Origin of the sequence: Paenibacillus polysaccharolyticus (assembly GCF_900102085.1) — a bacterium.
Classification (GTDB): Bacteria; Bacillota; Bacilli; order Paenibacillales; family Paenibacillaceae; genus Paenibacillus; species Paenibacillus polysaccharolyticus.
Map to the genome: position 1 here is coordinate 264,882 of NZ_FMVM01000005.1, position 57,671 is coordinate 322,552.

Sequence of the window (57,671 nt, forward strand, 5' to 3'; positions counted from 1 at the left end):
GTCCCATTTTTGGCTGCATTGTACATATCTCCAGCTTTCTTTAAACCCGAACTCAAACCATTCTTGGAATACTCGTAAGTATTGGAGAACCATGATGTAGTCCCATTTTTGACTGTGTTGTATCCAGCTGCTAACCGAGAGTTGAAACTATTAAAACTTGATATTGAATCCTTACCTAATTCATTCAATTTTTCTAATATACTTTTTTCTTCTTCTTTTTCCCACGTATTCTTAGTAGAAAAAGAGCCTTTATGGTAAGACTTTTGATTTGCAGCACTTACAACCAACGAACCTATTTGTTGCACATAATTATTGAGATTTTTATTACGTTTCAGTAAATTACTTTGTCTATTGTTAGTTCTATTTAATTGAAGATACTTATTTTTTGTAACAATATTCTCAATCATTTTTATAGCAGGAGAATTAAACGATTGTTTTTTCTTTGTATTGTTAAAAATAATATCCTTCTTTTTATCATTGAATGACTTCAGAGCTTTCTCCATTAACTTGCTTATCAAATATATCCCCCCTTCTAAACGAATTTCTAATAAATATCAGAATTGTTTTCCAACTCCACTTCCGAGAACGCAAGCAAAAGCGAGCGCTCCCCCCGTGGCAAAGACCAGAACTCTCCGGGACGGAGATGATGACGCACCCACATGTGATACAAGAACGTGGTCATCCCGCCGGAGTGAATCAGTTTTTTAGGTCTTCAATCTCCACGCCGAAGCCGGATAGTTCGAGCACTTTGTCACCAACCGCATCCAGTTCACCAGCCAGCAACATACGGCGCACCGCCTGCTCTCCACCTGACAACTTCATACGTCCTGTGATGCGGTTGTCTCCCCAGCCGGACAGTTCCAGTCCGCGTACACTCATTTTCACCGTAGCCTCGGAGATCAGCAGGGCATTAAACGTTTCGGTATCCACCTTTTCTTCGGTGCGCCCCTTTGTCGTTTTGCGAATCGTACAGCGTTCGCGAATCTGATCCACTTTGGAAGAAGTCAATCCACGCAAGGTGAGTAGCAGATCCAGACGCTGGATACGCACATTTTCTTCAGGCAGACGTTCTGCCGCCTCAAACAACTGATCCAAAATCTGCTCTTCGGACAAATTTTCATTCATACTCATCGGTTAAAATCTCCTTTTTCTCATGTATTCTCTGAATTCGATGTGCTTCCGTGTTTTTTATAATCATCTTAAGACACCAAAAAGACCGAGAGGTTCCCGGTCTGCTTCAGTGCCCTTGCCTATTGTGAACAAATCCAGTAACGTTTCATAAAAATCAGTTCGCTACAATCGGATTCAGCAATTCGAACCCTTCAAAGGTAAAGCCTGTTTCTTCCGGCACTTCCTCGCCCGCCGTCCAGTTAGCCAGCTGAATTTTATCTACCATGCAATTTTTCAACAGCACACTTTCATGTCCGTACGACTCGGGATCGTCCAGCTTGGAGATAATCTGAAATTTGGTGAAGCCGCGCTTGATCATATCGGACGTAACCTTGTAACCTGTCATCGTACCTGTACCTTTTTTAGCACCGTTTTTGTGAACTTTCCACTCGTTGCCGACCAGATTCAGCTCACGTTTCTCAATCTCTACGCTGGCTTCCAGCTTGTTAATATTGGTCTGCCACACACCATCCATATGCAATTGACCGTGGGTACCGAGAATTACTCTTGACGCATCCAACATGTATATTTCCTCCTTATTATGGTTGAGTGGTTATTGTTCACACATCATAACGATGCCGTCAGAAATCCTCCGAATCACTGTATCCCTAGAATTTCGCTGGCCTCTCCGTTATTTGTATAAACCAACCACTCAACATGTCCTTCTACTTTTTTCACAAAACTACCTACTAGCCTGTTAGCCTGCTTTCAAGCCTTTTACCTTATTGCACGTAAAACGTACCAAACAGTTGCTCCATCACATCTGTCAGCTTCACATTCCATTGCAGGAATACCTGATCTGCCTCCGGTTTCAGCACGGGTGCATCACCGTAATATGCCGGGTCGAGAACAACATCATACCCTTCGGCCTCGATAACATTGCTCTGTGCGAGCAACGCCAAATAAGCCTTCATCGCACCAATCAGTGCCTGACGACCTTCTTCGGTATTGTTCACTTTACCGATATACGTATCTTCTGCGGAGCGCTGCAAATCTGTATTAATCGCATCCATGACCCGGATCGACCGGATTTTTTTCCACGCATTATTTTGTCCAGCAGCGGGGGTAACCAGAGTATTCACGCCACGGAGAGCTTTAACCCGGCGTCCATCGTGGAAGAAAATAAATACGCCATTCTTTACAGCCTGCTCCTGTTCGGCGCGTGTCCAGCGGCGTGTAACATCATCGAAAGGTGTTGCCGCATATGTCGTGGATTCGTTCAGACGTTGTCCAGCGATAAGACCTGCAACATAAGCCGAGGTCTGTGCGGAGCTATAGAAAGCATCGCCCAGACGCACGCCCGTGCCCACATTAATCACACCTTCATGGTTCAGCGTAAGGGAGCGCGTTGCAGCCTTCTGAGCTGCCGAAGCGGACGTATCATCTGCTGTGGAGCCACCGAATACAGCCATGACTGGCTTGCCTTCACTGCGAACCCGTTTGACCCAAGCCGCAAAGCTCGCAAGCAACGCTGCATCCGCCGCATGATCCAGGGCAAGCACATCAAACTGTTCGCCTTCCAGCGCGCCCTGCAAAGCAATGTACTCTGCATTCGTCAGTGCATCATTGCCGCTTACGCCGCCTTTGAAAGCCGCTCCCGATACGTTCGCAACCTCCCCAGTCCCTTCTCCAATCGCCTGAGCCGTGATCCACAGGTTTTGCTCATCGGCATTGATCTCTTTGGCAAGAGTTACAGCAGTAACATCTGCAGTCAAGAGCGCATACAACATGCGGTTGCCTTCAAACAAACGCACTTCAAACTTCGTATTGTCGATCACACCTGGCTGAATCGTTACATAGAAGCCATTCGCACGGTCGCCTGGATACTTTGCATCGAGTTGGAGCACATCCGCACCACCACCGTCTTTCAACGTCAGCGTAGCTGCTTTCGCTACCGAACTTGCCACCCGATAAGCGAGCAGTTTCTTCGGTCCGCCAAGCAAAGCCAGTTTCAAAGACGCATAGGCTGTGCCGTTATCCAGTGCATTTGCCGCAAATGTACGTTCAATTGCCGTTTCACTGTTTACTTCCACAAACGTGTCCACCGGACCCCAGTTAGCCTTGACCGGCACAACGACCGTTCCACGACTGCCCGCCTGAATAGCCGAAGACGCCGCCGCCTGAAAATTCATATACAATCCCGGAAGGACCGGACGATTTGTTTGTTCCCAAGTTCCACCTGCCATTATTCATTCACCTTCGCTTTCAAAAATTGGTTGATTCTTGCCTGTGCTTCTTCAATGGAAAACGTCTGGTGCGCCGCTTCGTGCAGCGCACCAGCCAGCACCTCTGCCTTCACGGCAAAGAGGGCTTCCGAATGATTCATCAGTTCAGCCCGCGTATACTGCGGGAGAACCGGTAACTTTTTTTTCAAAAAGCTTGCCATGTATCTCTCACCTCGTTGGTTTAACAAAATTCAAATGATCTCGTCTCACCTATGAATTTTTGATCCTGTAATCTATAAAATTTCTACGAAGAAGCAGTCTTACTAAAGCTATGAGTCTACATAAGCTAAGGTATAAAACGATCTGAAACTATCCCTTAGTGATAGCTTCTCTGGGGCTTACTTTTACTCGATTCCTTTGTTATGGTGGATCTCACGCATAAGAGGTGCACTTGTAACCGGACGACGGATTCGCTGTGTTAACGTTAGACGAATCTGTCCATTCAGATACGCATCGGCTTGCAAATCCGCTGTTACCTCATCTACTGTCACATAACGTGTATGACTCTCGCCGATCGCGTTAGCTCCAGCTTCCTCACTATCCAATGTAGTCATTGGAATCCGCGATTGAAGTGCCAATTGCTGGACCAGATGACTTGCCGCCTGATCCGTCAGAATTGTATCATCGGTAAGAACATGCCCGATCCACTGTTTGCGTACTTCAAGCGCCGATGTTCCCGCCACGGCGGTACTGTTCCCGTTTAATCGCCACAGTACAGACGGCATCCTATACCCACCTGGCCAACTATTGGCATACACAGACCAGTTCGATCCTAGCATGTTCGCTGTCCAAAGCTGCAGTGCAACAAGCCAAGGATCACCCATGACAGGGCTATTCCCGGTGGCACCTTGCGGTTCAGGAACGTACACTCCAAAGCGCAAACTACGTGTGATCAAACCTGAGGCAACATCTGCACGATCGCTGTCCGTAGAACCCAGATAGAGGCAAGTAAAAGCTCCACCTTCCTCATCCTCCAGCCGCACCTGATGCAAGCCCGCGATTAACGATGCTGACCAGACCTCCACCAGCTCTGCACCCCCGTCTTCCGATCGGGCATACGGTGAAATCTTGATGATTCGCCTGTATCCTGCCCAAGCTGACTTCGGTACTTCTTCGGCAAAAGCAACAACTGCGCATGGACCTGACAACACTTCACCCGAAGCGGGAATATCCTGCACGCGGCCTTCCCAAGCAGGTATAAGAGCCGCAAGCTTCTGCTTTAACGTCTTTTTAATACGTGTGCTAATAGACACATTCATTTCGCCCCCTTCCGCCGTAAAAGTGAATACTGCCCGCATGTTACAGCAACCATGTGGCAGTTCGGGACTCCCCCTTTTTCCATACTCCATGTAGAAACCGGATCAAAATGCAGGGACAATCTCACCGCATCAAAAAGACCAGCCGTATTGGCTGGTCTGTACATTAGCGTATGTGCTTTCGGTGTGTCCCTCGGCAATTGATCCGATAATACTATCTTACAGCCTTTTTCCCCTACCGCGGATGGTGACTGGGTTGACTTGTGCGCGAATAAGGGCGGAGCTTGGGAGGTAAAAAGACGACACTTCTTATGTGATTTTTTTCTCATAAAGATAGACATTTACATGATAAAAACATACCCTTAATAAAGTGATCGTGTTCTATTAGAATGGAGGCGATTAAATGAAGAAATCTGATCTATTTTACATCTGGGTGTTCATCTCAAGTTATTTGGCAGGTGTAGTTGCTTATACTTTGAGTTTATTTCTACTTTATGATGAAAAAATGAGTGGTTGGGGACAACTTCTCATGTGGACAGCCCCCTCTTTTTTCACAGTAACCTTGCTATTATTTCTCTTATCCATTCTTCTATTGAAATTGATGAATAAGTACTTTCTTTGGACACAAACGCTGTTATTCACACTTGCAGCCATTGTCCCCGTATATTCTATCCCTATTCTTCCTGGATTTTGGAACTTTACAAGCAGTGCTTTTCTATTTTCTCCAGAAGGAATGTTGTTCTACCTATTTTTCTTTATCTCATCTCTCATGTCTTCTTATGGGTTATGGATCGCACATAAGCGTCACAATAATAAATCATTTCTCATACTTTCTTTTGTCGTAGCTATGATGTTCGTCATCATAGTTGCTTGGAATTGAGAATAGGAAAGCGAGCTACCGTTCATGAATAGCTCGCTTTATTCGTTCTCAACTTAAACTACAGCCCATTTCTCCTGTCATTCTAAAACATGATTTTAATTCATCCTCACCTGCGGGCTCAGTGTAATTTCGAACGCACGTCCCCAGATGAAATCAGGGTTATTGTATTCCAGAAGTGCACCGTTATACGTAGCGTACGTCAGTTCTCCGTCACATATTTGACGGATGGCCGGGTTGCCTTGTCCGAAAGCCGGTTTGCTTGCCAATTCAGCAGTATAGGTCTGCATGAGATCGCGTAACAAGCTTTGCAGATGAGCGTAGTCCTCTTCCGAGTTAAACAGCACCATATTCTGATCCGCCAGTGTTGCCACATTGGTATACAGGGCATGCGCACGCGAATAGGTGCGAACATCGGCAATGGCTACCGCTTTGTAGCTGTAGTCCTTCAGGAAACGTTTGAACAATAGTGAGCCGTGTGCATTCATCGCATCCCGCAACTTATGTTCATGCTTTTCCGTAGTGATCAGCGCAAATCTCGATTGTGCCATGCCAACCGCAAGACCAATTTTGTTTCCCGGTGTATTCCAGGCACTGTATCCCAGTACACGTCCGGTATATGGACTATTGAGCAACGCTTCAGCCACATCGACGTTCGCAGGCCCTTTGCCCACAAAATCAATCAGGATCGAAGGCACCCCCTGCTCCCCATTCGTTGCCAAACGCTCCACCGCCTCCTGCACCTGATCAAGTGCTGTAATGGCGATGATCTCCATATCCACTGCGGAATCTGCCCCATCCTCAATCATAACACCGCCGACGATATCGACGTGGTGGACCACGTTTTGGTGTACATCCATATATTCATAGGTATTGATGATCGTCGAACCGTGTGGCCCGTAATACTTCACACCATATTTTGTTTTAGCCCCACCTCTGAACAGCTGATTCGCCATCCGTGCGACCAAAGCATGTCCCAATCCATCGGCATCCGGCAAAATAATCGCACGATCCGGGTTCTGTCCATCCGTACCGCCAAGCCATTCGTTAATCCGCGCTTCGACATACTTGATCTCGTTGATCTGAACCCCTTGGGTATTCGCATCATCCACCCCAACGGCAAGGAAATCAATATATCCTGTACGAGCCAGTTGATCCAGAATGTAACGGTTGGTTTTGAACTTGTGCTGTCTTGTATTATAGTATTTCGGTTTATCGAAATATGTGGTTTCCCCGTATTCTACTCCATCTGGAGAAACGTTATATCCTTGAATAATATCTTCAAATTCCGTGAAGGTTTGGCGTGGTTGTTGCATCAGAGAGCGAGATTCATTATACGCATCCAGTGCCAATCCATCTGCAAACGAAGTCGTTGCCAGTCGCATAATCGTATCCATCACAAACAACGGTTTGCGCGGGTACTTCGTTTTAATGATTCGAATGACGTCCAGCAAATGAGTCGTATGCTCGTCATATGACGGATACGTTCCGCCGCCGTTTTCGCGAAGCTGACGGCTGCCGATCAATCCACCGTAAGCGAGCATATCCGTTGAAATGATGAAACCGTCTGCCTTCGCTGCATGTTTGACAATGAAATCATAGATGTTGGACGGATTCCCGTAAATGGGCGTCGAAGTGCCCAGCAGCATTGTGCCGTCGGTCGTCTTCTTCGTATCCAAACGGTTCTTGATATCTTTCAGGTTGGGTGTAACGATGTGAAGACCGGCTGCTTTACCTTGTACAATTACGTCATCCAGATTCGCCGGACGATCATCGAGTGGTACATACAATACTGTTTTCATATCATGTAGCCTCCTGTTTTTTGATATTCTTCAATACCCGATCAGGGCAAGGGCGCAATCACCGAAATGAAAAAAAACCAGCATTTGCTGGCCTGACTTTCGTACGGGATCTACTTTTCTGTTTCTTGCACGTCGTATAGACTTTGTACACTGTACGCTACACGTTGCTCCCCTTGCTTCTGATCCGATAATATCATCTTACCTTCTTTTCCCCCTCACGCTGACGGTGTTTCGGATGAATTACGCCGATTTCTCGTTGGTTTTCTGCGAGAAAATGGGAATGACGAAAAAGCACCTGCCGCTTGGACAAGTGCTTGATTTAATGAACGTTAATTTTGAGTAATGGATCTTTCTAAGGTTTACTCGATACATATAGATTGTATAGAATGTGATTTGTTCGTTATACTTCCTACGCAATAATATAACGGAAGTTCTCCCAAATTTCAGGTATAGGTTCCTCATGTTTGGCATGGTGATAGAAGCTGAACGGAAATTTGAAAATATGCCCGCCATACCAGTCACGGCAGCGCCGATCCGTCAACCAGTACTCCAATTCATGCGGAAGAGCACGTGACCGCTCAGCTTGTTCTAATGGTAACATGTCCACAGGGGATTGCAGCGTGGCTGCCTCCGGCGTCAGATCGATATCACGGCTCAGGCGCAAGGCCTTGACCATTTTGAGAAAAGGTGGAATGCCTTTATAAAACAGGGCCTGATATCCCAGCTCATAAAGCATGTTCAGCGCATGACCGTAGGTAAGCATATGTCCAATCAGATCATGATGGGCTTCCGCTTGATAAATCGTACGAAACGCACCAAGTTCCTCCAGAATGAACTGAGACAACTGAATCGGATGCAGTATCTCAGGAAAATTGTCATTCTCGTTCAGCTGCATATGGCGAATCTCTTTCACCGTTGTATTCACCCAGGATCTGCCTGGAATCGTGCGTTCAAATGACTCAATTAATTGAGCAATCTGCTCAATCTCTTCTACGGTGCCCCATCCTTCCAGTTCACGAATGGCTTTGAGACTAATCGCTCCATAGATCACTTGGTGTCCTACCCAGTGCAACTCGCCAATCGTGTGCTCCAGCGCGTCTGCGATACGCGCTTCGGCTTCTTCTAACGGCATGCGTTCACTTGGTGAAGCCGTATGGCTGATATGTGTCCCATGCTGGCGAAGCATCGCTTTCGCTTCCGCGGTAACACTGCCAGCGGCAAGGGCCGTGAGACGATTTTCCCTCACCCAAAAGTAAGCCGCAATTGCCCCTGCCCCATAATGGGCATGCCATAGATCACCGGTGCGTTCCCGACTGGAGGCAATTGTCGCTAGTCCCTCTTCCAACAAACGTCGATCCAAGTGTGCCATCCCCCTTCAAGTTATGGAAGCCTCGCTACAAGCCGGACTACTCCTGATCTCAATAAAATAAAGCGTTTACTTCTATAACATGATGGAGTTCAGATACTTATTCCCCTTTTGCGCTATATCTGATCTAAAGATATTTTATACGGACACTCCAGTGGCGGAATATCCTGGAGAGTCGCTGCCGTCTCCCTCAAATTGAAGCTTGCCCACTTGATGGATCGTAGCTTCTAACGGGAAAATCTGTGCCTTTTGATTAGAGAAAAACCATACTCGTTCCTTCCTCACCACAATAAACAAACCGTTTCGATCACCTACAGGAGAAAACGTATCACTTCCTTCGCCCCAGCGGGATAATCCTACTTTCTCCAGTTCGTGCACTGTGGCTGGCACATCCTCCGAAACCAGCCCGATCTCACACACCTTCAAAATATCTGCCACCGAAAATGCGCGCTCTTGCTCGTTATTTTCCTTATGATGAGCAATCAGCTCTACGATATTTCCGGCCGGGTCTTCAAAATATAGTGAGTGCGAGTCCCAATTGTTAGAGTGAGTTTCATCCCGCTCTCCATCTGTACTTAGCCTCACCCGTGACGCCGCCCACTGCTTGGCTTCCTGAAACTGATTCGTCGGGATCATCCAGGCAAAATGATAGAACGGCGCTCGGCCCTTTCCCTCTACTTGGGATGCAGTGTTCCAATGTTTGAATATCATTTTGGTACTTCCAGCCTGCAAAGTGAAGGCTTCCTCCACAGGATTAATCTCGGATACCCTCATGCCCAGCGTAACTCCATAGAAATGATGCAGTTCCTCCAGCTTTACGCTATAAAACAGTACTTCCTCTATGATCATATGCTTCTCCCATGCATTTTCTCCCATTCACTCCACGGCACCAAACCAAGCTCTGGCTTCGCTTCGTCCGGCAGCACAGCAATGAATTCTAACGAGTGACCATCCGGATCGGCAAAGTAAACAGAAACCGCTGGCATCCAGCCAAAAACATATGGCTCTCCAATGTCATCATCCAGAAAATTACGGGTGGCGATGCCCTTGTTTTCAAGGTATTCAACGGCATGTTTCATATCTTCCAGGGATACTTGAAAAGCAAAGTGCTGACGTTGCACCTGCGCGGGATCTTTCTCCCACAACCCTAGCATGGCATGGTGCTCGCCGCCAATCCAGTAAAATAAGTATCCGCGTTCCGGGTTTTCACTAGCAAGAGGTAATCCAAGTACCTTCTCGTAGAAATGATGTGATCTTTGAAGGTCTGTAACATTCAGATGGGTTTCATATAAACCTTTAATCATGATGTATTCCCTCCTTCTATTTCGTTAAAATGATGAATTTTATTAATTGAAATGATGCCCTAATTGTCAGCCTGGATTACTCTACAGTGCGCTTCTTGCCGCCGTTAACGTCTGAGCCAGATTCAGAAAAGAGCCCAGTACACGCTGCACCCGTTCCTCAATATCCTGACTTCCTTCGTATTCCTCATATCCGTCAAACGTCGCTTCAAATCGTCTGCGCTGCGCACCACCAATGGAAATCCATTCTGGAGCATTAATTCCGTGCAGATTACGTACCATGGTTTGCATTTGGGTAAGTGAGCTTACCCCAACCGCTCCTCCCGCGGAGCTGATCGACAGAACGGGTTTGCCGCTGAAATGAGCCTGACTTAGATGATCCAGCGCATTTTTAAGCACACCGCTTATGCTACCGTGGTACTCCGGTGTAGAAAGAATGATGGCATCCGCCGCAAGCATCAAGGTATTCAATGCTGCCAGGTTCTCGTCAGTCTCTTGCTTTTCATCCGGAGCATAGAATGGCAGTGGTTTTTCATACAGATTAAACAAGCTCGCTTCGTGTCCTTGTCCTTGAATGATCTCTACGGCATATTCACCCAGACGTGTGCTCGTTGCATTTCTTCGGTTGCTGCCTGCCAATATCACAATATTCATTACAATCACTCTCCTGATCGCTGTTATTATCGTCATCCATGCTCTTGCTTCTCGACTTTGGTTATCCTTATTTTACCTTGATGCAGGGCAGCATTCGTCAGCTAATGGACTTAACTTCAGCACAAAAAAACTCAACCTTTCGGTTGAGTTCATACGACTTTAGTCTGAATTTTGTCTGAATTTGGCGACTACAATGATAGCCTGCAACTCATTACAGTTCCCAGCCATTCCGAACAGCATGAAGCGCTGCCTGAGTACGGTCTGCAAGCCCCAGTTTATCCAGTAGATGACTGACATGTGTTTTGACTGTTTTCTCGGTAATCACAAGCCGAACCGCAATCTCTTTATTGCTCAGCCCTTGAGCGATCAGCCCCAGCACTTCGCGTTCACGGCGAGTGAGTGCATTTAGACCTTCATCGGACGGAGGACTCGATGGATTAGAGTTCCATGAATGACTTGAATGATTTGAACGACTTGAATAACCTGGTTCATCTAACTTACTCGGATTACTCCGTTCACTTGGTCCACTCGTTTGGTGTACAGTCTGGTTCGAACCTTGGAAAAGCGTTTCCTCTTGAGAGCTGCCCTCCACTCGACTTGCTTCTGACAGCATATCCATCGACGCCATGACGTGCATCAATTGACTTGCAGCCGCCGGATGTAATTCGACCTGACCGGAATGCACATTACGGATCGCAACGGCTAAATCCTCAGGCTCGATATCTTTGAGCAGATAGCCCTTTACGCCTGCACGAACGGCAGGAACGACATGATCCTGATCCGAGAACGAAGTTAGCACGATGATCCGTGTATGTGGCAGCAGATTACGCAAACGCCTGGCTGTTTCAATACCGTCCATGACAGGCATATGAAGATCCATCAGAATAACATCCGGCTCCAGGTCCTGCGCTTGCTCCAAGGCTTCTTGCCCATTCGATGCTTCACCGATAACCTTCATATCCTCCTGCGTTTTCAGAAAAACATGTAGTCCCCGTCTGACCATGACATGATCGTCGGCAAGTAATATTCTAATCGGCATCTTTGCCTGCCTCCTGACTCTATTCCGATTCATACGGAAGTGGTATAACTGCCGTCACGGTTGTTCCTTTACGCGAAGAACTCCATATATTGAGCTTGCCTCCGAGTGATTGCGCACGCTCTCTCATAATCGACAATCCGAGTGAACTTTCCGATGATGGCATCCGTCGCTTGGCACCGCCCTTCCCCCGATCGGAGATCGTGAGCTTCGCTTCACGTTCACTGAATTCAAGCTGTATGCATGCCGAGGATACCCCTGCGTGCTTCCGAATATTGTTCAGCGCCTCCTGACCAATACGCCACAAACCTTCTTCAATAAAACGTGGTATGGAGCGCATCCCCTTACGATCAGCGATAACTTGAAGCCCCTGTTTTGCACCGTACTCCTGAAGCGCGCTTACCAATCCGGCCTCCAAACCTGATGGACGAAGTTGCATAATCAACGCTCGCATCTCCTTGAGCGCTTCCTGGGACAAAGCTCGTATATCTCTCATCACTTCTGCTGCCGGATGCACCGGTTCCGAACCGGAGAGCATACTCTCTGCACCTTTCGCCGTCAGCGATAGGGAGAATAAAATCTGATTCACCGAATCATGCAAATCCCGAGCAAGCCGATTCCGCTCTTCAAGCCTCGCCAGTTCGCGCCGATGATCTGCCAGCTTCAAGCTCTCACGTGAAGCAATGATATGTTCTGCCAGAGCCTCAAGGACTTCCTTGTCTGCCCGGATCAGATCAAGGGATCGTGATTCAGTACCAACGATCAGCACTCCCGGTTCCTCTGGTGCATGATATGGAAGAGGTACACCAACTCCTGATGCAAATTCACCCCATTGAAATTCAAGCCTGAATTGGCCGAATATTTCAGCAAGTTCATCTGCGGATAGGATGGCTGCACGATAGTGATCCACGATCCGATCCATAAGGCGTGTCCCTTCCAAGGAAAGGGGATCTGGCGTGTCCGTCCATACCTCACCATGAGCATACATTGCATGTATATGAAATGTGCTATTCGTTTGTTGTACAAGAGCAGCGAACGGCCAATCAAAATGCTTGCCAAGTAACCTTACTACGGTGTCAGGCAATGCATTCGACTCGGTACACTCATTGATCGCAAGACTTAATGCTGTACCGAAATCTCCGAGCCGGGCATAAAGTTCTGCCCGTCGTTGCTCCGCACGATACAATCGCATTCGCTCCATTGCACTGCCAATCTGATAGGCTACCGCCTGCAAAAGCGCGAGTTCGCTATCGCTGAAAACCTCTTTACCTGGCGCTGCCACATTGAGCAGTCCCAACATTCGTTCACCCGAGCGCAGTGGGACTGTAGCGTGGTGTGTAATATCCTGTGTGTCTCCCCACTTAAACTCCACAGCATCTTCAAGACGTTTGCAGTTAATGATATTAACCGCATGCTGCAGCCTTCCATCCCTGAAACGATTGATACACCAGCACGTTCCCGTTCTCATGGGCTCTTTATCGTTTCGAATTAAAGCTGGCGGCAGGTTATAGTCTGATACACAGGCATACTCTCCGCGTTCATCGATGAGAAAAAGCCATCCCGCCGTGAGTCCGGTTAGCTCAAGTAATTTGCCAACCACCGTATCCAGCATCAGACTAAGGTCATTGGAGGTGTTTAACGTTTCCGCAATGGTTTTCAGTGTCACCATTTCCTGCATTCCAGCCTCTTCCGGCATTCGCACTCCTCCTCAGATGCTCCGTCTGTGATTTTGTCCAAACCATTGTAACCAATCCTTCGGGGATATGAAAGCTTCAACTTTTTGACTAATGCTCAGCCAAGCTTCTTCCGTTCTTTTCTTGTGCATGACAGAGGTTCCATATTCATCAGCCCACGGTCAGACAAAGCCAGCGCCAATTTGTAAAAAGCACGGGTACGAATCTTGGTATAGGTATCCTTGCTCACAGGCGGATCAAAAACATGGTTGTATATTTTATAGTCAAAGACATCATCGTCCTTCATATAGCGCTCGTTTACCAATACCCGTTCTTTCTCACTGAGCCGAGATACGATATGATCAATGGTATCGCAGTAAGCCTGACGCGCACGCTGGACATCCACATTAAAGATTGCTGTTTTCGCGGTAGAATCTCCTGTGACATTGGTAGCTCCATGAAAACGTTCCGTATAACTTGCAGTCACCTGCACCTCACGTTCTTCAAAAGCAATCGTTTTATAAATCCGATACTTCTCCAATACAGCCTCGACAGCTGCCTGCGTTTTCCGACGATCCAATTCCGGTAATATCAATTCCATATTTGTCATCGTTGCCATAGTCATTCTCCTCCTAATGTTAATTCACTCTATATTTCATTCCATTTTGACGACTCATACTGATCTTTCTGCTCATCCCCATCTTCTAGCGAGGACTGTCTCCCACATAGAATTGTTCCGATTTTTCAAAACATAACGTTTTTTATTTTTTTCTTCCGTTGCCTTTTGGAAACGACTCCCTGTTTACATTATGTTCGTACTTTGTTCGTATTTCTATTAGAGGATACCACTTTCTGGAGAAAAGAGTAAACCTTCATTTTGGGTCATTTAGACGATAAAATAAAACCTTCGCTCTCATTTCCTATACCTTTTGGCATAATTGTTTCATATCTCTTTACCTAATGGTATATATACGATATAGTACAGATAATTACTGAACTCGTATAAGTCATTTGTTTTTTATTATTTAAGAAGAGCGATCATTTGCACGATAACGGAGAGGACAGAACGAACCGGAAGAAGCGGAGCGTTCGCCTTTATCACCGGATTTCTCCCCTTGAGGAGAAGAATATTGGAAATCCGGGGATAACAGCGATCGGTAGGTTGTTCTGTTATCGGAGTGTCCTGTGCAACAGCGTTGTCTTAACTTATAATCACAAGCACTTATGACGAGTCGAAGGAGATGCATGAGTTGTGGAGCACGCTTTTGGTCCTTATATGAAACAACTGCGAGAGCAGCAGGGATTCAGCATCAACCAGCTCGCCGAAGCGGCTGGAATAAGCAATTCACAGATTTCACGGATTGAAAATGGTGTGCGCGGGGTGCCTAAACCAGCAACGATCCGAAAAATTGCCGACGCACTCGCCGTACCTTACTCAGACATGATGAAACAGGCAGGTTATATGGAGACAGGCCTTGAGGCGAACCCTCAGGAAGTACCGGAATGGGCGACGTACAAGGATCGCCGGGATTTTAAAAAAATGCTGGAGGATGACGACGATCTGATGTTCGACGGAATTCCATTGGATGAAGAGGACAAGAAACGGATCAAAGACGTGCTGACTGGTTTGTTCTGGGAAGCCAAACAGATGAATAAACGGAAAAAGCCAGGCGAATCGGATCAACGCCCATGAGACCAGGACGCGAGTTCAAACTTATTGAAACTGCAGGTGAGATCATATGGATGACATCGTAACCAAGCTGATTCGCAAACACCGAACCAACTGTCCGTTCAGCATTGCCCGTGCTGTAGGAATACAGATTCGTTTTACGAATCTGGGCAAATCGACGAAAGGGCTGTATTTCCGTAAACTTCGTCGCAGATTTATTGTGATTCACAATGACTTGCCCCCTGAATGGCAGCGATTTGTATGTGCACATGAACTGGGGCATGACAGACTGCACAAAGGAATTAACCGTTTCTTCCTTGAGGAGCATTCCTACTTCGCTCCAGGCAAATTGGAGAGACAAGCCAATCTTTTTGCCATTCAACTATTGACGGCCGGAGTCACACCGGAACCGGAAGAATCTCTTGAGAAATTTTGCTTACGTACCGGACTGCCGCGTGATGCGCAGCATTTTTTTTACAGCAATTAAGAACATACGTTCTTTACCATGTAGTGTTGAACCCGTTTTCCAGGCAGAATCAGATGTCACTTTCAGGTTACTTATTTTTACGCAAATCACGAGATTTCCTCAACATAGTCTGTTAAAATACTACATGAGCTGTATAAACGCTCTAATAGATTACTATTTTGGGAGGTTTCGGATTCATGAAAAACTGGAAAAACGTTGTTTCACTTCTGCTAACGGTTTGTTTACTGTTTGGCAGTGTAGGCATTGCGGCAGCAGCAACGGATTCTGCTCCAGGCACAGGTAAACATATCACTATCCTACATACCAATGACATGCATGCTCGAGCAGTGGAACAATCACCTGCTATGGGTTTTGCCAAAGTCGCAGGCATCGTTGACAAATATCGTAGCGAAAATCCAAACACCCTCTTGCTGGATGCAGGCGATGCGGTACACGGTACCACATTTGCAACTCTTGTTAGAGGCGAGAGCATTGTGCAGGTCATGAACGAAATAGGCTATCAGGCGATGGTACCTGGTAACCATGAATTCAACTATGGCTCGGAACGTCTCATGGAGCTGGCGAAGATGATGAAATTCCCTATGCTCAGTGCAAACGTAAAGAAAAAAGATGGAACTCGTATCTTCGAACCGTACCTTATCAAAGAAGTTGATGGTGTGAAGATCGGGATTATCGCATTGACCACGCCAGAAACGATGTACAAAACGAATCCGAAAAACGTAGAAGGTTTGCAAATTACTGACCCTTCTACAGAAGCAAAAGTTCTCGTGAATGAAATTCGCAGCAAAGTCGATGTTGTTGTAGTTCTCGGACACCTTGGACAAGATGTTTCCAGTACGGATACAAGCTTCAAAGTCGTTAAAGAGGTGCCAGGCATTGATGTGTTCATCGATGGACATAGCCATACCGTATTGAAAAACGGACTTGTATCTGATCATGGAACTTTGATTGCAAGTGCAGGTGAATATACCAATTATGTAGGTGTCATTGACCTGTGGGTAGACGGCGGCAAAGTTTCGAAGAAAACAGCAACATTAGTGGATGAAACCGGGGCCAAAGACATTAAACCCAATGGGAATGTTGCAGCACTCGTAAGTTCCATTCAGAAAAAACAAGAACCGATCCTGAAAGAAGAAGTAGCAAATACCGCTGTTCTACTCGACGGCAAACGTGAACAAGTACGTGCTGGCGAGACCAATCTAGGAGACTTGCTGGCTGATGCAATCCGTGATGTCAGCAAAGCCGATATCGCTTTGACTAACGGCGGAGGTATTCGTGCTTCTATTGAAAAGGGCATCGTAACTAAAGGTGATGTCATTACCGTTCTTCCCTTTGGCAACCAAGTCGTTACCCTTGATGTAAAAGGCTCTGATGTACTCGCAGCCCTGGAGAACGGTGTAGGTTCCTACCCGGAACCAAGTGGTGGATTCCCGCAAGTATCCGGAATTACATTCAAAATTGACGCCGCTGCTGCAAAAGGTAGCCGTGTTCATACCGTAATGGTCGGTGATAAAGCTCTTGATCCAGCCGCGACCTACACCCTTGCAACCAATGACTTCACAGCTGTCGGCGGTGATGAGTACACGATGTTCGCCAAGTATCCAACAACCGGTATGTACGGTGCACTGGATGAGGCATTGATCAACTACATGCAAAAACTCGGCGCAGTCGATATTAAAACCGACGGCCGCATAAGTGAAGGCAAGAAAGCCGCTGTAGAACCAGAAGCACCGGGTACTGAGGCTCCGGCCCCTGTTCCAGCACCAACACCAACCAAGCCTCAACCAGAAAAACCAAAGCCGGAGAAACCGGTCAAACCAGCACCGGGGAAACCAGCTCCAGCCCCTGCTAAATTGCATATCGTAAAATCAGGCGAGTCTCTGTATTCGATCTCCAAACAATATGGTACAACATGGCAGACACTTCAACAGATCAACAAAATCAAAAACCCACACTGGATTTATCCAGGTCAGACATTGAAGTTGCCTGCTGCTTCTTAATCTGCAACCATTTCGAATAAACGACGAAAGGGAGTCCTTACCCAGATCACTGGCTAAGGACTCCCTTTCGTTTTCTATTTCAAAAATAAATCTCTTGCATGCCGCTTTCGGCTTCAAAGTTGATGTCTACCCCCTGCTGAACTAGAACATATATGCCTGTAATATCCGTATTTATGCGATTTACGGCGCGGATGATGCACAACCACGCTTACGCTAGTTTTGCATACTTATACCCGTATCACTTTGAATAGCCCAGCCTAACGTATCTTTATAAGCAAAAGCACAATTAATCTGATTTTTATTTTCCAGCTATAGTCACTTGGTACGATTATTTTCTGTGATTAGACATTCTTTCTACTTCTAGAGTCCCGTTTTCCAAGGAACCTCTAGCTTATTCAGCTAAAAATAAAGATCGACACAATATTCAGTCCTATTATATAGGCAAATGTTATCTATCACATATGACATGTATTTTCATCGCTTCATATGCTACATCCATGCTTAATCTCGGCGCATTTGCTCTTTCACGTAATTCACAGCTTCCTGTGCCGTTATACTGATTCGCTTCGTCTCGCCTGAATCAGCAAGCATATGAGAGCCCAGTTCTACCTGTGCTTCGGCCGCTCCTCTGCCTACAACAATGTGTACAGGTAGCCCGATTAACTCGGCATCCTTGAATTTCACACCCGGCCGTTCATCCCGATCATCCACGAGCACACGGAATCCACAATCCATTAGATGTTGCTCCAACTCAAGAGCTAGCTTCTGTTGATGCTCGTCTTTCCAGCTTACCGGGATAAGATGCACATCATAAGGCGCTACAGATGCAGGCCACTGAATGCCCTCTTCCGTCGCGTACTGTTCAGCAATAGCTGCCATCAAACGAGATACCCCGATACCGTAACATCCCATTACAGGTGCACACTGACGGCCATTGCGATCCAGGAAAGAAGCTCCCATGGCATCGCTGTACTTTGTACCCAGCTTGAATATGTGCCCTACTTCAATACCTTTGGTGAACACAAGTGGTTCGCCACATGATACGCAACAATCCCCTGCAGTGGCAAAACGGATACGCTCAACTTGATCCAGCGCAAAATCCATGCCTGGACGAACACCTGATAGATGCATGCCAGCCTCATTCGCTCCGGTCACTGCATGTTTCATGGTGGCCACATCAGCGTCTACCACCATACGTAATCCAAGCCCCACAGGTCCAAGATAACCGACGGTGAGATTGGAATGCGCGGCGATAGTTGCATCGTCAGCCAGCTCCAATTCCTCTGCGCCAAGCACCCGTTTCAAGGCAATATCGTTCAGTTCATGATCCCCACGGACAAGAGCAGCAACAAGCTGACCATCCGCCAGATAAAGCAATGTTTTGATCATATCTTCGGCCTTCTGATCAAGGAAAGAGCATAATTCTGCGATGGTACGAACACCAGGTGTCTCAATCGGTAACACTTCCGTGTGCTCATTAGCTTTTGGTTCACTCGTAAGGATAGCAGGTTCTACGGATTGAAACGCCGCCTTCTCCAGATTCGCAGCATAACCACATGTTTTGCACGTCACAATGGTATCCTCTCCTACATCAGCCAGAGCCATGAACTCATGTGTCTCACCTTGTCCACCAATGGTTCCCGCATCTGCCTCAACTCGAAGAAAGTCGAGGCCACAGCGTTCCAGAATGCGGCAATATGCTGTATTCATTGCCTGATAGGTTCGATCCAGTTCCTCCCAATCCGAAGCAAATGAATAGGCATCCTTCATGATAAATTCTCGGCCACGTAACAAACCAAAACGTGGACGGCGCTCATCCCGGAACTTGGTTCCGATCTGATACAAGGTAAAGGGAAGCTTACGGTAAGAGTTGACCTCGTCACGAGCTAATGCCGTAACGACCTCCTCATGGGTTGGTCCAAGCGCAAACTCTCTCATGTGCCGGTCCTTCAGACGCATCAACTCTGGACCATATTGCGTGTATCTGCCGGATTCCTCCCACAGCTCTGCTGGTTGCATAATGGGCAACAATACTTCCTGGCACCCGGCACGATCCATCTCTTCCCGAACGATTCGCTCGACGTTCAGAAGCACACGTCGCCCGAGTGGTAAATAACTGTATATTCCCGCGGCCACTTGACGAATCATACCCGAGCGCAGTAGCAGGCGGTGTCCCGTTGCATCAGCCTCAGCTGGTGCTTCACGTAACGTTGGAACAAGCATTTCACTTTGACGCATCTTGAATACACTCCTTTTATTGATCAGATAGGTAGGCACTACGCACATGAAATCTTGAACAGCAAAAAGACGCATTCGTCAAGGGACGAATGCGTCGTGGTACCACCCTTATTTAACTGTATACAGTCGTTTCATATCTCGCGCGCTAACATACAGTCCTCTGGGGCATAACGGACCCTTCCGGCGAAGGTTGCAGCCTGTTATGAAACAGACATTCCCCTTGGCAGCTAACGAGGTAGGAATTGCGCAGCAGCAACAGGAATGTTACAGCAATCCATTCCCTCTCTGTTGAAGCAAGCTTACGTGATTATGTCCTCGGTAAACGCTATTTTTCATTTTTGATCACATTAGAACATTTAGACGAACTTGTCAATCAATACAATTAAATGAAGGGGTCACTCGAAACCCTTATGCCAAGCTACTTCAGGCGAAATCCATAACAATGGCTGACACAGCCCCAGGTTCACTGTAGAATAGAGATTAACATTTTACGGATCTAACGTACGGATCCCAGAATGGAAATTTGTATCTTTCATAAAGGAGTTTATCTTATGTCCTATATTATATATGATCTTGAATTTACAGTAAGTCGCAATACGCGCTACTCCTCTGAAATTATCGATATCGGTGCTGTCAAAGTGAGTGAGAACCCGGATACAGGCCTTACAGTCACGGACACCTTTCATACGTATGTTCGTCCATCTAACAAATCCGTCCTGTCTACCGACACCGTTCAGTTCACAGGAATCACACAGAAAGACATCGATGCAGCCCCTCTTTTCCCGGCAGCACTGCGTCAATTCATCGATTGGATGGGCAATGAGCCTTATTATATGTGCTCCTGGGGACCAGATGACCGCAACAAATTCATCTCCCATTGCAGAACACATCATTTGGATGTGGCCTGGATTACCAATCATAATGATTTACAGCAACAATGGTCGCGGGCCATGCACAAAGAAGGAAAGTTTCGGCAACTCGGACTTGCCCAGGCTCTTGAACTCTGTGGAATTGAATTTGACGGTACACAACACCGCGCTTTGGATGATGCCATTAATACGGCTAAAGTGTTTATGCACCAGTTCGACAAGTTCAAATTAGAAAATAATTGCGCAGCGGATGATGAAGGCGTTGCTTCCAAAGTGGTTTACTCCAGTGCTGTGGATGATGAGGAAAAGGAATCACCGTTTGGCAATCTTGCCAATCTTTTTAAAGCCAAGGAGTAAGACGGTATCCAGACGTTAAACCTGTAATCTGAAGTTCATTTTGGATTGTACACTTGCCGCCAGCGCTCCAAATGTTCTTGCATCAGGTTACGACAATGTTCCGGTTCCAGGATCTCAGCCTCTGGCCCGTATCTGGATATCCACACGAAAAATCCCTCAGCATCACTCACTACAGTTTCAAACAATAGGGTACCTTCAGGCTCTCTGGTCAGAACGGGGCGCACAAAAAAGCGTTCCTGCATCACGCGGTCCACAACTAGGGAAGAAAATCGAATTTTAACCACGGTCTCTTCTGTACTTCCTCTCGTGATCCAGGCAGTACGGAAATAAGACTGGATTAAATAATCATTTTTGCGGAAGGTACGTGGAATAATTCGTAAATCGTATAGCCGGTTTACCTGAAACGTTCTCATTCTCTCGGAGAGATGGCAATAAGCTAACAGATCAAATTGATATTCCCGAGGAATCAGGCAATATGGATCAAAGCGAATCATCTCCATTTCTCCCTGAGACTGATATTTCCCTTCCATGCTGTTTTGTGAAATTCCTGCTTGAAGCAACAAAAGGAGCGAATCACTCGGTTCATCATCGTCCATATTTTGACAGACGATTCCTCCTTCTTTAAACATTCCTCTGACCTGCTCAGCCCATTCCACTCGCTCGGTTCTGTTCTTCTGGCTTGAAGCTACTACTTTCTCGTAGGCACTCTCAAATGCAGGCTTTAATAGCGGACGAATATCTTCCATAACGTCTGCAAGCTGTATGAAAGCTTGGGCTTCCTCGTCAGACCAATTTAGCGGATACATGGCAAAATGGCTGATAAACATGTACCCTCTTCCGTGTCCCATATTGGCGATCGGAATATGCATTGCGCTGAGGGCCTCCATGTCACGGTATATCGTCCTTTCCGTTGTCTCGCACCTCTCCGCAAGCTCCCGAGCCAGAATGCCCGGCTTGGCTTGTACCAGCGTTATAATGCGCATTAATCGGATTAGTCGGTCTGTCATTTGGCCAGGCCCTCCATGATGTTGTTTCAAATAGTATGATACAGCTCCATCCTCGACTGATATAGTATGGATATATACATTCGACTTGTCGTTTAACTTCACCTTCAAAACTTATGTAAACTGGTTCTCTCTGTACGGTTATCACTTGACTACGTTTTCATTGATCTAACAATGTTCTTTCAGATTTTGGCGATTGGCAGTAAACGTAATACCATAATGATAACGAAGCTTCTCAACAATCTCCGCTTCTGTTAAATAATCCAGATCCTGTTTGCGTGCAGCTTCGATTAACAGTGCATCGGCATGACGGCGCAACATGTCGCTACCTTCCTGGGTACGGCCTCGTTCATAAGCACGTAGAGCCTGTTTAAGCAAGGGTACGGTTTCGTTCAATTTAATCGTTTTCTCTACTTTCGGGTCTTCAGGCTGTCTTAGCATGCCCAGGTGACTTGTATACTGAATATAGAGTTGTTCCCGACGAAGAAGCACACGCTGACTTTGCTTTAACTTGCGGGTACTCCAATAGGCAGAACATATCGCTGCTTTTCCTGATAGATGCGGTCCTACGGCAAATTCCAGCAAAATCTGTTTACTTTCTCCCTTGAGTACATCACCAAGTCGCAGTACCCAGCCAATATCCGTTTCTTTGGATCGGCATCCATAAATGCCTTTAAGCTGAACGCCATATTCCGGTTTGAGCAAAAGCTCTAAATCTCTCGACATAATTTTGGGTGCTATTTTCCTAAGTCTTTTGGCAGGGGCTCCGTAACGCCACTCTACCATCATATATACGGGATCGGCTCCCCCTGTCGGTATGGCCTCTTTATTCCACGAATAAGATACTTCAAAGACTGAGTTCACTGGTAGTCTCTCCCCCGATTTATGTGTATTATCTTCTAAGTTAGCAGGGTGAATGGACACTATATTGTCACGGAACATATGTTCTCATTAATTTTTTCCATTATATTAGTTTTATTCCCCTTGATCCGCCTAGAAGCGACAATAAACGACGAAAAAGCTTGGCTATTAGCCAAGCTTTTCACACCCTTCTCTATGACAAGTCCCAACTTAAACAGCTGGATGATTATGCTCCATTTTGTGCATGTACTGTGCACTGTCCGTTTGATTAACCGGTGCATAAGTTACACTGTCAATAATCAGTTTGCGTCCGACTGGCTCGCCATTTAAAGTAATCATGATTGTTTTCGTTGACGCGCTCTGGTTTGATACGTACATATTATTCTACTCCTTCATTATTAACGATCTTATTCAAAATCGAAATATATTAATTTTAAGCATTATATTGCATATTTGTGAACAGGATATACCCGGAGCGGAAGTAAATCTTTGTGTTTGCTCTGTCCGGGGTACTGCTATTCTTGTATTACCCTCTGATTTTTAAAATAAAACATTTGTTTTCACCAAACATTCGGGTAATAAAACGTAATCCTCTTGAACCCAACTCCAGGTTTTTGACGTATAATGAAAGAGCGAGAATTCAACAAATGATGACGAATTCAGCTCTGAATCGATCCTACCGAAGAGAGAGGTGTTAATCATGCCAAAATCCATTCAGGGATATTTCATTCGGGTGTTTATCTCCACATGTATTCTATTTACAGTCATACTCGGTTCTACTGCAAATGCAGCGAGTGCGAATATATTCTCGGATATCTATAATGGTTGGGAGCGCGTGTCGGAACTACCTGGGGAAGTGAACGCATTACAGGAGAGTTACAAGCAAACCCTGGAGCAACTAAATCAAACCTCCGCCCAGCTCGGACAAGCCCAGGCGAATGTCGAAGCATTCAAAGCACAAAATGATCAACTCCTGGCTCAGAACCAGAAACTGACCGAAATGGTCAGCAAACTTCAAACTGAACAGGATGCCAGAACAGCCACCGCACAGCGAATTCAAACGATGGTGATCACCATTGTTGCTCTCATATTAGGTTACTTCCTTCTGATTCGCGTGATGCGCTGGGGAATGCGCCGGCGATCTGGCCGACTATAAAAGAACAGGAGTTATTGCATGCATATACATCTGAACCATGCTGAAGCTGGCGGAGTCGGACAAGTGGTTACATTTTCACTGATTCAGGATGACCGTCTTCATATTCTGCATCCGCAGCAAATCGTTGCTTTTCGCGGTGCCAGCAGCAACAGACAAGATAAATTCATGAATATCTCGGGTATGTATCGCAAAAAAAAGCTGATTAAATCAGAAATTACTGGACCATGCCAATTTGTAGCCGCCCTTCCACCGGGATTCACCATGAAAGAAGTGCAGCTTACGGAGAACAGTGATTTGCTTTATGATTTTCGGCACTTGTTCTTCTATTCCGAAGGTGTCACGATGCAGACCAAAATTCAGAAGATCAAAAACATGCTGATTACCCGGGATGCGGTGAAAATGAAATTCTCGGGCAAAGGAACCATTGGTTTGCTCACACAGGGTCAGGTATGCCAACAAGAACTTCACCCCACCGCCCCACTCTATGTAGATGCTGGAAGCGTCATTGCTTACCCTGAAAATGCCCATCTGGAACTAACCGTATATGGAAACAACCTGGCCAGTCAGCATATGAACTATCATTGGAAAATGACAGGACACGGCCCGGTGCTTTTTCAAGCTGGACGCGAAAACTACAGACTGCAACAGGACGTCAATGATGAAGGTTTATTCAAACGTATATTAAAAGAAGTCATCCCCTTCGGCAACGTCATTATTAAGTAATTTTGGGATTTTAAAAAATGTGCCGATCCGGTAAATGATATGGTATACTGTACCCGGACAATTAAAGAAGAAAATCCATGCCTATGGCATGGGAGAGGTTCGCGAACTCCCTCTACAAGACTTGACCTATGTAAGGTCGCTACAGTCTTGCGTACTGCTTTCCGTGATTACACGTATCTTATATATGCTTAGGCTTAAGGTTTAAGTTGTAGAAGGATATGGGCTGACGTAATAACGTTGTCACGATGTACGTAAAAAACTAAGGACACTTGCTTATAGCAGCTTTTTTTGAAGCGGTTATTAAGAAGGTGTGTTTTTTGATGGATGCCAGTTCATGAACTTCTCTGTTCTTCCGACATTCCTTGCTACTATGCTGGGGTGATCTCAAGAAGATGGAGAGGTTTTTTTATGTTGAACAAAGAAAAAGCGGTCGTTGTATTCAGCGGCGGCCAGGACAGCACAACGTGTCTGTTCTGGGCAAAACAACAATTTGCCGAAGTTGAAGTGGTTACGTTTGATTACGGGCAACGTCATAAGCTGGAGATTGAATGTGCAGCAGCGATTGCCAAGGATTTGGGCGTGCAACAAACGGTTCTGGATATGAGCTTGTTGAACCAGCTCGCACCGAATGCGCTCACACGAGATGATGTAGAAATCACCCACGAAGAAGGGGAGCTGCCCAGCACATTTGTGGATGGACGGAACTTGCTCTTCCTCAGCTTCGCGGCCATTATGGCAAAACAAAAAGGTGCTCGCCACTTGGTCACAGGTGTCTGCGAGACAGACTTTAGCGGGTATCCGGATTGCCGGGATTCATTTGTGAAGTCGATGAATGTAACGCTTAATCTGTCGATGGACTACCCATTTGTTATTCATACGCCATTGATGTGGCTGGACAAAGCAGCAACGTGGAAAATGGCCGATGAACTGGGCGCTTTCGATTACGTGCGTGAACGTACTCTGACTTGTTATAACGGCGTCATCGGTGACGGGTGCGGCGAATGCCCAGCCTGCAAGCTGCGCAAAGCGGGACTCGATCGTTATGTAGAGGAACGTGCCGTTGCTCTTACAGCTACTCCTTCCACTGGAGTGGATGCACGATGAGAGAACCCGGAACGTTTCGCATCGTTGAGCGGTTGCAACGGATTGACCAGGATATTCTGCCCACACAGCTGAGATATCACCGCAAACGGGTGCTGGTCAGCAAAGAATTCACTTTTGATGCGGCGCATCATCTGCACTGTTATGAAGGCAAGTGCAAAAATCTGCACGGGCATACGTATAAAGTGGTTTTTGGCATCAGCGGTTATCCGGGTGAAACCGGGCTGACGGTTGATTTTGGACATATTAAGGACATCTGGAAAAGCAGGATTGAAGGTTATCTGGATCATCAATATTTGAATGAAACATTGCCTCTGATGAATACGACGGCTGAAAATATGGTGGTCTGGTTGTTCGAGCAGATGGAACATGCTTTACAAACGGAGCCTTATGCCGGACTTACAGATGGCGCACGCACGGAATTCGTGCGTCTCTTCGAGACCCCGACCAGCTATGCGGAAGCGAGACGGGAGTGGATGATCGATGAGTAAGGAAGCACGCATCCCCGTCATGGAGGTTTTTGGTCCGACGGTTCAAGGCGAAGGCATGGTTATCGGGCAAAAAACGATGTTTGTGCGCACCGCGGGCTGCGATTATCGCTGCTCCTGGTGCGACTCGGCCTTTACCTGGGACGGCAGCGGCAAGGACCAGATTCGCATGCTGACGCCGGAGGCGGTATGGGATGAACTGCGCCGCCTGGGCGGCACGCGTTTCTCCCATGTGACCCTCTCCGGCGGTAACCCCGCCCTGCTGGCTTCGCTGGGCGGGCTGGTTGCCCTGCTGCGGGAGAACGGCGTCCGCACAGCGGTTGAGACGCAGGGCTCGCGCTGGCAGTCATGGCTGGCAGACGTTGACGAAGTCACGGTCTCGCCCAAGCCACCCAGCTCAGGCATGGACACTGACTGGGCTGTACTGGACGATATGATCAGCCGTCTGGCTGCTGGCCCGGCGGATCGAAACCATAGTCTGAAGATCGTGATCTTCGATCAGACAGACCTGAACTATGCCCGCCGTGTGCATGCACGATATCCGGGCACGGCTTTATTTTTACAAACGGGGAACCCGGATGTTTCTTCGGCGGATACGCCGGATCTGGCGGCTTCCCTGCTGGAGCGTTACGAGTTGCTGATTGATCAGGTAAGTGCCTCGGACGATCTGAACAACGTGCGTGTGCTTCCGCAGCTTCATACGCTGGTATGGGGTAATAAACGCGGGGTTTAAATATATACGAGATATAAATAAGAGGCCTACGGCTTCAATTGAATACGAGGAGTTTATTGGAATGAGACAACCTGACGAGATGCAAGATGTAACATTGCTGGGCAACCAGAATGTGAAATATACATTTGAGTATGATCCTGGTATTCTAGAGAGCTTTGATAACAAGCATCCGTACCGTGATTATTTTGTAAAATTTAACTGCCCGGAGTTCACTAGTCTGTGCCCGATTACGGGTCAACCTGACTTTGCTACGATCTACATCAGCTATATTCCCGATATCAAAATGGTTGAGAGCAAGTCGCTCAAGCTGTACTTGTTCAGCTTCCGCAACCATGGTGATTTCCACGAGGACTGTGTGAACATTATTATGAACGATCTGATCAAACTGATGGACCCACGCTTCATTGAAGTCTGGGGCAAGTTCACCCCGCGCGGCGGCATCTCTATTGATCCGTATACCAACTATGGCAAACCGGGAACCAAATATGAGCAAATGGCCGAGCACCGTATGATGAACCACGACATGAACCCGGAGACGATTGATAATCGTTAATTTGAGTCTGTAGATACTGCTTGCTTTAAGTAAATGTCCGCGATTTGGATTATGTGGTATAATTTGTTACAACAACAGAATGGCTTGAATGGGCGGTCGGCTAGTCTCCTGAGTAAGGAGGTGATGCCTGTGGAGATAAAAGATGTACTGACGTTGATGATCAGTTTTGCGGGGTTTACAGTAACCTTGATTGGACTGATTGTAACCATCGTCATTGCATTGAATAATCAAAACAAAAAGAAATAGGCCGCCCTCGGTAAGGTAGCAGCCTATTTCGATTACCTGTCCACAGCCACCGCCCTTGAAAGCGGCTGTTGTAAAAGAGTGAGGATGTTGACGCATCCTTACTCTTTTTTATTTTATCCTTGTTGCCTACAGTTTATCACAACATTTCCCAAAACTCCACATGTACAAAAGTTGTTTTCATTTTCCCCTCTTTTCCCCTTGTCGGTCGATCCGATCTATCCTATTATGTAACAATATGCTTAATTGCATAGAATCTAACATAGGCGCTGATCCCTCGTGACCGCGACCAAAGGAGAACTGGACATGTCTACACAAACCACATTAGCCAAGGACGCCGCAGCGCGTTCGAAAGCCCCACCCGGATTGGATGCCCAAGGCACCGTATACCGGATACTAATTGCCATCAGTCTGGTGCATCTGTTCAACGATTCCATTCAGTCTGTCATTCCGGCAATATTTCCTATCTTAAAAGACTCCATGCATCTAACGTACACTCAGATCGGCTGGATCGCTTTTGCGATCAACTTTACCGCATCGATTATGCAGCCTGTTGTTGGCTGGTTTGCTGATAAAAAACCTACTCCGTCGATCCTGCCCATAGGCATGGGTTTCACGTTCACGGGCATGTTGTTGCTCGCTTTTGCCGACAGTTATATGATGGTGCTCATCTCTGTCATTTTTGTCGGGCTCGGCTCCGCTGCTTTTCATCCGGAAGGCTCCCGGGTATCCCATATGGCTGCGGGCCAGCGCCGCGGACTGGCACAGTCTATTTTTCAAGTGGGCGGTAATGCTGGACAATCCCTTGCACCTCTCCTGACACGCTGGATTTTCATCCCGTTTGGGTTGTTTGGTGCCATCGGCTTTACGGGTATTGCCGCGATGGGAATTGCTGTACAGCTCTATGTCGCACGTTGGTATGGGCAGATGTTGCAATCCGGCGCATATCTGCGTAAACAAGCGGCGGCTCGTCGCGCTCCCAATCCAGCGTTACGTCAAAAAATTGCTGCCGCAATTACGATTCTGATTCTGCTCGTATTTGTCCGTTCGTGGTACGTGGCTTCAATCGGAAGCTTTTATGCCTTTAATCTGAAGGATACGTTTGGTTTATCCACGGAAGATGCGCAAATTTATATTTTCCTCTTCCTGGCTGCCGGTGCACTAGGCACATTCTTTGGTGGCCCGCTCGCAGACCGATTCGGCAAACGTAACATGATCTTTCTCTCCATGGCCGGGGCCGCACCGCTGGCGTTGCTGTTACCTTATGCCAACTTGTTCTGGACTGGCGTATTGCTGACGATTATTGGCTTTATCATGTTATCCAGCTTCTCCGTTACTGTGGTATACGCTCAGATGCTCATTCCGGGAAAAATCGGAACGGTTTCTGGTCTGATTACTGGTCTTGCCTTTGGTATGGGTGGCCTTGGGGCACTCGTGCTCGGCAACTGGATCGACGCCTTCGGCGTTTCACCCGTCATGCAAATATGCAGCTTCTTGCCACTGATCGGTATCTTTACGTTCCTGCTACCATCTGACAAGTTGCTTCATCGCTGGGCAAAAGAAAACGGGAGCGAGGAGTAAGTTCTTTTGGCTATATCCTGCTCTGGAGATCGTTAGATTTTAAAAAATCTGCTTCCAGTATACTTATAAAACACGTACAAAAAGGCTCCCGCCCGTATCTGAATTCATGCAGATCAGCAGGAGCCTTCTTTTCTTCATATAGTCCTATCTTAAAACACGCTTCCCTAGTCATCTAGAGTAATATTAACCTATAACCAACTGCCTTAGGCGGATTTATCTATTTCAAACGCTTCAGAATCAGCCGTTTTTTGTACAGCATTTTGCCTGCCTCAGCGACATCCTGAATGGTATTTTTATTGCTGACCGAACCAAAGATCATGCCTGCAATGGGCACCAACTGGAACAGCTTTTTCCAGCCAAAAGACTCACTGTATGAGTTGAACACTTCACGCCATCCCTGCATTTGAGAGATCACTTCAACTTGTTTCTCCGGATTGTCATAGTCGGCGAGCTCTTCAATGATGGCTTTCTTGCCTACAATATCGGCGGAAGAGAATTGCAGACATTTCACGATGAAGACACGCTCCAGTGGATCATCGGGATTATACCCGTAACATAGCGCCATCTCTTGCAATACTTTCAGTGAAAGTCCCATCACGAGCGGAATGTCCGCAGCAATGGTGACGATGCCTCCAAATCCTGTTGCAGCTCCTTGTGCCGCAGCAAATTTGCTTCGACTTTCGGTGATATTATCCGCCACACGGTCCAACACCTCAAGTGGTATTTTTTCCACACTATGAATTTTGGCCGTGTTCTCTGTGTTCGTATCCTGCTCTAATCGGTAGATGTCATCAGATGTCATAGGGTAACCCGAACGCTCGGCTTCTTCTTGCAGAAGCTTGGCCACTTTCTTCTTCTGAACAAGGAACTTGCCACCCGTTTGCAAATATTGGCCCACTTCGTTCAGGGAGTCGCCAATCTTCTGTTTGATCGCTTTCGGCATCACTTTATCCAACATGGCAAATGGCAAACGTCCGATTTTATCCCATATGAACAAGTCCTTCTGTTCCTTCTCCCACTTTAAAATCTGCTCAAGCTCCCCGTCTAATATCTCGCGTGATTCCATATGTAATCCTCCTTAGGGTTGTAGTGTACTCCCAAAATTCTGAATATGACACAGCTCATTCTCAGCTTAACACATCATAACAAAACACCGAGAATATGCAGGAAACAGGTTAAACTGAGGGGTTTGGGTTTGGGTTTGGGTTTGGGTTTGGGTTTGGGTTTGGGTTTGGGTTTGGGTTTGGGTTTGGGTTTGGGTTTGGGTTTGGGGTTTGGTTTTGGGTTTTGGGTTTTGGGTTTTGGGTTTAAGCGTTTCGCACACACTCTATTTAGTCTAACGATCTCAGATGAGCTTATTTGATCAATATCGAGCTTTCTCCAATTCTAACGATCACCACAAACCTTATTTCGCTGAAAACGCAAGGTAAATGCCCTTTTTCACATCAAATCTACCAAATAAGTTCTCCTGAGATCGTTAGAAAATAAAACTGTGCAATATCGGCAAAATAGCGTTGCTGGTGATCGTTAGAAATCTGCACATCGAGTTCAAGGGTTTACAACTAAAAGTAATAAGTCATATCAGTTTAAATTGTTTTGAATTTTTCTATGTAGTGGTATACGTTTCTGCTTCTCCTCGGTTGCTTTTACGTTCTAAACTTTCTTAACTTCAAACTTCTACTCCACACTGTTTAGATAACCTTTCCTGAATCCTTCATATCAAAAAGAGCCCTTCGTCAGCATGATCTGCTAACTAAAGACTCTCATCTCTTATACTTTATCCAAAAAAATACTACTTCACCTCTGCCACGGACTGGCCATCGGGAACCGGAATACCAAAGTTCGGCGTTCCATCTTCATTCCAATGAATGACCTGAGCGCGGGCGTGACGGTTCGGATCATACAGCGGATCTCCCTCAATCTCTTTGTAGTTGCGCGCATGATAGATCAGAATGTCGGTTTTGCCATCTGGTGAAACAGTAAAGCTGTTATGTCCCGGACCATACTGACCGTTCTCTTCACAAGTCTGGAATACCGGTTCAGGTGATTTCTCCCAGCTTGCCGGATCAAGCAGATCAGCATCTTCATCGGCCGTAAGTAGCCCCATGCAGTAGTGATGATTGGTTGCACTAGCTGAGTAGCTGATAAACAGACGACCATTTCGATGCAGCACGGCTGCACCTTCGTTTACTTTAAAGCCGATAATCTCCCAGTCATATTCAGGTGTCGTGATCATGACCTGTTCTCCGCGCAACGTCCAAGGATTTTCCATTTCACAAATGTAGAGGTTTGAATTGCCGTCAATGCTCGGATCTTTCTGGGCCCAGACCAGATAACGAATGCCTCTGTGTTCAAAGGTCGTGGCATCTAGCGCAAAACTCTCCCATTTGGTTCGAATTTGCCCTTTCTCCTCCCACGTTCCTTCAAGCGGATTAGCGGAATCGTTTTCAAGTACATACATGCGGTGATCAAACAAACCTTCGTTGGTTTCACTTGTATGTGCGGCCGCATAGTATATGTACCATTTGCCATCAATAAAATGAATCTCTGGTGCCCAGATGTTTGCACTCATTGGCCCAGTCTCACGCTTCGTCCAAGCGGTTACGGGTTCGGCATCTCTCAAGCTCTCCAGTGTCGTTGCACGCCGAATTTCAATTCGGTCAAAGGCTGGTACGGAAGCAGAAAAATAATAGTACCCGTCTGTATGACGGTACACCCAAGGGTCAGCGCGCTGCTCCAGCATGGGATTGGTGAATGTAATGGAATTGGTCATGGGAATGAACCCCTTTCATATGTGTGTGTATGGCTTGAATCTATGATGTGCTCAGTGTGCTTGCAAAAATATGGAGAGCAGGGTTTGAGGGCACAGCGGGCGTTCGCGGGCGGTAGGGCCTTGGTGCTCTCCTTGACCTCCGATTTCTTTCACTCACCGCTCCCGGCGGTGGAAATCGGATGGCAAACTCGCACGCGCGGCTCCTTCCTCCCTCTCTCTTCTTGTGCCCCTCTGTACTGGTTGCTCGCGATATTTTCGCTCGCTAGTACACATCGGGCTTCGAGCCTTTAGTTGGCTCGATAACTTGTGGCGTCGACCGCTTGGCTGGGTCAACTCTCCCCGTAGCCGTGCTCAGGAACTGCGGGCGTTCGCGGGCGGCAGGGCCTTGGTGCTCTCCTTGACCTCCGATTTCTTTCCATTCACCGCTCCCGGCGGTGGAAATCGGATGACAAACTCGCACGCGCGGCTCCTTCCTCCCTCTCACTGCTGGTGCCCTCTGTACTGGTTGCTCGCGATATTTTCGCTCGCTAGTACACATCGGGCTTCGAGCCTTTAGTTGGCTCGATAACTTGTGGCGTTGACCGCTTGGCTGGGTCAACTCTCCCCGTAGCCGTGCTCAGGCACTGCGGGCGTTCGCGAACGGTAGGGCCTTGGTGCTCTCCTTGACCTCCGATTTCTTCCATTCACCGCTCCCGGCGGTGGAAATCGGATGGCAACTTCGCACTCGCGGCTCCTTCCTCCCTCTCACTGCTAGTGCCCACGCGTGGAACGCTCGCGATCCATTCGCTCGCCGGCACACCCTCGCTGAACCACCTTACGGGGTCAGCGGTCTACTTCTCAGCTGCGCTGATTTGTTTGCCCCAGACCGCGATCCCGCGGTCGTTCAGGCCGGTGACTACCAGCGCAGGCTGGCTTCGCTCCCAATCCCAGGATGGGAGCAGCTTTAGCTCTTCCGTGGAAGCACCGCCCCACGGGCTTTCCTTCCACGTCAGCGTTAACGTTTGTTTGCCATCAAACGTCCATGTTCCCGAACTGTTCTTGCTTTCAATTTTGCCTTTACTCGTCAGCGTATATGGCACAGCCTGCACCTGCCCGTTCACAGACGGATCAAGCGCCATGCCTTCCCACGTTCCGGCAATCATCGGTTTCGGAATATCTTGTGCGGTCTCTCCGGTATAACGTTCAGGCGACACGACAGGCCAGCCATCCTTCGTCCACAGCATTTTACGCACATGCAGATACGGCCAGTTTTTATCCGTCTCGCCCCGCGCATGATGCACGATGTAATAATCGTCGCCATCCTTCAGCACGGAATTATGCCCAGGAGCAACCCAGCCTTCACCTTCGGTGAAGCGGTATCCGCCCAAAATTTTGGTGCCTATCTCATACTGTGGCAGATGCTCCGTATCCAACATTTTATTGCCGTTCATATCCGTATAAGGCCCTGTGATGGAGTCGGCACGAGCTACCCGCACGTTATAGTCTTCGAACAGAGAATCATAAGACACGAACAGGTAATATTTTTGAAACTCTTGATTATACACAATGTATGGCCCCTCGACTGCGCCTTCTTCGGTTGCACGATCCCTTGCTGCGATACGTGTGCCATACCCCTCTTCCTTGAACTTGCCCGTATCCGGATCAAGCGGTGCAATGTAGATCCCGTCGAAAAATGAACCATATACCATCCACGGGTTGCCTAAGGCATCAAGCACCGGATTGGCATCAATGGCATTCAGGCCGTCCTTTTCCTGACCAGCCGTCTTCACAACCAGTCCTTCATCCTTCCACGGTCCCTCGGGAGACTTGGAGGTTTGCAATCCGATGGCTGACTGTGTACTACCAAAGCTCGAAGCCGAATAATACAAGCGGTACGTATCCCCAGCTTTAATAATATCCGGTGCCCACAGGTTCGTCGCTCCTGTCCAATCGAGCGCTTCCTTCGGGATCCCCGGCAAAGCCTGCCCCACCCATTTCCAGTTGATCAAATCATCGGATTTTCGCACCATTACGCCCGGTTTCGGTTCCCCTGCTACTCGAACGTCTGTGGAATAGACATAGTAGCCTTGATCCGTTTTGATAATCGCAGGATCATGTGCATTGTTAACCGTCCACTTGGATTCATCATCCAGAATCGAAAGATCATACATTTTTGGTTCCTGCGGAGCTTCCGGAAAAACCGGAGGTTTCGCCGTATCCCCGCCAGCTGCACAGCCTACCGTACCTAGAAGCATCAGTAACATCAACATCGCAACTCCTTTCCTCGCCCTATGCCACTCCTTAAGTCCTGTCCAATATTTATCATCTTTCCGCTTTTTTTGCCCCTTGCATTCTTTTTGTTCTTTCATTTCTTTCAACTCTTCTCGTTCCTCCGGTTCCTTCCTTACTCTCCAACTTTTCATTCCCATCACCCTTTGACCCCTGAAATCGCAACCGACTCGATAATCTGCTTCTGGAAGATCAGGAAGATGATCAGAACCGGAAGCAATGCCACAATCGACGCCGCCATAATGAGCGGATAATCCGTTTGAATCGCATAGGTCGCGTTAAAGTTCGCAATGACAAGTTGCAAGGTTTGCTTTTCAGGTGAATTCAGATAAATAATCGGTGCCAGATAATCGTTCCAGATCCCCATAAACCAGAGAATCAGCTGTGCAGCGACCGCAGGTTTGATCAGCGGAAACGTAATACTGGAATACAATCGGAAATAAGAGCTTCCGTCGATCTTCGCCGCTTCAATAATCGCATCTGGCACACTGAGCAGATACTGCCGCAGGAAAAAAATCATAATCACATTCCCGAATAGTCCCGGTACAATCAGCGGCAGCAAGGTGTCCACCCAGCCCAGCTTCGAGAACATGATAAATTGCGGGATCATGACCGTCGGATACGGAATCATCATCGAGGCCAGCAAGGCGAGAAATAGTTTGTTCTTATGTGGAAATCTTAACTTGGCAAAAGCAAATGCCGCAAGACTCGACGTAAATGTTCCAACTACCGTCACACTAAGAGCTACAATGAGACTGTTTTTAATCCCACTGAGCAGCGGTCCTGCTTCCCAGATTTCTTTATATTTATCGAATCGAAACACTTCCGGAATCCAGACCGGCGGAAGCGCGAATACATCCTGCTTCTCCTTGAGCGAGGTGGACAGCATCCAGAGCAAAGGCGCAATCATCGCAATCGCACCGATGGACAGAACGATAAATATAATAGAATTGGTTACTTTCCTTCTTTGACTATAAGACATCTTCCGTTCCACTCCTTTCCTCGCCCATTAATCCCCGTCGTAGGCTGATCTTTCGTTAAGTTTGAATTGTATAAGCGTAATCACAAAGATAAAGATACCCAGAATCATGGCCATCGCAGAAGCGTAACCCATCTGCAGGTTGCTAAAGGCCTTCTGCCAGATATAAAAGACGATCGAAGCGGATGCATATTCCGGCCCACCTGTCGGTGTCATGATATTCATCTCGGTAAAAATTTGAGAACCACCGATGATATTTGTCACCACGAGGAAAAAAGTTACGGGTTTCACCATCGGCCAGGTGATATTGCGGAAAATCTGAAATCCATTCGCTCCGTCCAGCTCGGCGGCTTCGTAATAGGTACGGGATACACTTTGCAGTGCCGCCAAATATAACAGCATGGTATAACCCAGGCCTTTCCAGACGGTCATGATGATCAGTGCGGGTTTTACCGTATCTTTGTTAGCCAGCCAGTTCGGGCCTTTGATACCAAACAGATCGAGGAACTGGTTCACCAGACCATAGTCTCCGTTGTACGCCCAGTTCCACATGATGGATACCGCCGCCAAGGAAGAAATAACCGGTATGTAATAGATCACACGAAATGTAGTTGTACCTGGAATTTTACGATTCAGCCCCATTGCCAGTAATAGTGCCAACAACAGACCAATCGGAATACCGAGCATCAGGTAAAACGTATTAAACATGGCCTTGTAAAAAAGATCATCGGTCAACAAATCTTTGAAATTGGCAAGCCCGATAAAATTCATCTGCCCCAGGCCGTCCCAATCGGTAAACGAGCCATAGAGGGAATAGAGGAACGGGAACAATACAAAGATCACAAGCCCCAAAACGGGGGGCAAAATAAACAAGTATCCATACATCATCTCTTTGCGATACAAACTCGATTTCGTATTCACGTGTTCACCCCTGTTTCTAAGATCAGCATGTGGCATACATCGATTGGCCTTTTTGAATCATGGCTTCTGCTCTGTTCCGGTCAATACATGCCACATGCTCGTATGGAATCTGGCGATAAAATTAAACTAAACGTTTATATCGTTCACTCCGTTACAACATGTAAAAAATAGTTCAATCTGTATCTTCTAAAGAGCAAATGATGCCAGCAACATCGGTTCAGGCTGCTGGCATCCCTTGTCTATCTATTTATTCTGTGATTTCTTCTCCTGCTCCACCGCTTTATCCAGCAGTTTCTGCATCTTCGGTTGTTGTTGCTTCACATAGTCAGCAGCGGTCATCTTGCCATCGAGTACCGGCTGAATGTCGGTGAAGAACATGTCGTACCACTCCGCGTTGTACGTGTAATTACCTGGCAACGCTCGTCCGTAGTCTTTTACGATATCGATGAATTCCTGTTTATTTTCCGGTTTGGTCGAAGTATCCTTCGCCCACTCATCAGCCATATCAAGCAAGTTCGGAATTTGCACTTTCGCGTCTACCAGTTGTTTCATGCCATCTTTCGACGCAGTAAGGTAGTTTACCAGTGCAGCAGCTTCTTCCGGATGTTTGGTTTTGGCAGATACACCGATTCCGAGGGAGCCGATCCATGTCGCTGATTTGCCTGTTGATCCTGCCGGGAAAGGCAACAGATCATAATCGAATGGAAGTTTTTCAAATGTACTCATATCCCACGGACCTACAGGGAAGAACGCCATCTCACCCTTCATCCAGCGTTGATAGGTATCAAGCGTTTGTGCTTCCTCAATGGAGGGAGTGATCTTGTACTTGTTCTGCATATCCGCGAAGAATTGTAGCGCTTCGGCAAATTTTGGATCATCAATCGTGACTTTCGTTTTGCTCTCGTCCAGCCAGTCAGCCCCGTTGCTCCATACAAAAGATTGCAGTGCCCACTGTACGTTAAATCCTGTACCGAATACGTCCGGTTTACCGTCTCCGTTCGTATCTTTCGTTGCTTGCTGATTTACCTTGATAAACTCTTCCCACGTATAAGGCTTGTCCTTGTCAGGGAGCGGAATGCCTTCTTTTTCAAAAAGGGTCTTGTTATAACCCAGTGCAAATGGCCCGACATCCTTAGGCATACCGTAGAGATCACCTTGCCCTGCCATCTTGCCATCATAACGATACAAGTCAACGCCATACTTCCAGATATTATCCAGATTAATATCTTTGTTTTTCTCGATATACGGTGTCAGATTCATGAGCACATTGCTGTTCACATAGGCCTTCATATCACCCGGTGTGAAATAAAATACGTCTGGCAAGCTATTGCCCGTAATCGCCGCGCGAAGCTTTGTCGCATATTGGTCCGCTGCGGTAACGATGATTTTAACTTTGACGCCTGGATGTTCTTCTTCGAACTTTTTCACGACAGCCTGATACGCCTTCTGCTCATCCGTGCCGCCGCGGAACATAAACGTCAGTTCTTTATCTCCGCTCGAACTTCCGCTTCCCCCTCCACAACCTGCAAGCACCAGTGCACTGACCAGCATTAGCAACATAAACGTGACCCAACTCTTTCTCTTGACCATATGAACCCCTCCTGATCTGGACTTGTAAACGTATTCAATACCATGAATCAACATTTCTGTTGTTAAATTTATCAAATCCAGATCCTTTTAGTCAATACTTTATTAAAACATTTTATATTTTTATAAAACAAAAATCATACTAATACGTTGGCCAGCCATTCCCGTCCCATAACAAATCGTTAATCAGCAATTTCGGATTGCCATTATCCGTTGCATCATAAGCATGCCGTACGATTAGATTGCCGTTGACCACGTCCTGCCCACCCGGGCCTTTCCATCTCACATTACCTGTATCCAAAATCGTGCCGCCACCGTTCATCATATTTACTCCGTTTTTGTCGACGTAAGGACCTGTGATGCTGGTGGATCGACCGTAGACCATTTTGTAAGTACTGTTCACACCTTTACAGCAAGAGTCGATCGAAGCAAACAAATAATAATATCCGTTGCGATACGTGATACTTGGCGCTTCAATTGCGCCCCCGTTATTCGGACGTGCTGCAATCGAGGAGATGTTACCTGTCGGTTTCATCGTGTTTTTGTCCAGTTTCACAATTTTCAGACCGCTCCAGAACGAACCAAAGGCCAGCCATGGATTACCCGAAGCATCAATAACCAGTTCCGGATCAATAGCGTTGTAGTTATTCGATGTATTGGATTGCAGTACAAGCCCTTCATCTTTCCATTGCCCCGCGCCAACGCTGTTTGCGGACGCTAACCCAATGGCAGACCTGTTGGAACCAAAGGTCGAGATGGAATAATAGAGCCAAACCTTGCCGTTATACCGTTGTACGTCCGGTGCCCATACATCCAGGTCTTTCTGTGCAGGGACAGCCGAATTCCACCAGGCCGGTTCACTTAGAAAAATCTGCGGCACACGATACCACGACGTTCCGTTATCGGATTTCAGCACCTGAATACCTGGACCCGTGGAAAAGGTGTACCAGGAATTGCCCTCTTTGATGATCGTCGGATCATGAACGGCAATGTCTCCCGATAGATTCCAAAACGCGGCTAAAGCCCGAGACTGTCCTGCAAGCACTAACACCATCACCAACAATGCAGGTAAAAACCAACGCCTTTTGGAGGAGAACTTCGAGCTGTTCAAGCCTGTCTTCCACTCCATCCTCTTCAACTTCTTCCACTCTAAACTCCTTAACTTCTTCCATGAACTGAACTTTTCCATACCGGAACGCCGCCTCTCCTGATTAAATGGTTGCTTTGGTTCATGAAGTATTAAATCAATTTAAGTATAATAGGATTATAAAAGCGGTTACATTACAATTCAATGGTATATTTCAAATATACATGAATTAATTTAAGTTTTTATTTTAAGTATGTGGGGATAAAATCTCATATAGGCTTTAAAAATTTCATTGTTTATATAGGGTATATCTCACTTTTCTCCGCTCTTTCTTTCGAGCATGTAATGATTTATAATTATCTGAAATAAAACAGTCAAATGTGCAAGAGTCTGTGTAAATAGGCTTTGTTCAGAACGGGGAAAGGACATCCACCTATGATTTATATTAAAGATCTGATGTCAGGTGTGAACATTTTCAAAGCACTCAGCTCCGAAATTCGCATTCAGATTATTGAGTTGCTGGCCAGAAACCAAAGTCTTAATCTCAATGACCTCGCAACCAAGCTTGGACTTAGTAACGGCGCGATCACAATGCATATCAAAAAGCTGGAGGAAAGCGGATTAATTGAGATTAATACAGCGGTCGGCAAACACGGCATTCAGAAGATCTGTTATCTTAACGAGGAAAAGTTGATGGTTGACCTGCGTTCACAAGAGATCCACAACCGGTACGAGGTAGAAATCCAGGTTGGGCATTACAGTGATTATCAGGCAGCACCCACATGCGGCATTGCTACGAAAGACAGCATTATCGGGGAGTTTGATGACCCCCGTTACTTTGCCGACCCGCTTCGGATCGATGCCGAGATGATTTGGCTAGCGGAAGGATATCTGGAATACCGAATTCCCAACTACCTGAAACCCAACCAGACGTTTAGCGAGATTCAACTCTCCATGGAGCTCGGTTCAGAAGCCCCTGGATTCTGTGACAACTACCCGTCAGATATTTACTTCTACATCAATGGCAAAAAGATCGGACTCTGGACGAGTCCAGGAGATTTCGGCGATACACGCGGTACGTTTAATCCGGACTGGTGGCCTCCTCACCTGAATCAATACGGTATGCTGAAGCTGATTCGCATTACGAAGGAAGGCAGTTATATCGACGGATGCAAAATCTCGGACGTTACCCTGGATGATATCGGGCTCGATTACAAAAGTGATATTCACTTCCGCATCGCTGTCACAGACGGCCCAGTCAACAAACGCGGCCTGACGATTTTCGGCAAAAACTTCGGTAATTACGGCCAAGGTTTGCTCGCACGGGTGCTTTATAACGTGCAGGAGGACTAGACAGGATCTGGCTGAAAAGTTTTGTTTGAAGATGCTCCTAATTTTAGAAGAGTGCGAATCTGCACTCTTTTTTTAGTGATATACTTATGACTTGTATTGAACAAGAAGTGATGACGGGTGGGGTTCTATTGAAACTGGAACGGTTAGTCTCGATCATATACAAGTTACTTAATAACGAGGTGTTGTCTGCCTCTACCCTTGCCGAGGAATATCAAGTATCGCCCAGAACGATCTATCGGGATATTGATGTGATCTGCGCAGCCGGATTTCCGGTTGTTTCGCATCAGGGAATGAATGGCGGGTATGGCATTATGGATGGGTATAAAATGGATAAAAGCCTGCTCGGCTCCTACGATGTGGACGCTTTGATTACAGTGCTGACCAGTCTCTCCACCGTATTTAACGATGTGCGTGCACAGGGTACAATCGAACGTTTGCAGACCATTGGAGAACAACATGAGAGACCAAACTTAACTGTAGACCTGAATACATATCGAACTGAGCCTGACTCGCTTTCGCATCTTCGTGCAGGAATCATGGAACATCATGTCGTTCAGTTTGATTACATTAATTCCAAGAATGAGCGCACAAGTCGAGAAATTGAACCTGTTCGATTGCAGTTTAAATACCGTAGCTGGTATGTGTATGGATATTGCCGAAGCCGGCGTGATTATCGGGAATTCCGGCTGTCACGCATGTTAAACGTACATCTGACCAACCGTCATTTTGAAGCGCATGTTCTCTCCATGGAAGAGCCATCCACCGCTCCCCCTGTCACCCAGGAGATCATGACAGATGTGGTATTTCGCGTATATCCGGATGCACTCGCGGAGGCGCTCGATCATTTTCAGCAGGCAGACAAACAATTTCATGAGGACGGCAGTATGACGATGCGCGTTCAGGTTCACAAACCGCTCCAAGCCCCGTGGTTATGGTCTTTTTTGCTGAGTTTGGGAAGTGGCGCAGAGGTTTTGGAACCTCTAGCACTGAGGGATGTTTTAGAGACTCAACTACGAAATGCACTGAGACGTTACGACAAACTCAATCATTGAAGCCCCATAATGGGAGTCTTGTGAAGTGAAAGAAGAAGTATGACACGCTGTTGTCATACTTCTTTTTTTATACTCATTTCAGTAACAAGGGAGGCACCATCAACATCCCATCATTCGCCAAAATAAAGGAGACGATTTTTTATGAATTACCTAGAAGAAATGGTTCATTATCATGTTTGGGCTTCGCAGATCATTATGCAACGCATTCAGGAGTTGCCAGCTTCTGTGCTGCATCAGGAAGTGAACAGTTCTTTTCCTACCCTCGCTCATGCGCTTAGTCATATGAATGCCGTAGATCAGATGTGGTACCTGGTGCTAACCGGAACCAGCATGCCTGAAGCTTTACAAATCTGCATGCCGCGTAACGAGGAAACGTTTGCCACCATAGAAGAGTATTTCGAGCGTTATGCCGAACTATCCAATCAATACCTGACTTGGTTCAGTCAGCAGACGGATTTGGAGCAGTTGCTTCTGCTTGACAATCCCTTTGCAGGCGTGCGTCAAACCCGTTTCGCGGAAATCATCTTACATCTGGTGAATCACGGGACCTATCACCGGGGTAATATATCCACCATGTTGCGTCAGCTCGGCCATGCTTCTGTCATGAATGACTATTCCAGATTCTGGTACGAAAACTCCAATACTTCAGAGTAATTCTCTAATGCTTGAAATCCATTGTGCCTGATAAGAGGTCCTGGATATGGTTCAGCATGAAGGACTAAAATATCCTGTACTTTGAAGGTGTTAGATACAATGCAACATGAAAGGTCTTGAATATGATGCCGTCTGTTCCACTTGAACGAATACTCACCTTTACCTCCAGGGAAGAGTTAAGAAATTGGTTACAGGAGCACGGAACTACAGAGTCCTGCTGCTGGGTTCCTGTGAGTTTGAAACCACGCCCGGATACCCTTTTATATCTGGATGCTGTTGAAGAAGCATTATGCTTTGGCTGGATTGATGGCGTCAAAAAGAAAACTTCCGATGGCCTGTTATTACAACGCTTATCTCCACGTAGTCGCAAAAGCTCATGGACAGAGCTCAATAAGGAGCGTGTGCGCCGATTAGAAAGGCTAGGTCTTATGCAAGATGCGGGTAGAAAGGTTCTGCCCGACATGAATCCTGAAGCTTTTGTTGTGGATGCCGAGATTGAAGAGAGGTTAACTGCGGACAGACAAGTACATGATCATTTCGTAGCTTTTCCTCTCCTCTATCAACGTGTACGCATCGACACGATCCAGAGCGTTAAACGGCAGCCTGCTCTCTTTCAAAGCCGACTTGATAAGTTCATCCAACATACACAGGCAAATCAATTGTATGGTCAGTGGCATGATAACGGGAGGTTGTTACAGGACTAAAGCACATGTGGATTGGTTCGCAGACCAGCCGGTCGAATGGCGACCCAGAACCCAACCGGTTGATTTTGGTTCAAAATAGAGCTTGAATCATACCACGCACTCTGCTGCTTGCATAACACCGGGCTAACTGCTGTTTGAATAACACGAGCCGCCCAGCTTCTGTTCGTCATTCACGCTATTGCTAATTTTCTAACGATCACAGGAGACGCTATTTAGCTGTTTTTCGCCTGACTGAAATTCTAACGATCACCAGAAAGCTTATTCACCGATTGTTAGCTCTTTTTTAGGCGAAAATCACCTGATTTGCTGAAATAGCCTCTCTGAGGATCGTTAGATTTTAAAACACCTCATTTTCGCCAAAATAAGCTCTGTGGTGATCGTTAGCGCTTCAAGCTCACTCATCACTCAGGCTCTCCACGCACAAAAAAAAGGCCAGCCATTAACTACTGGCCAACCTGATCATACGAAAACCACCTGCCTAAGCTTTTCCCGCAGTTGGATAACTAACCAGATCACTTGACTGGTAACTGGCTAGCACCCCTCTATAGAGAATATGCTTAGTTAGAGGTTTTCTGGTTTTCTGGTTTTCTGGTTTTCTTGGTTCTGGGTTCACTTCAAGTTGGCTCAATCATCTCTAGCAGGCAGCAGGTGAGGTGATCTTCCTTCCTCACGCGGATTTACTTGCCAGAAGGCTGTGCTTCAGCGGTGTAGCCCGTTGGAATTTCAGCTTCTGCCGTTACTTTGGTAATCACCATTGGATACATCATATCCGGATCAGGCTGCACGATGGAGTATTTGACAATAGCATGTTTATCCTTCTCCAGCTTTACTTCAACAATTTTCAATCCGTAACCCGGGTGCGGCATTTCAGCCGTCAGGGTTACTTTACTTGTTTTGTCATCCACTTTGCTGATCGTTACCGCAGGTACGATGGCTTGCTGACCTTCACCGGGATTCGTTGGAGCCGGTTCAGTTGAACCGTCATCACTATGCTGATCCACAAACTCAAGCGCATTGAAAATCATACTGGCTGCCTCCATACGAGTAAGCGACTGATCCGGGCGGAAGTTTCCGTCCTTGTCCAGTTCAATAATGTTCATGTTCAGCAAGTTCTGGACCGCAGATATGGCGTCCTTACTTAATTTTTTTTCATCCTTCACTTCATTATACTTCATAATTACCGGATAATTACCAGTCGTGTTAATTCCCTCATGTAGCAAAATAACAAATTGTTCACGCGTCATCTTGCCTTGCGGATTCACTTCTACCGGAACGGAAAGGCCATTCTGAGTTGCTGCTTGCACAGCATCTGCATACCAGGTATCTGGACTGATTTTATTCTGAGCGGATGCTTCCGCATATGCATTTTTCAAACCAAATGCTTTAACAATTAACTGAATTCCCTGCGGTTCGGACAGAGCAACATCCGGCCGGAACAGATCCGCCGTTACTCCATTCACAATTCCCTTCGATTTCAAAGTATCCACAACCGTCTTCTGGCCTTCATCCTTAATGTCGGAAAATGCAAATACAGAAGCACCTCCTGCTGTCAAAGAAACGCATAGCGCAAGTGTTGCAGCCAATCCTTTTTTATGTTTCATTTCCTGGCACCTCCATTATGATTAGTAAAACCTGTTTTTCATCTTTTCATCCCTACAGACGGGGCATCTTCGTAAAATGTTTCAGTTCTTTTCGCATTTGGTGAATACAACTTCATAACAAGGCATATGATTTGCGGTGTATCGGTAGCCTATTTCAAGCTGTACTAGTACGTTGACAACGACTCATATTAGCGCGAAAATATAAATAGAAAGATTCATCGGTTGACGGATAAATAACAAACAAGTTCGCATAAAGTAAGAGGGCATGACACGCTACGATCAGGTGTCTGCCCTTTTCTTGACTTCGTAACAAAGGAGAACCCACACCTATGTCCAAAAAAGGTTTGCTGCGCGGTTACGTGTTATCCAACTGGTCGATCTATCTCCTGGCTGTTCTTTTGATTATTGCGTCCAATGTCGGTCAGGCCTCCCTGCCCCGTATTCTGGGCAACTTTACGGATCAACTCTTGCAAAATACACTCCAGATGCAGACGGTGATCCGTTATAGCTTATCGCTACTTGCAATTGCAATTGCATACAACCTGCTGTTTGGTACCGGCCAGTTCATGATTATGAAACTGGGTCGGCGATTTGAATTTATAACTCGCGAGCGGATATTCCGCAAGTTTTCCGAGCTTAGCGAACACTATTTTTCCAAACAGGGCAACGGCAAGCTGCTCAGCTATTTTATGAATGATGTCACTTCCGTCCGGGAAGCCATATCCAACGGGGTTACGATGATGACCAATGCTGCCTTTCTATTATTGTCCTGTGTAGTGATGATGTTGCTTAGCGGCATTCCGCTGACACTGATCCTGATCAGCATTGTACCTCTGCTGGCCATTCCATTCCTGGTTGTGTTCTTCGGCCCACGGATTCGAAAGCGCTCCCGTGATGTGCAAGAGGCGCTCGCCACAATGACGGAATCTGCGGAGGAGCAGCTTGGCGGTATTCGCGTCATCAAAACATTTGCCATCGAGGATAACGCTCGTTCACGTTTTGGCGCAACCGTGGAGGATATCAAAAATAAACAGCTACGGTTAGTTCGTCTATCTTCCCTTTTTCAGGCTACACTTCCGTTGCTCGGTGCAACGTCTCTCGTAATTTCGCTACTGGTTGGAGGCATTCTAACGATGCAAAACTCCATTACGCTAGGTAGCTTTGTCGCTCTGACCTTGTATCTGCGAATCATTATGGGTCCACTTCAGCAGATTGGTAACGTGATTAATACGATGCAACGTTCAGGAGCCTCGCTCGAAAGAGTGAATGATCTCCTCAGTGAAGAACCCGATGTACAGGAGATCCCTGAGGCAGAGACACTGCAGAACATGCAGGAAATTAAGATCAACGATTTGACGTTTCATTATCCAGGTAGCTCATCGCCTGCGCTAAAACATATCCAGCTCCAGATTCATGCGGGGCGTACGGTTGGCATTGTCGGTAAAACAGGTTCAGGCAAAAGCACACTGGTCAAGCTGCTGCTCCGTACATACGAACCGCCGGAAGGCAGCATTTTCATCAATGGCACAGACATTCGGGAACTGTCACTGGACAGTCTCAGGTCTCAAATCGCTTATGTGCCTCAGGACGGCTTTTTATTCAGCACCACCATACGGGACAACATTGCATTCAGTGACCGTGAAGCGCCTATGGGTGACGTAGAAGACAGCGCCAAACAAGCGATGATCTATGAAAATATTGTGCGTTTCCCTGATCGTTTCGATACCCTGCTGGGTGAACGTGGACTTACGCTGTCTGGTGGACAGCGGCAACGTACCAGTCTCGCTCGCGGATTGATCAAGCAGGCTCAGATCCTAATTTTGGATGACAGTACGAGTGCCGTAGATGCCGTTACCGAAACAGGAATTCTCCGCAGTCTGCGTAAGATCGGCAAAGGCAAAACCACCTTAATCATCTCTCACCGTATCAGTGCCGTCCGTCATGCGGATGTCATCCTCGTGTTGGATGAAGGACAGATTGTTGAACAAGGGACGCATGCGGAGTTGATGGCTGCCAAAGGGCTGTATGCAGCGACCTATCGTTTGCAGGAGGAGGGATTACATCATGTCTGATGCGGATGCGAATCCTAAACACACCAACCATAATTCTAAACGTACCGATCAATCGGAGGCCTCCACCAACGATCAGCACAGTAAACGTGCTTCATTTAAAGAAATGATGGGTTATGCCAAACCGCATCGTTGGGCCTTTGCCGGCATATTTTTCTGCTCCTTGCTCGGCATATCCGCCGATTTGTTGCAGCCTTATCTGGTCAAGATCGCGATCGATGACCATCTGGCTGTAGGTCAAACCAGCACCTTGTTTCTCGTTAAACTCGCCGCCGTTTTTCTGGGGCTGGCTGTAATCAGTTTTATTTTTACCTATATACAAAATAATCTGTTGCAACATGTCGGGCAGAGCATCGTCTCCCGCATTCGCAAGGATTTGTTCAGACATATTTCCAAAATGTCCATGTCCTTCTTCGACCGCTTTCATATCGGCAGTCTGGTGACCAATGTGTCCAGCGATACGGAAACGATCAGCAGTTTCTTCACCCAAGTATTGCTCAGTCTGATTCGGGATGGCATGATGCTGGTGCTCATTATCTTTTTCATGTTTCAGCTCGATCCTATGCTCGCCGGTTATTCACTCATCGTACTTCCGGTCATCGCTGTCGTGGCTGCCCTGTTCCGCCGCAGACTGCGGAGCGCCTATCAGAATGCACGCACACGCCTTTCCCGTCTGATCGCGTTTACGGCGGAAAACCTGTCGGGTATGTTCCTGATTCAGGCGTTCCACCAAGAAGAAGAGCAGAAGAAACGCTTCCAAGAACAGAACGCCCTTCATCTGGAGGCAAACATTACACAGGCACGTTCCAATGTTATTTTTAACCGGACGTTTGACATCCTCGGTAACGCGGCGCTGGTGATGATGGTGTGGCTGGGTGGTCGCGCCGTACTGGGTGAGTCTTTGCAAGTCGGGGTGCTGTATGCGTTTATCAGCTACATTCGTCAGTTTTTTCAACCGATCAACCAGATTACAATGCAGTGGAATACCTTTCAATCGACTACGGTTTCGATGGATCGGATCTGGAACATTCTGAACACGAAGCCTGAAGTACATGACCCGTCCCCGGATCAGGCTTCGCGGCTGGAACCGCAACATGTGATGGGTCAGATTGATTTTAATGATGTATCCTTCGGTTACAAAGCAGATCGCCCTATTATTCAACATATGAATCTGCACCTGTACCCTGGAGAGATGGTCGGTATTGTAGGTACAACCGGAGCGGGCAAAAGCACACTGATCTCCCTGCTCAATCGTTTCTACGATGTCAATCAAGGTAGCATTCAAATCGATGGCACCGACATTCGCCACATTCCACAAGCAACACTTCACCGGATTGTTGGGCTGATTCAACAGGAGCCTTTCCTGTTCTCAGGCACGATTATTGATAACGTGAGAATGTTCAGGGAGGATATTACACGTGAGCAAGCGATGGAAGCATGCCGATTTGTTGGGGCAGATGCGATGATAAGTCGTTTGCCGCAAGGCTATGACACCCGTCTGTCCGAGCGCGGAAGCGGGTTATCCGCCGGTGAACGACAGCTGATCTCTTTTGCACGAATCGTTGTATTCCAGCCGCGGATTCTTATTCTGGATGAAGCTACGGCTAATCTGGATTCACACACCGAACAACTTGTACAACATGCACTGGAGTCCGTATCCCAAGGCAGAACCACGATTGTGATTGCACATCGCCTGTCTACAGTCATGCATGCTGACCGAATTCTGGTCATGGAACAAGGGTCTATCGTCGAGGAAGGATCACATCAGGAGTTGGTTGCGAGCCAAGGCGTGTATGCGGATTTGTACCAGCACGCACGGGAAGCAGGACAACAACCTAGCAAGTTGGGGTAATATTTTTAGCGTTAGTTTGAATTACAACATTCCTCTCAACAGGACATACGGCCCTAGAACCGCTAAGATTAAATTAACTAATTGTTCAAAACTGCCCTACCTAAATGCCGCAAGAACTCGTAAACTTGATATAGGATGCACAGGTCAAACAGGCCGCTCTGCTCGTGCAGGCGGCATTTTTGACATATGAATCTGCAATGAAAGGAGGTGACGATGATGTTGCCTGCAACTTCTGAGGAACACCATCAGGGGGAAATCCGCTATCGTCGCATCACAGCGATCTGGAAAGGGAGCCTTTGTTTCCTGTTTCTCGTCTTATGTGTATTGCTCTTATGGGTCATCGTTGCCGGGCAGACTGAGAGCGTGGAAAAAATCTATTACCCTATGGCTGCCATACTCGGCATGTGGATGGTGGGACCTTTTTTCTTTATGTTTTGGACCCGTTCCATTCAGCGCGTGGCGATCCTCGTCTCATGGGATGAACAATCTCTCCATGCGGGTCAGCGCCATATTCCATGGAACCAGATTCGCAAGATCGAGCTTGCTACACCTGCCCGAAGCAAATGGCAATTATCCGCCTCCCCCATGTACGCCTTGTATCTAAAGGACGGCACTCGAGTCCACATTCATACCGACCATTTGTTTGGAAAAAAAGAGCTACAGTCCTCCTTGTCTACTCTCCAAAAGACGTTAAGGGAACATCAAGGTCCTGACCTGGATTGAACTTGTCCAGGCCAGTACCTTCAGGATGATGATTTCTCCACTCCAATGGATAAACTCACCCTATAATTACCTAGCGGTAGCAGCGCTTCCAGCAGTTCACCGAGTTGCTCTGTTGTCCCTGTCTGCACCCGCATCAGGTAACAACCTTCTCCACTGACACGGTGGACTTCAACAATGTCCTCACGCCCTGCCACAAACGCACGAAAGGCAGCATGTTTATCGCCAGAGTTCAGAAATACCGTGACAAATGCCTTCAAGCCAAGGCCAAGGCGGTCCGGGTTCCATTTTACCGTATACCCTTCAATAACCCCCAGGTCCTGCAACTTGCGCACTCTCGCCCCAACCGCTTGTCCTGTCAGATGCACTTCCTCTCCGATCTCCTTGTTTGAACGCTTGGCATCCCGGATCAGAATCTGCAAAATGCGTACATCTGTGGCGTCTATCATTTCGTTCATAGGTACTCAGCATTCCTTTCACCTTGAAAATAGTCGGACCGATATGCATTCAGCAGGTTATGTACGACGTGAATCGGGTTGTATAACATATAGGATAATACTAAGAGAGAACCCGAAGGAGTGCAAATAAAATGAAAATCCAATTGATACGGCATGCCACCCTGTGGCTGGAATACGGCGGTCTGAAAATTCTGGTTGACCCCATGCTAATGGATGCCGAGAGTATGCCCGCTTTTCCAAACACGCCGAATGAGCTGCGTAATCCTGGAGTCAGTCTCCCCGAAACCGAAACAGATTATCTCAATCCTGATCTGCTGATTGTAACGCATACCCATGCCGATCATTGGGATGAAGCAGCCGCAAATCAACTGCAAAAAGATATCCCATTGCTGTGTCAGCCGGGGGACGAGCCTATTTTCATAAAAGCGGGATTTACGGATGTAACGCCTGTTGACGTGAAGCATGTTCATCATTCGGTGCAATTCTCGCGTACATCCGGTCAGCACGGTACAGGGGAGATTGGCAAACGTATGGGTAAGGTCTCCGGTTTTGTGCTTGAAGCGGATGAAGAACCAGTCACCTACATTGCCGGAGATACGATCTGGTGTGATGAGCCTGCGACAGCAATCAAACAATATAAACCAGACGTCATTGTAGTCAACGCCGGGGGTGCACGCTTCTTACAAGGTGATCCCATCACGATGGACGGACCCGACGTTGCTGCCGTGAAACGCGCCGCACCTTCCGCTCACCTCATCGCCGTTCACATGGATGCGATCAATCACTGCATGACAACACGTGCGGATCTAGCCGCTTACCTGGCAAAAGAGCAGTTGGAAGGCCAAGTGCTCATTCCAATGGATGGGGAAAGTTTCGAGTTTTGAATCACCGGCGTAAGCGAAGGGCTTTGCTTTAAGAGAGTATATTTGAATAAAAGACCGCATCCCCTTTCGTTAGGGTGATGCGGTCTTTTATGGATACTTCAGTTTTAAATTAAGTTAATTACTCTAGTTTACATGTTGCTCAAATCAGATTAGCCTTGGCAAGCAAACGTGCGACCATTTGAGCCACCTCGGCACGGGTAACGAATGCATCAGGTGCCAAATCAGTTCTGCCTCGACCAGTGATCACACCTGCTTCAATCATCTGCGCTGCACTCTTGACGGCCCAGGAAGATATGCCTTTTTCAAGCCCGTGATCCGCAAGAATCTGTTGAGCCTGTGCCTCTGATATTGTTGCGGATGGTGTTGCCAGTTCCAATGCTCTGGCTAATAAAACCATAGCTTCTTCCCGGGTCATATTACGATCAGGTTTAAAGCTTCCATCTGCATAACCGTTAACCAGATTATACTCATGGGCGCTACCAATCGCAGCTGAATACCACGCTTTCTGAGGTACATCAGAGAACATATTATTCACGGCTGTTGGTGCAATTCCCAGCGCTCGTGTAATGATCGTGGCAAACTCGGCACGGGTCATTTGCTGATCCGGACTATAGTTTCCATCACCTGTTCCCTCAATGATCATTCTGGAACCCATATCATTTACGGTGTTCTGTGCCCAGTGTCCAACCATATCCTTGAATTGAACGGGATTCAGAATCAGGGCATACGTGCTGTTGCTCAGACTGTTGATTACCGCTACATAGCGTCCGTCTCTGAGCGAAATACGAGTAGGTACATGCCGCACGGTTCCGTCCGGGTTAACAACTACACCTGTAGTAATACCGGAATTGGTTTTACCATTTTCAAGAGTGATTGTTCGCTCGACATACGAGTTAAATTGATGGATATCTACGGATTGATCGCCGTACACTCCCCTCACTGCGAATTCAATGGGTGCACCTTCAACTGTAAATTGATTTTGTTGCGCAGCGCGATTTACAGCATCATTTGCCGCCTGAGCAGGTTTGCCTATCTCCACTTGTACCTTCATGCTCTGCAAGGCAGTTCCCTCGCCAAAACCTTTAACAAGTGAATCAAGTGAAATCTGGCTGACAGGAAGGCTGTATGTTGCAAAATCTGTTTGTAACTTCAGAACCGCGCGGGATGCTTGCATCTCTTGAATCATGGAGCTATCCAGTTCACCAACCAAAACATCTGCTCCAGAAGGCACCAGAATGGTAACCACAGCACCTGAACCTTCGGTAGCCAACTTCTGTTTTAATTTTTCTGGATCAATACTAACCTTGCTTACAATTTGACCATTTTTGGTCGTTTGAGTTAAGAAGCCAATCTGTTCGGATACACCATTAACCAAAACATTGATGCCTTGATTGATACCCGGCTGAGGTGTCGATGATGTACCACCGGTCGTTACCCCACCTGAACCAGAGCTGTTGTCTGAACCACCTCCGCTTGAAGGCAACGCAGGAATAACGGTATTGGAAGGAGTAGATGCGAGACTGCTACCTACTACATTAATCGCTTTAACCGCAAACGTATAACTTACGCCATTGGTCAGACCTGTTATGGTCATTGGGCTTGAAGTTCCTTTCACCTGAATATTACCTGGGGAAGCTGTCACTTCATATTCAGTGATCGGGCTGCCTCCATCCTCACGTGGAACATCAAAGGTGATCGTCGCCTGACCATTGCCTGCGATTGCTTTTACATTCCTTGGCGCATGAGGAACGGTAGGGATTTTCAACCAAGGTGTCGCTTCACTAACCACACCGTTAATACTTTGCACCACATAATACTCGCCGCCTGCTGGCAGATTGTCAAATCGCATTTTGCCGTCGGATTGCAGTTCAGGCGCATTCGAAACCGGTATACCATTCGTTAGATATAAGCTGACCGTCGCTCCTTCATAAACCTGATCGACATCCAGATATCCAATACCTACACTCCCTACAGGTTTCCGCAATTGAACACCGACAAAAACGGAATTATCACTTTCTTCACCGTCTATGGTTTGTGTTACATAGTACTCTCTATTATCAGGTATTACATTTTCAAAACGATATGTGCTTCCTGTAACGGGTTCGGAGGTAGCTTTCAATATGCCGTTGCCCTCTACCAGATAGAGCTTCAATACAGCTCCAGTGGTGAATCCGCTTACGTCAATATATTCCGTTCCTGTTACTACTGTCGGACTGCCAGGCTTGGAGATGGAAAGTTCGACGTTGCTGGTGGATTCACTTACTACACCGTTGATCTGCTGTACAGCATAATATTCGGTTCGTTTCTCCAACCCTGTAAAAATTACTTTTTCTGACTGTCCCATGCCTGCTGTCTCTGATGAAACCAATCCCCCAGTTCCATTGTATAAAGAAACGGTTGCACCTGGATATACATTGCTGACCGTGACCGAAGTGGAATCAGCACTAGCTTGAGGTTTTCGCAAAGTGGAATTTACGAATTCAGAATTCTTACTTGCCTCTCCGTTAACCGTCTGAGTAATGTAGTATCCTCCTCCGGATTGAGGCTCAACTAATTGAAAAAGGTATGGGCTCTGTGTTACAGGAGGCGACGTGGCTACAGGGGAGCCATTCGATGCGCGGTACAGTTTCAGGATCGCTCCGGATGTAAAACCGCTGACCTCAATGCTTTCCTCCTTGCCTTCAGCTACAGGTTGCCCGGGAATGTTTGGTGATACGTAAACGACATCAGAATCCCTGACAACTTCATTGATGGTTTGCTTCGCAAAGTAGTAGGAACGACTGTTTAGATTAGAAAAAATAATCGTTCCATCCTGTTGCTCAGGCGTGTCAGAAAATAAAGTTCCATCCTGATTGTGCAGCGTAACGGCTGCTCCTGGATAAATGTTGCTGACTTTGATTGAATTAGCATCCACGATGGCTTGTGGCTTTCGCAAAATAGAATTCGTAAAATCGGAATTTTTACTTTCTACGTTATTTAATGTTTGCGTTACATAATAGCCTAACTTTTGAGGCACCACGGCCTTAAACGTATACGTAACATCCGTCACGGAAACGGAAGGCGAAGTAGATATTAATTCACCATTACTCACCTGATACAGCTTTAGAATAGCACCCTCATGAAAGTTGCTGACTACAATCTGTTCGGGTTCCAGTTCCAGTTTGGCTTCCGTTTTAGGCCTTTCTGGAGTTACAGTCACTTGGTTAGAACCTTCACTAACGACTTCATTAAATTTCTGATTAACATAGTAACCTGTTCCTGCTGTCACGTTTTTGAACAACACCGTGTTTTCGGATTGTACTTCAGCAGTAATGCTAACAGGTGTCCCGTTAGATTCATACAGTTTCACTTCCGCTCCAGGATAAACATCGGTAACCTTGACTTGCTCCACATCACCTTCCGCTTGCGGAGTGCGGAGACTGGCATTAACAAAGTCAGAATTTGGGCTTGTCGCCCCGTTCACTGTTTGTTCCACATAATATCCGTCCCGATCAGGGACGACTTGCTCAAACAAATATGTGCCTGTAACGGGTGGAGACGTAGCTACCAGTCCTCCGCCATTGACCCGGTAGAGCTTCAGTACAGCATCGGCTTCAAAGCCGGTAACCTCAATGCTTTCTACTTTGGAGGTAACTGTCGGTTTAGCCAGAGCAGCGAACACAACAGGAACCCTCCCCAACGTTGTTAAAACCAAACTCACAATCAAGCAGATTGCTGTAACCCTCAAAACCAACCTTCGCTCCATAGCATCGCTCTCCCTTTTCACCTGTGTATACTCCGGGACGCTTTAACGCGGAACACCCCCGTATTGCCGATAACGTCTGGAATATAATGCTATACTATCATAGAAAATATAATATAAGTTGATATTTTTCGACTTTATTCGCTAAAAATTTCAATTTCTAATTTATATTAGATGATATTGATTCCCTCCAGTCATCCATTCGTATGATGTAACTTACTCGCTGGCCTTTCTAACGATCACAGTAGACCCTATTTGGAGTGTTTTCGCCACTTTAAAATTCTAACGATCACAGCGGACCCTATTTCAGCGAAATGCCCACTTTTCCCTGGAATTTCACCCCTTTTTACTAAAATAACGTCTCTCATGATCGTTAGAATTAAAATGCGGCGTTAAATGCCTAAATAAGGTTTCCTGTGATCGTTAGCGCAATTGGATGGCGAAAAGGAACTCTACTGGGGAGCAACAAAAAAACGGTATGCGAATATTCGCATACCGTTTTTTTGTTGCACGTCGGCCTTACTTACCCACTTCAAACTTACTCTATTTCAGATTGAACCTACTTAAACACTCGTGTCGTTTCAGTCTTAACCTTATCTCACGCCAGCCTTAGCATCAATTCAGTGGCTTGCATACCATCATAAAGCCACTGCCTGCCTCTTATTGCACCTTCAAACGAATCACGTTCCAGGATGCTTTCGCGAGACTCGCGGTGATGAGCGTATCGGATACTACTGCTCCTCCACGATTATGCGGAACAACATTGTTAGGCTGTGCAGCTGTGTTAACCGCTTTGAGATCGTCCGCTTCCAGAACGATGTGCTCGATCAGAGTGCATTTGCCAAAACTGCGCAGGTCCACTTCAAGCGGCAGAGATTCTTGCAAGTGACGATTGACCGCAAACACAGTTACTTCTCCCTGCTCTTCGTTATGCACCGCAATGCCTTCCAGATAAGGAACATCTGTAATTTCTTTCGTATCGTATTTCGGTGATTGAATCAAAGGCACAAGTGCCGTGCCACGGCCATATACAGATGCATGCATGAACGGATAGAAGATGGTCTGTCTCCATGATGCTCCGCCCGTTTCGGTCATAATCGGAGCAATGACGTTAACGAGTTGAGCCAGACACGCCATTTTAACCCGATCCGCATGTTTAAGCATACTGATCAGCATACAACCCACCAAGAGTGCATCCTCGTGATTATAAATATCCTCCAGCTGCGGCGGAGCAATCTGCCATGCGTCCATTTTGGAATCATTCTCATGGGAGTGATACCAGACGTTCCACTCATCAAAGGACAGATACATCGTCTTTTTACTGCGTTTCTTCGCTTTGATATAATCACATGTCGCTTTCACCGTATCGATGAACCGATCCATCTCCAACGAGCGTGCAAGGAAGGTTGGCGTATCATCCTCCGGATTACCATAATACTGGTGCAGAGACAGATACTCTACATGATCATACGTATGATCCAGTACTGTTGCTTCCCAGTCTGGGAAAGAAGGCATGCCCAGGTTCGAGCTTCCACAAGCGACGAGTTCAATCGTTGGGTCCGTCCACTTCATAACTTTGGCTGCCTCCACGGCAGTACGTCCATATTCTTCAGCAGTCTTATGCCCAATCTGCCAAGGTCCGTCCATTTCGTTGCCCAGACACCATGTTTTGATCCCGTGAGGCTGCTTGTATCCATGTTGAATCCGAAGATCGCTGTAATACGAACCTTCCGGATGGTTGCTGTACTCCACGATATTACGGGCTGCATCCGCACCGCGTGTTCCAAGGTTAACCGCCATCATCACTTCGGAGTTAGCCTGTTTAGCCCAATCCACAAATTCGTTAAAACCAAATTCATTGGTTTCAATCGTTCTCCATGCCAGATCCAGCCTGCGCTTCCGCTCAGATACCGGCCCTACGCTATCCTCCCAATTGTAACCGGATACAAAATTACCCCCTGGATAACGTACAATCGGCACATGAAGCTCCTTCACCATTTCCAGTACATCTGCACGGAACCCCTGCTCATTGGCTGAAGCATGCCCCGGCTCATAAATTCCGCCATATACAGCACGTCCCAGATGCTCAATGAACGAGCCATACAAACGTTTATCCACTTCACCAATTGTAAAATCTTTATCCACCGTCATTTTCGCTTTTTCCATGAATGATCTCATCTCCCTAAGATTAATATAAAAATTAATTGATATTCTATGGATCAACGTTCATATTTATATTAAAATCGATAACAAGACATATTTCAACCCGAAATTCGAAAAATATTATTCTTTTCATTGAATTTATGTTTAACTTAATTCTATAAACGAAATTGGAGGAACATCTGTGATCAGAGCAAATACCGATGCCGAATGGCTCCCTTTATATGAAGCACTTGCCAGTGAAGTTCGGCTACAGATTATCCGCCTTGTGGCTGAGACACCAATGAATGTGAAAGATATAGCGGCATCCCTCGGACTGAGTAGCGCAATTGTTACCATGCATGTCCGCAAACTTCAAGATGTCGGCATTATTCAGTCCAAAATGGTACGCAAGGATGGCGGCACACATAAAATGAACAGCCTGGCTGTCGATTGGATTGGCATCTCCATGCCTCAAGAAACCGGAACATCCCGCAAGTTTCACGAGGTTTCCATCCCTGTTGGGCACTACACGCATTTTGACGTATATCCTACCTGCGGTTTAGCGACATCTGACCATGTCATTGGACAATATGATGATCCTCGTTATTTTTTGGACCCGGACCGGATGCATGCTCATATCTTGTGGATGGGGCGTGGATTTGTCGAGTATAAAATTCCAAACTACATGTTAACTGGGCAACAGATTGACGCCATTGAGCTGTCACTGGAGATCGGGTCAGAAGCCCCTTCCGTTAATCCAAACTGGCCTTCAGATATTACGTTCACATTGAACGGTATTCGTTTAGGGGAATGGACCAGCCCCGGTGACTCCGGCAATGGACGCGGCATATTCACGCCTGACTGGTGGAGTGATATCGTTAATCAGTATGGCATGCTTAAAGTGTTACGCATAACCCATGAAGGTACGTTTATCGATGGACAGCTTCTGTCGAGCATCACACTCGCTGATATTCCAGTGGAACGCAATCAGTGGACGTTGCGCCTTTCTGTGGAGGAAGATGCACGTCACGTCGGCGGAATGACCCTGTATGGTGAAGGATTTGGAAACTATAATCAAGACATTTTGTTCCGATTGTTCTATCACGATGGAATAGCACCTTTGTAAACTAAAGCACAAAAAAACACCTTTCATTTGCCAAAATAACGGTCAAATGAAAGGTGTTTTAATTTTATGTCACTGTCCTACAACGCACTGCCTCCGAACAGGAAGCGGGATTCCCAGTGCTTGCCGGCAATATCACTTACTGTCACACCGCCGCCAGCGTTGGAGTATGTATGCAGTATTTTACCGTTACCCAGATAAATACCCGTATGTGTAATCGTCGCCCGAGATTTGTTCACGCCACTGTAGGCTGATGCAGAAGTGCCTTTGTAAGACATA

The 57,671-nt window shown here is 46.8% G+C and carries 53 protein-coding genes (1 of these 53 only partly in view); 22 read left to right on the plus strand and 31 right to left on the minus strand.

Features of this window, described 5'->3' with window-relative positions; all coding sequences use genetic code 11:
* The 6 genes from BLQ13_RS28475 to BLQ13_RS09175 form a co-directional block, all read right to left on the minus strand.
* Positions 1-518: hypothetical protein (locus tag BLQ13_RS28475; protein ID WP_167375690.1), on the minus strand; the 518-nt coding region annotated here is incomplete at its 3' end.
* Positions 519-696: 178 nt separating this feature from the next.
* On the minus strand, positions 697-1,131 hold the full coding sequence (locus BLQ13_RS09155) for a phage tail assembly chaperone (protein WP_090918338.1): 435 nt from the start codon (positions 1,129-1,131) through the stop codon (positions 697-699).
* A 154-nt stretch (positions 1,132-1,285) separates the two neighbouring features.
* Positions 1,286-1,693 carry a phage tail tube protein gene (locus BLQ13_RS09160; protein WP_090918340.1) on the minus strand — a complete coding sequence of 136 codons (408 nt, stop codon included), beginning with the start codon at positions 1,691-1,693 and terminating at the stop codon, positions 1,286-1,288.
* A gap of 199 nt (positions 1,694-1,892) precedes the next feature.
* On the minus strand, positions 1,893-3,356 hold the full coding sequence (locus tag BLQ13_RS09165; RefSeq protein WP_090918342.1) for a phage tail sheath subtilisin-like domain-containing protein: 1,464 nt from the start codon (positions 3,354-3,356) through the stop codon (positions 1,893-1,895).
* Entirely contained in the window at positions 3,356-3,556 is a 201-nt protein-coding gene (locus tag BLQ13_RS09170) for a YqzN/YkzM domain-containing protein (protein WP_090918345.1), read from the minus strand. Before BLQ13_RS09170 ends, BLQ13_RS09165 begins: the two co-directional genes overlap by 1 nt.
* Before the next feature lie 183 nt (positions 3,557-3,739).
* Positions 3,740-4,648, minus strand: a complete 909-nt coding sequence (locus tag BLQ13_RS09175) for a hypothetical protein (RefSeq protein WP_139168870.1) — start codon at positions 4,646-4,648, stop codon at positions 3,740-3,742.
* Between the two features lie 406 nt (positions 4,649-5,054).
* On the opposite strand from BLQ13_RS09175, the gene BLQ13_RS09180 reads away from it, so the two are divergent.
* Positions 5,055-5,531: a hypothetical protein gene (locus tag BLQ13_RS09180; RefSeq protein WP_090918349.1), complete on the plus strand. Its 477-nt coding sequence runs from the start codon at positions 5,055-5,057 to the stop codon at positions 5,529-5,531.
* Between the two features lie 95 nt (positions 5,532-5,626).
* Here the strand turns inward: BLQ13_RS09180 and BLQ13_RS09185 are convergent, their stop codons facing one another.
* The 8 genes from BLQ13_RS09185 to BLQ13_RS09220 form a co-directional block, all read right to left on the minus strand.
* Positions 5,627-7,330 (minus strand): DUF4127 family protein, encoded by a 1,704-nt coding sequence (locus tag BLQ13_RS09185; RefSeq protein ID WP_090918352.1) that lies wholly within the window; start codon positions 7,328-7,330, stop codon positions 5,627-5,629.
* 409 nt (positions 7,331-7,739) lie between these two features.
* Positions 7,740-8,690: a hypothetical protein gene (locus BLQ13_RS09190; RefSeq protein ID WP_244159259.1), complete on the minus strand. Its 951-nt coding sequence runs from the start codon at positions 8,688-8,690 to the stop codon at positions 7,740-7,742.
* A 144-nt stretch (positions 8,691-8,834) separates the two neighbouring features.
* Entirely contained in the window at positions 8,835-9,545 is a 711-nt protein-coding gene (locus tag BLQ13_RS09195) for a VOC family protein (RefSeq protein WP_090918355.1), read from the minus strand.
* The gene (locus tag BLQ13_RS09200; RefSeq protein ID WP_090918357.1) at positions 9,542-10,000 is read right to left on the minus strand and encodes a VOC family protein; all 459 of its coding nucleotides are present in this window, start codon (positions 9,998-10,000) and stop codon (positions 9,542-9,544) included. The genes BLQ13_RS09195 and BLQ13_RS09200 overlap by 4 nt, the downstream gene beginning before the upstream one ends.
* Before the next feature lie 81 nt (positions 10,001-10,081).
* Positions 10,082-10,651 carry an NADPH-dependent FMN reductase gene (locus BLQ13_RS09205; protein WP_090918359.1) on the minus strand — a complete coding sequence of 190 codons (570 nt, stop codon included), beginning with the start codon at positions 10,649-10,651 and terminating at the stop codon, positions 10,082-10,084.
* Positions 10,652-10,862: 211 nt separating this feature from the next.
* Entirely contained in the window at positions 10,863-11,690 is an 828-nt protein-coding gene (locus BLQ13_RS29085) for a response regulator (RefSeq protein WP_090918361.1), read from the minus strand.
* Between the two features lie 19 nt (positions 11,691-11,709).
* Complete coding sequence (locus BLQ13_RS09215) at positions 11,710-13,383, minus strand: GAF domain-containing sensor histidine kinase (RefSeq protein ID WP_090918363.1); 1,674 nt, start codon at positions 13,381-13,383, stop codon at positions 11,710-11,712.
* Positions 13,384-13,478: 95 nt separating this feature from the next.
* Positions 13,479-13,961 carry an ArpU family phage packaging/lysis transcriptional regulator gene (locus tag BLQ13_RS09220; protein WP_090918475.1) on the minus strand — a complete coding sequence of 161 codons (483 nt, stop codon included), beginning with the start codon at positions 13,959-13,961 and terminating at the stop codon, positions 13,479-13,481.
* A 675-nt stretch (positions 13,962-14,636) separates the two neighbouring features.
* On the opposite strand from BLQ13_RS09220, the gene BLQ13_RS09225 reads away from it, so the two are divergent.
* The 3 genes from BLQ13_RS09225 to BLQ13_RS09235 all read left to right on the plus strand — a co-directional run bounded on the left by BLQ13_RS09225 (position 14,637) and on the right by BLQ13_RS09235 (position 17,516).
* Positions 14,637-15,053, plus strand: a complete 417-nt coding sequence (locus tag BLQ13_RS09225) for a helix-turn-helix domain-containing protein (protein WP_090918477.1) — start codon at positions 14,637-14,639, stop codon at positions 15,051-15,053.
* 46 nt (positions 15,054-15,099) lie between these two features.
* Positions 15,100-15,516: an ImmA/IrrE family metallo-endopeptidase gene (locus BLQ13_RS09230; RefSeq protein ID WP_090918365.1), complete on the plus strand. Its 417-nt coding sequence runs from the start codon at positions 15,100-15,102 to the stop codon at positions 15,514-15,516.
* A gap of 176 nt (positions 15,517-15,692) precedes the next feature.
* Complete coding sequence (locus BLQ13_RS09235; RefSeq protein ID WP_090918367.1) at positions 15,693-17,516, plus strand: 5'-nucleotidase C-terminal domain-containing protein; 1,824 nt, start codon at positions 15,693-15,695, stop codon at positions 17,514-17,516.
* Between the two features lie 501 nt (positions 17,517-18,017).
* Here BLQ13_RS09235 and BLQ13_RS09240 read toward each other — a convergent pair.
* Complete coding sequence (locus BLQ13_RS09240; protein WP_090918369.1) at positions 18,018-19,754, minus strand: proline--tRNA ligase; 1,737 nt, start codon at positions 19,752-19,754, stop codon at positions 18,018-18,020.
* A gap of 551 nt (positions 19,755-20,305) precedes the next feature.
* On the opposite strand from BLQ13_RS09240, the gene BLQ13_RS09245 reads away from it, so the two are divergent.
* Positions 20,306-20,980, plus strand: a complete 675-nt coding sequence (locus BLQ13_RS09245; RefSeq protein ID WP_090918371.1) for a 3'-5' exonuclease — start codon at positions 20,306-20,308, stop codon at positions 20,978-20,980.
* A gap of 35 nt (positions 20,981-21,015) precedes the next feature.
* Here BLQ13_RS09245 and BLQ13_RS09250 read toward each other — a convergent pair whose 3' ends face one another.
* The 3 genes from BLQ13_RS09250 to BLQ13_RS28480 form a co-directional block, all read right to left on the minus strand.
* Entirely contained in the window at positions 21,016-21,987 is a 972-nt protein-coding gene (locus BLQ13_RS09250; RefSeq protein ID WP_090918373.1) for a helix-turn-helix transcriptional regulator, read from the minus strand.
* A gap of 165 nt (positions 21,988-22,152) precedes the next feature.
* Entirely contained in the window at positions 22,153-22,848 is a 696-nt protein-coding gene (locus BLQ13_RS09255; protein WP_090918376.1) for a hypothetical protein, read from the minus strand.
* Positions 22,849-23,055: 207 nt separating this feature from the next.
* On the minus strand, positions 23,056-23,223 hold the full coding sequence (locus BLQ13_RS28480; protein WP_167375691.1) for a hypothetical protein: 168 nt from the start codon (positions 23,221-23,223) through the stop codon (positions 23,056-23,058).
* A gap of 322 nt (positions 23,224-23,545) precedes the next feature.
* On the opposite strand from BLQ13_RS28480, the gene BLQ13_RS09260 reads away from it, so the two are divergent.
* The 8 genes from BLQ13_RS09260 (at position 23,546) to BLQ13_RS09290 (ending at position 29,423) form a co-directional block, all read left to right on the plus strand.
* Complete coding sequence (locus BLQ13_RS09260; protein WP_090918378.1) at positions 23,546-24,001, plus strand: hypothetical protein; 456 nt, start codon at positions 23,546-23,548, stop codon at positions 23,999-24,001.
* An 18-nt stretch (positions 24,002-24,019) separates the two neighbouring features.
* Positions 24,020-24,724, plus strand: coding sequence for an AIM24 family protein (locus tag BLQ13_RS09265; RefSeq protein ID WP_090918381.1), 705 nt, complete (start codon positions 24,020-24,022; stop codon positions 24,722-24,724).
* 411 nt (positions 24,725-25,135) lie between these two features.
* Entirely contained in the window at positions 25,136-25,828 is a 693-nt protein-coding gene (gene queC / locus BLQ13_RS09270; RefSeq protein WP_090918479.1) for a 7-cyano-7-deazaguanine synthase QueC, read from the plus strand.
* Complete coding sequence (gene queD, locus BLQ13_RS09275; protein WP_090918382.1) at positions 25,825-26,316, plus strand: 6-carboxytetrahydropterin synthase QueD; 492 nt, start codon at positions 25,825-25,827, stop codon at positions 26,314-26,316. The genes queC and queD overlap by 4 nt, the downstream gene beginning before the upstream one ends.
* Positions 26,309-27,046, plus strand: a complete 738-nt coding sequence (queE, locus tag BLQ13_RS09280; RefSeq protein WP_090918384.1) for a 7-carboxy-7-deazaguanine synthase QueE — start codon at positions 26,309-26,311, stop codon at positions 27,044-27,046. Before queD ends, queE begins: the two co-directional genes overlap by 8 nt.
* 61 nt (positions 27,047-27,107) lie before the next feature.
* The gene (gene queF, locus BLQ13_RS09285) at positions 27,108-27,599 is read left to right on the plus strand and encodes a preQ(1) synthase (protein ID WP_110897191.1); all 492 of its coding nucleotides are present in this window, start codon (positions 27,108-27,110) and stop codon (positions 27,597-27,599) included.
* Between the two features lie 129 nt (positions 27,600-27,728).
* On the plus strand, positions 27,729-27,845 hold the full coding sequence (locus tag BLQ13_RS28780; RefSeq protein WP_221787759.1) for a putative holin-like toxin: 117 nt from the start codon (positions 27,729-27,731) through the stop codon (positions 27,843-27,845).
* A gap of 303 nt (positions 27,846-28,148) precedes the next feature.
* Positions 28,149-29,423, plus strand: a complete 1,275-nt coding sequence (locus tag BLQ13_RS09290) for an MFS transporter (RefSeq protein ID WP_090918386.1) — start codon at positions 28,149-28,151, stop codon at positions 29,421-29,423.
* A gap of 217 nt (positions 29,424-29,640) precedes the next feature.
* Here the strand turns inward: BLQ13_RS09290 and BLQ13_RS09295 are convergent, their stop codons facing one another.
* From BLQ13_RS09295 to BLQ13_RS09330, 7 genes are all read right to left on the minus strand, one after another.
* Entirely contained in the window at positions 29,641-30,489 is an 849-nt protein-coding gene (locus BLQ13_RS09295) for an EcsC family protein (protein ID WP_090918388.1), read from the minus strand.
* A 726-nt stretch (positions 30,490-31,215) separates the two neighbouring features.
* On the minus strand, positions 31,216-32,196 hold the full coding sequence (locus BLQ13_RS09300; RefSeq protein WP_090918390.1) for a glycoside hydrolase family 43 protein: 981 nt from the start codon (positions 32,194-32,196) through the stop codon (positions 31,216-31,218).
* 830 nt (positions 32,197-33,026) lie between these two features.
* Complete coding sequence (locus BLQ13_RS09310; protein ID WP_090918483.1) at positions 33,027-34,442, minus strand: arabinan endo-1,5-alpha-L-arabinosidase; 1,416 nt, start codon at positions 34,440-34,442, stop codon at positions 33,027-33,029.
* A 161-nt stretch (positions 34,443-34,603) separates the two neighbouring features.
* Complete coding sequence (locus BLQ13_RS09315; RefSeq protein ID WP_090918394.1) at positions 34,604-35,446, minus strand: carbohydrate ABC transporter permease; 843 nt, start codon at positions 35,444-35,446, stop codon at positions 34,604-34,606.
* Positions 35,447-35,473: 27 nt separating this feature from the next.
* Positions 35,474-36,364 carry a carbohydrate ABC transporter permease gene (locus BLQ13_RS09320; RefSeq protein WP_090918396.1) on the minus strand — a complete coding sequence of 297 codons (891 nt, stop codon included), beginning with the start codon at positions 36,362-36,364 and terminating at the stop codon, positions 35,474-35,476.
* Between the two features lie 243 nt (positions 36,365-36,607).
* Complete coding sequence (locus tag BLQ13_RS09325; RefSeq protein WP_090918398.1) at positions 36,608-37,954, minus strand: ABC transporter substrate-binding protein; 1,347 nt, start codon at positions 37,952-37,954, stop codon at positions 36,608-36,610.
* A gap of 139 nt (positions 37,955-38,093) precedes the next feature.
* Positions 38,094-39,005, minus strand: coding sequence for an arabinan endo-1,5-alpha-L-arabinosidase AbnA (locus BLQ13_RS09330; protein ID WP_090918486.1), 912 nt, complete (start codon positions 39,003-39,005; stop codon positions 38,094-38,096).
* A 468-nt stretch (positions 39,006-39,473) separates the two neighbouring features.
* Between BLQ13_RS09330 and BLQ13_RS09335 the strand changes: the two genes are divergently transcribed.
* The 4 genes from BLQ13_RS09335 to BLQ13_RS09350 all read left to right on the plus strand — a co-directional run bounded on the left by BLQ13_RS09335 (position 39,474) and on the right by BLQ13_RS09350 (position 42,801).
* Positions 39,474-40,391, plus strand: a complete 918-nt coding sequence (locus BLQ13_RS09335) for an ArsR/SmtB family transcription factor (RefSeq protein ID WP_090918400.1) — start codon at positions 39,474-39,476, stop codon at positions 40,389-40,391.
* 128 nt (positions 40,392-40,519) lie between these two features.
* Positions 40,520-41,443: a helix-turn-helix transcriptional regulator gene (locus BLQ13_RS09340; protein ID WP_090918402.1), complete on the plus strand. Its 924-nt coding sequence runs from the start codon at positions 40,520-40,522 to the stop codon at positions 41,441-41,443.
* 141 nt (positions 41,444-41,584) lie between these two features.
* On the plus strand, positions 41,585-42,097 hold the full coding sequence (locus tag BLQ13_RS09345) for a DinB family protein (protein WP_090918404.1): 513 nt from the start codon (positions 41,585-41,587) through the stop codon (positions 42,095-42,097).
* Between the two features lie 125 nt (positions 42,098-42,222).
* Complete coding sequence (locus tag BLQ13_RS09350) at positions 42,223-42,801, plus strand: YdeI/OmpD-associated family protein (RefSeq protein ID WP_090918488.1); 579 nt, start codon at positions 42,223-42,225, stop codon at positions 42,799-42,801.
* Here BLQ13_RS09350 and BLQ13_RS28485 read toward each other — a convergent pair.
* Together BLQ13_RS28485 and BLQ13_RS09355 are read right to left on the minus strand one after the other, a co-directional pair.
* A complete protein-coding gene (locus tag BLQ13_RS28485; RefSeq protein WP_167375692.1) occupies positions 42,798-42,971 on the minus strand; it encodes a hypothetical protein in 174 nt (57 codons plus the stop codon). The two genes, BLQ13_RS09350 and BLQ13_RS28485, sit on opposite strands and share 4 nt — an antisense overlap.
* A gap of 507 nt (positions 42,972-43,478) precedes the next feature.
* Positions 43,479-44,402, minus strand: a complete 924-nt coding sequence (locus BLQ13_RS09355; RefSeq protein ID WP_090918406.1) for an S-layer homology domain-containing protein — start codon at positions 44,400-44,402, stop codon at positions 43,479-43,481.
* Positions 44,403-44,731: 329 nt separating this feature from the next.
* Here BLQ13_RS09355 and BLQ13_RS09360 point away from each other — a divergent pair, with 329 nt between their 5' ends.
* The 3 genes from BLQ13_RS09360 (at position 44,732) to BLQ13_RS09370 (ending at position 49,046) form a co-directional block, all read left to right on the plus strand.
* Complete coding sequence (locus BLQ13_RS09360) at positions 44,732-46,474, plus strand: ABC transporter ATP-binding protein (RefSeq protein WP_090918408.1); 1,743 nt, start codon at positions 44,732-44,734, stop codon at positions 46,472-46,474.
* Positions 46,467-48,323, plus strand: coding sequence for an ABC transporter ATP-binding protein (locus tag BLQ13_RS09365; RefSeq protein WP_090918409.1), 1,857 nt, complete (start codon positions 46,467-46,469; stop codon positions 48,321-48,323). The genes BLQ13_RS09360 and BLQ13_RS09365 overlap by 8 nt, the downstream gene beginning before the upstream one ends.
* A 213-nt stretch (positions 48,324-48,536) precedes the next feature.
* Positions 48,537-49,046, plus strand: coding sequence for a hypothetical protein (locus BLQ13_RS09370; RefSeq protein WP_139168871.1), 510 nt, complete (start codon positions 48,537-48,539; stop codon positions 49,044-49,046).
* Positions 49,047-49,066: 20 nt separating this feature from the next.
* Here BLQ13_RS09370 and BLQ13_RS09375 read toward each other — a convergent pair whose 3' ends face one another.
* A complete protein-coding gene (locus tag BLQ13_RS09375) occupies positions 49,067-49,501 on the minus strand; it encodes an Lrp/AsnC family transcriptional regulator (RefSeq protein ID WP_090918413.1) in 435 nt (144 codons plus the stop codon).
* 131 nt (positions 49,502-49,632) lie between these two features.
* On the opposite strand from BLQ13_RS09375, the gene BLQ13_RS09380 reads away from it, so the two are divergent.
* Positions 49,633-50,385, plus strand: coding sequence for an MBL fold metallo-hydrolase (locus tag BLQ13_RS09380; protein ID WP_090918415.1), 753 nt, complete (start codon positions 49,633-49,635; stop codon positions 50,383-50,385).
* A 139-nt stretch (positions 50,386-50,524) separates the two neighbouring features.
* Here BLQ13_RS09380 and BLQ13_RS09385 read toward each other — a convergent pair whose 3' ends face one another.
* Entirely contained in the window at positions 50,525-54,046 is a 3,522-nt protein-coding gene (locus BLQ13_RS09385; RefSeq protein ID WP_167375693.1) for an S-layer homology domain-containing protein, read from the minus strand.
* Between the two features lie 741 nt (positions 54,047-54,787).
* A complete protein-coding gene (gene arfA, locus BLQ13_RS09390; protein WP_090918419.1) occupies positions 54,788-56,293 on the minus strand; it encodes an arabinosylfuranosidase ArfA in 1,506 nt (501 codons plus the stop codon).
* Positions 56,294-56,474: 181 nt separating this feature from the next.
* Between arfA and BLQ13_RS09395 the strand changes: the two genes are divergently transcribed.
* A complete protein-coding gene (locus BLQ13_RS09395; RefSeq protein WP_420848924.1) occupies positions 56,475-57,395 on the plus strand; it encodes an ArsR/SmtB family transcription factor in 921 nt (306 codons plus the stop codon).
* 77 nt (positions 57,396-57,472) lie between these two features.
* On the opposite strand, the gene BLQ13_RS09400 is transcribed toward BLQ13_RS09395, so the two are convergent.
* Positions 57,473-57,671: the 3' end of a C40 family peptidase gene (locus BLQ13_RS09400; RefSeq protein WP_090918423.1), read on the minus strand. Its footprint extends 629 nt past the window's final position; only the last 199 of its 828 coding nucleotides appear in the window; its start codon lies off the right edge, out of view; it ends in the stop codon at positions 57,473-57,475.

Coding starts and splice junctions, on each gene's coding strand:
- BLQ13_RS09155 (WP_090918338.1), bottom strand. CDS start 1,131: ATGAGTATGAATGAAAATTTGTCCGAAGAGCAGATTTTGGATCAGTTG.
- BLQ13_RS09160 (WP_090918340.1), bottom strand. CDS start 1,693: ATGTTGGATGCGTCAAGAGTAATTCTCGGTACCCACGGTCAATTGCAT.
- BLQ13_RS09165 (WP_090918342.1), bottom strand. CDS start 3,356: ATGGCAGGTGGAACTTGGGAACAAACAAATCGTCCGGTCCTTCCGGGA.
- BLQ13_RS09170 (WP_090918345.1), bottom strand. CDS start 3,556: ATGGCAAGCTTTTTGAAAAAAAAGTTACCGGTTCTCCCGCAGTATACG.
- BLQ13_RS09180 (WP_090918349.1), top strand. CDS start 5,055: ATGAAGAAATCTGATCTATTTTACATCTGGGTGTTCATCTCAAGTTAT.
- BLQ13_RS09185 (WP_090918352.1), bottom strand. CDS start 7,330: ATGAAAACAGTATTGTATGTACCACTCGATGATCGTCCGGCGAATCTG.
- BLQ13_RS09195 (WP_090918355.1), bottom strand. CDS start 9,545: ATGATCATAGAGGAAGTACTGTTTTATAGCGTAAAGCTGGAGGAACTG.
- BLQ13_RS09200 (WP_090918357.1), bottom strand. CDS start 10,000: ATGATTAAAGGTTTATATGAAACCCATCTGAATGTTACAGACCTTCAA.
- BLQ13_RS09205 (WP_090918359.1), bottom strand. CDS start 10,651: ATGAATATTGTGATATTGGCAGGCAGCAACCGAAGAAATGCAACGAGC.
- BLQ13_RS29085 (WP_090918361.1), bottom strand. CDS start 11,690: ATGCCGATTAGAATATTACTTGCCGACGATCATGTCATGGTCAGACGG.
- BLQ13_RS09215 (WP_090918363.1), bottom strand. CDS start 13,383: ATGCCGGAAGAGGCTGGAATGCAGGAAATGGTGACACTGAAAACCATT.
- BLQ13_RS09220 (WP_090918475.1), bottom strand. CDS start 13,961: ATGGAATTGATATTACCGGAATTGGATCGTCGGAAAACGCAGGCAGCT.
- BLQ13_RS09225 (WP_090918477.1), top strand. CDS start 14,637: ATGAAACAACTGCGAGAGCAGCAGGGATTCAGCATCAACCAGCTCGCC.
- BLQ13_RS09230 (WP_090918365.1), top strand. CDS start 15,100: ATGGATGACATCGTAACCAAGCTGATTCGCAAACACCGAACCAACTGT.
- BLQ13_RS09235 (WP_090918367.1), top strand. CDS start 15,693: ATGAAAAACTGGAAAAACGTTGTTTCACTTCTGCTAACGGTTTGTTTA.
- BLQ13_RS09240 (WP_090918369.1), bottom strand. CDS start 19,754: ATGCGTCAAAGTGAAATGCTTGTTCCAACGTTACGTGAAGCACCAGCT.
- BLQ13_RS09245 (WP_090918371.1), top strand. CDS start 20,306: ATGTCCTATATTATATATGATCTTGAATTTACAGTAAGTCGCAATACG.
- BLQ13_RS09250 (WP_090918373.1), bottom strand. CDS start 21,987: ATGACAGACCGACTAATCCGATTAATGCGCATTATAACGCTGGTACAA.
- BLQ13_RS28480 (WP_167375691.1), bottom strand. CDS start 23,223: ATGTACGTATCAAACCAGAGCGCGTCAACGAAAACAATCATGATTACT.
- BLQ13_RS09260 (WP_090918378.1), top strand. CDS start 23,546: ATGCCAAAATCCATTCAGGGATATTTCATTCGGGTGTTTATCTCCACA.
- BLQ13_RS09265 (WP_090918381.1), top strand. CDS start 24,020: ATGCATATACATCTGAACCATGCTGAAGCTGGCGGAGTCGGACAAGTG.
- queD (WP_090918382.1), top strand. CDS start 25,825: ATGAGAGAACCCGGAACGTTTCGCATCGTTGAGCGGTTGCAACGGATT.
- queE (WP_090918384.1), top strand. CDS start 26,309: ATGAGTAAGGAAGCACGCATCCCCGTCATGGAGGTTTTTGGTCCGACG.
- queF (WP_110897191.1), top strand. CDS start 27,108: ATGAGACAACCTGACGAGATGCAAGATGTAACATTGCTGGGCAACCAG.
- BLQ13_RS09290 (WP_090918386.1), top strand. CDS start 28,149: ATGTCTACACAAACCACATTAGCCAAGGACGCCGCAGCGCGTTCGAAA.
- BLQ13_RS09295 (WP_090918388.1), bottom strand. CDS start 30,489: ATGGAATCACGCGAGATATTAGACGGGGAGCTTGAGCAGATTTTAAAG.
- BLQ13_RS09300 (WP_090918390.1), bottom strand. CDS start 32,196: ATGACCAATTCCATTACATTCACCAATCCCATGCTGGAGCAGCGCGCT.
- BLQ13_RS09315 (WP_090918394.1), bottom strand. CDS start 35,446: ATGTCTTATAGTCAAAGAAGGAAAGTAACCAATTCTATTATATTTATC.
- BLQ13_RS09325 (WP_090918398.1), bottom strand. CDS start 37,954: ATGGTCAAGAGAAAGAGTTGGGTCACGTTTATGTTGCTAATGCTGGTC.
- BLQ13_RS09330 (WP_090918486.1), bottom strand. CDS start 39,005: ATGGTGTTAGTGCTTGCAGGACAGTCTCGGGCTTTAGCCGCGTTTTGG.
- BLQ13_RS09335 (WP_090918400.1), top strand. CDS start 39,474: ATGATTTATATTAAAGATCTGATGTCAGGTGTGAACATTTTCAAAGCA.
- BLQ13_RS09345 (WP_090918404.1), top strand. CDS start 41,585: ATGAATTACCTAGAAGAAATGGTTCATTATCATGTTTGGGCTTCGCAG.
- BLQ13_RS09350 (WP_090918488.1), top strand. CDS start 42,223: ATGCCGTCTGTTCCACTTGAACGAATACTCACCTTTACCTCCAGGGAA.
- BLQ13_RS28485 (WP_167375692.1), bottom strand. CDS start 42,971: ATGACGAACAGAAGCTGGGCGGCTCGTGTTATTCAAACAGCAGTTAGC.
- BLQ13_RS09355 (WP_090918406.1), bottom strand. CDS start 44,402: ATGAAACATAAAAAAGGATTGGCTGCAACACTTGCGCTATGCGTTTCT.
- BLQ13_RS09360 (WP_090918408.1), top strand. CDS start 44,732: ATGTCCAAAAAAGGTTTGCTGCGCGGTTACGTGTTATCCAACTGGTCG.
- BLQ13_RS09365 (WP_090918409.1), top strand. CDS start 46,467: ATGTCTGATGCGGATGCGAATCCTAAACACACCAACCATAATTCTAAA.
- BLQ13_RS09370 (WP_139168871.1), top strand. CDS start 48,537: ATGATGTTGCCTGCAACTTCTGAGGAACACCATCAGGGGGAAATCCGC.
- BLQ13_RS09375 (WP_090918413.1), bottom strand. CDS start 49,501: ATGAACGAAATGATAGACGCCACAGATGTACGCATTTTGCAGATTCTG.
- BLQ13_RS09380 (WP_090918415.1), top strand. CDS start 49,633: ATGAAAATCCAATTGATACGGCATGCCACCCTGTGGCTGGAATACGGC.
- arfA (WP_090918419.1), bottom strand. CDS start 56,293: ATGGAAAAAGCGAAAATGACGGTGGATAAAGATTTTACAATTGGTGAA.